Consider the following 56,774-nt stretch of genomic DNA (forward strand, 5'->3'; position numbering starts at 1 on the left):
GTTATCTGGCTGGAAATCAACACGCAGCCGGGCATGACCCCGACATCACTGGTGCCCGAAATGGCCGGCCATGCCGGTCATTCATTTGGTGAACTCGTCCGTTGGATGGTGGAGGACGCTACGTGTTTGCGTTGATCGGCAGAAAAGCGGGTGGACCGCGAGGCCGTTCTCAGGCTCATTATCTCGGTGCCGAAGAGCGCCGGGTCCTTCCGCGCCCGCTTCGCCGGGTGTTCCGTTTCTGCGCCAGCCTCGCCACCGGCCGCATCCACATCCCGCCCCATACCGGAACCCTTTCCGCTCTCGGCTTCTTTGCCGCGGTCGGTCTCTATGGCATGTCGCTCGGCGGTCATGGCCAGGCGGTCGCGCAGGCGACCACGGCGGCTGTCGGCTTTGCGATCGAGGATGTGCGCGTCTCGGGCAATGACCAGACTTCCGAAATCGACATTCTGCAGCTTCTTGGCCTCGACGGCACGACCTCGCTGGTCGCTCTCGACATCGATTCCGCCCGCCGCAAGCTCTCGGTGCTTCCCTGGGTCCAGTATGCGGAAGTCCGCAAGATCTACCCGAAGACGATCGAGGTGATGCTGAAGGAACGTCAGGCCTTCGGCATCTGGCAGCACGGCGCCGAACTCTCGCTGATCGAAAAGAACGGCAGCGTGATCGCGCCGCTGCGTGACAACAAGTTTGCCTCGCTGCCGCTCTTCGTCGGCCGCGATGCCGAGACGGCCGCATCCTCCTTCGAGGACGCCATGGCCGGCTGGCCGGAGCTGAAAAATCGCGTGAAGGCCTATGTCCGCATTGCCGGTCGCCGCTGGGATCTGCATCTCGACAACGGCGTCGTGCTGAAGCTGCCGGAAGCCAACGTCGCCAAGGCGCTGCGCGTGCTCGCACGGCTCGAAAAGGAGCAGGGCTTGCTGGAGCGCGATGTCGCCGCCGTCGATCTGAGGCTTGAGGATCGCACCACCATTCAGCTCACTCCCGGTGCCTTGGATCGCCGCAGAGAGGCGCTCGATGCGCGGACAAAGGCCTTGAAGAAACTGGGAGAGCAGTCTTGAGCGTATTCGGTTCTTCCCATTTTGGTCTGCCGCGCATGAAGCCGCTGTCTTCCAAGCGCAGCCACGTCGTTTCGGTCCTCGATATCGGCTCCACCAAGGTGGTCTGCATGATCGCCCGGCTGACGCCGCGCCAGGAAAGCCAGGTTCTGCCCGGCCGTACCCACAATATCGAGATCATCGGCATCGGCCACCAGCGCTCGCGCGGTGTGAAGTCCGGCGTGATCGGCGATCTGGATGCCGCGGAAAGCGTCGTCCGCCTCGCGGTCGATGCCGCCGAGCGTATGGCGGGACTTACCGTCGACAGCCTGATCGTCAACGTCTCTGCCGGCCGCATCACCAGCGACGTCTATACGGCGACGATCGATCTTGGTGGCCAGGAAGTGGAAGAGGCCGATCTCAAGAAGGTGCTGGTGGCGGCAAGCCAGCAGTCGCTGCGCCAGGATCGCGCCATCCTGCACTCGCTTCCAACCGGTTTCTCGCTCGACGGCGAACGCGGCATCCGTGATCCGCTGGCGATGTTCGGCGATACGCTTGGTGTCGACATGCATGTCGTGGCAGCTGAGCGGGCCACGCTGAAGAACCTCGAACTCTGCGTCAACCGTGCGCATCTGTCGGTCGAAGGCATGGTCGCGACGCCCTATGCGAGCGGCCTTGCGGCCCTCGTCGACGACGAAGTCGAGCTCGGCTGCGCTGCGATCGACATGGGCGGCGGCACGACGACGATCTCGGTCTTTGCCGAGGGCAAGCTCGTTCATACGGATGCGATCAGCCTTGGCGGTCATCATGTGACCACCGACCTTGCCCGCGGCCTTTCGACCCGCATCGAGGATGCCGAGCGCATGAAGGTCGTGCACGGTTCGGCGCTCGCCAACGGTGGCGACGAGCGGGATGTGATCTCGGTTCCGCCGATCGGCGAGGACGATCGCGATCAGCCGACCCAGGTGCCGCGCTCGCTGGTCACCCGCATCGTGCAGGCGCGCATCGAAGAGACGCTCGAGCTCATCCGCGACCGCATCCAGAAGTCGGGTTTCAGCCCGATCGTCGGCAAGCGTGTGGTGCTGACGGGTGGTGCCAGCCAGCTTACCGGCCTTTCGGAAACGGCGCGCCGCATCCTGGCGCGCAATGTCCGCATCGGCCGTCCGATGGGCGTCTCCGGCCTGCCGACGGCAGCCAAGGGACCGGCCTTTTCGACGGCAGTCGGGCTGATGATCTATCCGCAGGTCGCGGATCTCGAAACACACGCCTCGCAGAGCGGCCTGATGGCCACGCTGGGAAGCGGCAATGGCAGGCTGGCCCGCGTGGGCCAGTGGTTGAAGGAAAGTTTTTGATGCGAGGGGCTTCGGCCCGCGTATCGGAGAAGAGTTGCAATGAATTGGCCGGCGGCGATGCGGCCAGCAAAAGAAGGAACTGGTGCAATGACCATCAAGCTGCAAAAGCCTGATATCACCGAGTTGAAGCCTCGGATTACCGTGTTTGGCGTCGGTGGCGGCGGCGGTAACGCCGTCAACAACATGATCACAGCCGGCCTCGAAGGCGTCGATTTCGTCGTCGCCAATACCGATGCCCAGGCGCTGACTATGACCAAGGCCGAACGCATCATCCAGATGGGCGCTCGGGTCACTGAAGGTCTCGGCGCCGGTTCGCAGCCGGAAGTCGGCCGCGCCGCCGCGGAAGAATGCCTCGACGAGATCGTCGATCATCTGCATGGCACGCACATGTGCTTCGTCACCGCCGGCATGGGCGGCGGCACCGGCACGGGTGCAGCGCCGGTCGTCGCCCAGGCCGCCCGCTCCAAGGGCATCCTGACCGTCGGCGTCGTCACCAAGCCGTTCCATTTCGAAGGCCAGCGCCGCATGCGGCTTGCCGAATCCGGCATCCAGGAACTGCAGAAGTCTGTCGACACGCTGATCGTCATTCCGAACCAGAACCTCTTCCGCATCGCCAATGACAAGACGACCTTCGCCGATGCGTTCGCAATGGCCGACCAGGTTCTCTATTCCGGTGTCGCCTGCATCACCGACCTGATGGTCAAGGAAGGCCTGATCAACCTCGACTTCGCCGACGTCCGCTCGGTCATGCGCGAGATGGGTCGCGCGATGATGGGTACCGGCGAAGCATCCGGCCCGGGCCGCGCCATGCAGGCCGCAGAAGCCGCGATCGCCAACCCGCTGCTCGACGAGACCTCGATGAAGGGCGCTCAGGGGCTGCTGATCTCGATCACCGGCGGCCGTGACCTGACGCTGTTCGAAGTCGACGAAGCTGCGACCCGCATTCGTGAGGAAGTCGATCCGGATGCGAATATCATCCTCGGCGCAACCTTCGACGAAGCGCTCGAAGGCCTGATCCGCGTATCGGTCGTGGCGACTGGTATCGATCGCGCCGCCGGCGCCGTCGACATCCGCGCCGCCGAAATGCGCGCCGCTGCCAAGCCGATCATCCGCCCGTCGGCTGCCATTGCTCCGGCGCCTGTTGCTGCTCAGCCGGCTCCGGTCATGCAGGCAGCCCCGGCTCCGAAGCCGGTCATCGATCCGATCGCCGAGACGATCCGCATGGCGGAAGCCGAAATGGAACGCGAACTCGCAATCGCTGAACCGCAGCACCAGCATGCGGCACCTCAGCCGGTCGCTCCGCAGCCGGTCATGCATCAGCAGGAAGAGTTCCGCCCGCAGAGCCGCATCTTCGCAGCTGCTCCGGCCGAAGCACCGGCCCCGGTCATGAGCCGCCCGGCTCCGGCCCCGCAGCCGGCCCCGGTTCATCATCACGCGCAGCAGCCCGCTCCGGCGGTGAGCCAGCCGGCTCCGCGTCCGGCGCAGCCGGTCTACCGCGAGCCGATGTCGCAGGTGGTCGAACCGGTTCGCATGCCGAAGGTCGAGGATTTCCCGCCGGTCGTGAAGGCCGAAATGGATCGTCGCGCCCAGCCGGTGAGCCATGTGCAGGAAGAACGCGGCCCGATGGGTCTCCTGAAGAGGATCACCAACTCGCTTGGCCGCCGCGAAGAGGAAGAGCCTGCTCACATCGAGCCGGCCGCACCGGCTCCGGCCCCGCAGCAGCGTCGTCCGCTGTCGGCCGAAGCAAGCCTCTATGCGCCGCGCCGCGGCAATCTCGACGATCATGGACGTGCGGTTCCGCAGGCCCATCACGAGGAAGATCAGCTCGAAATTCCGGCCTTCCTGCGCCGCCAGTCGAACTGAGTTAAAGACGGTCACGAAACGTGAAGAAGGCCCGGATCACGCATCCGGGCCTTCGCTCGTTTTATCAATCAAGACGTAGAGTTAACAACGTAACAATCCGAAATGAACAGTGATTTGGATTGTGCCGGATGGCTGCGTATGAAAGACGCTAAGACACGCCGACAGAGATCGACCGATTCAGGCGATCGGTCCGGCAGGCGTTAAGAATATCGGATCCTTTTTGCTTTACGGATCCGGCGAAAAGAAGGCAGCAGGAATGACTATCGGACTGTTCGGTTTCCAGACCACCATCGCCTCCCCGGTAACCCTGAAGGGCATTGGCGTTCATTCCGGAGCCCCCGTCAGCCTTACTTTTCAGCCTGCCGAAGCTGGCACCGGCGTAATCTTCACGCGTCTTCTGGACGACGGCAGCTCGGTCGAATATCGGGCCGTTTCCTCCCAGGTCGGCAATACCGATCTCTGCACCGTTCTCGGTACGTCGCTTTCCCGCTCCGTCGCAACGATCGAACATGTGATGGCGGCGCTCTACGCGCTCGGCGTCGACAATATCATGGTCGAAGTCGACAGCGGCGAGATGCCGATCATGGACGGCAGCTCCTATCCGTTCATCGAAGCGATCGAGCAGGCCGGCATCGTCAATCTCGGCATCAAGCGCCGCTACATCCGTGTCCTGAAGCCGGTCCGCATCGACTCCGGCGCTTCGTGGTCGGAGTTCCGCCCCTATGACGGCACCCGTTTCGAAGTCGAGATCGATTTCTCTTCGCCGCTGATCGGCCGCCAGAGCTGGAAGGGCGACCTGACCGCCGAGACCTTCAAGCAGGAACTCTCCCGTGCCCGCACCTTCGGCTTCATGCGCGACGTGGAACGTCTCTGGGCCGCCGGTTATGCACTCGGTTCCTCGCTCGAAAATTCGGTGGTCATCTCCGACGACGACACGATCGTCAATGTCGAGGGCCTTCGTTACAAGGACGAATTCGTCCGCCACAAGACGCTCGATGCCGTCGGCGACCTGGCGCTTGCCGGCGCCCAGTTCATCGGCTGCTACCGCTCCTATCGCGGCGGCCACAAGATGAATGCCAATGCGCTGAAGGCGCTGATGAGCGACCCGACGGCTTACGAGGTCGTCGAGGCTCCGTCGTCGCGTGCGGCCCGCGTGCGGGCAGGGGAGTTCGTACCGGTCAACGTGCCGGAACTTGCATCCTGGTTTGCCTGATAAAGTTGACCCAGTCGACTCGGCCGCTTCTCCGGAAGCGGCCTTTTTCTTTTTGAGGGACAGGGTTCCGATTTCACCTTGAATTGCCGTATTGCGGCGGCGTGCCACAAAAATGCATTAATGCCACAGCATTGCGTTGCTCTCCCTTTGCTTTTATGGCTAGAACGGCCTGCTTGGGCAGCGGGCTTTTCAGGCGCGGGACGATCAGGAATTCTCGAATGAACCATGTAAGGTCTGTTGGAATGCGTAAGACGGCAAGAGTAGCGCTTGTGTCGCTGGTGCTGGCCGGCGCCGGCTTTGGCATGACCGCCTGCCAGTCGGATCCCGATATCGACATCACCAAGCTCGGTCTCGAAACGGATGCGCCGGAGACGCTCTACAATCAGGGTCTCGCCAACATGAAGGCCGGCAACCTTGCCGAAGCGGGCCGCAAGTTCGATTCGATCGACCGCCAGAATCCCTTCACCGAATGGGGCCGCAAGGCGCTCGTCATGAGCACGTTCACCAAGTACCGGCTCGGCCGCAACGACGAGGCTGTGGCCACCGGCAACCGCTACATGAGCCAGTACCCGCAATCGCAGGATTCGGCCTATGTCCAGTATCTCGTCGGCCTCGCGTACTCCAAGCAGATCGCCGACGTGACCCAGGACCAGCGCGCTGCGGTGCGCACCATCGATGCGATGAACAAGGTCGTGACCAATTATCCGACCTCGGAATATGTCGAGGATGCGCAGGCGAAGATCCGCTTCGCGCGCGACCAGCTCGCCGGCAAGGAAATGCAGATCGGCCGCTATTATCTGGAGCGCAAGGAATATCTTGCAGCGATCCAGCGCTTCCGCAACGTGGTCGAGCAGTACCCCAACACCAATCAGGTGGAAGAGGCGCTGGCACGCCTGACCGAGGCCTACTATGCGATGGGCATCACGGAAGAGGCGCAGACCGCTGCCGCTGTCCTCGGGCGCAATTATCCCGACAGCCAGTGGTATGCGGACTCCTTCAAGCTGCTGAAGGGCAACGGCGTCGAACCGCGCGAGAATCGCGGTTCGTGGATTTCCCGCGCCGGGGCCAAGCTGATCGGCGCTTAAGGTCTGAGACATGCTGATCCAGTTATCGATCCGCGATATCGTTCTGATCGAGCGGCTGGATCTTGCCTTCGAGACCGGCCTTTCCGTGCTGACCGGCGAAACCGGCGCCGGCAAATCGATCCTTCTCGACAGTCTTTCGCTGGCGCTCGGCGGTCGCGGTGACGGCGACCTGGTGCGCCATGGCGAGGACAAGGGCCAGGTGACGGCCGTCTTCGACGTGTCCGGCAGCCACGGCGCCCGAAAACTCCTGCGCGACAACGGCATCGACGACGACGGCGACCTGATCTTCCGCCGCATCCAGTCGGCCGACGGGCGCACCCGTGCTTCCATCAACGACCAGCCGGTCAGCGTGCAGCTGATGCGCCAGGCCGGCCAGCTTCTGGTCGAGATCCACGGACAGCACGACGACCGGGCGCTGATCGATACCGACGCCCACCGCACGCTGCTCGACGCCTTTACGGGCCTCGGCGACGAGGTACTGCAGCTTTCCGGCCTTTATCGCTCCTGGAAGGACGCGGATCGGGCCTTCAAGATCCATCGCGCCAAGGTCGAGGCCGCGGCCCGCGAAGCCGATTATATCCGTGCCTCGGTGGAAGAGCTCGAAGCGCTCTCGCCGCGCGACGGCGAGGAGGACGAGCTCGCCGAGCAGCGCTCGCGGATGCAGAAGTCCGAACGCATCGCCGGCGACATTTCCGAAGCCTCCGAATTCCTCAATGGCAATGCATCGCCCGTGCCGCTGATCGCCTCGCTGGTGCGGCGCCTGGAGCGCAAGAGCCACGAGGCGCCGGGCCTGCTCGAAGAGACTGTCGAGCTTCTCGACCAGGCGCTCAACTACCTCTCCAATGCCCAGATGGAAGTCGAGGCGGCGCTGCGGCGCACCGAGTTCGATCCGCGCGAACTGGAGCGGGTCGAGGAGCGGCTGTTTGCGCTCCGGGCCGCCGGGCGCAAATATTCGATCCCGGTCGCCGACCTGCCGGCGCTTGCCGAAAAGATGATATCGGACCTTGCCGATCTCGATGCCGGCGAGGAGAAGCTCGCCGAGCTGGAAAAGCTGACCGCCGCTGCCAAGGCCGCCTACGATCAAGCCGCCGCCATCCTGTCCGAGAAGCGCCGGCATGGCGCCGAGGCGCTGGCCGAAGCCGTGATGGCCGAGCTGCCGGCGCTGAAGCTCGAACGGGCTCGTTTCATGGTCGATGTGGCGAGCGATCAGGAAGCGGCGAGCGCCGAAGGCATCGATACGGTCGAGTTCCACGTCCAGACCAATCCCGGCACCCGCCCGGGCCCGATCATGAAGGTCGCTTCGGGCGGCGAGCTGTCGCGTTTCCTTCTGGCGCTCAAGGTGGCGCTCGCCGATCGCGGCTCGGCTCCGACGCTGGTCTTCGACGAAATCGATACCGGTGTCGGCGGTGCCGTCGCCGATGCGATCGGCCAGCGGCTGAAACGGCTGTCGGACAAGGTGCAGGTGCTCTCCGTCACCCATGCACCGCAGGTGGCCGCGCGTGCCGCAACCCATCTGCTGATCTCCAAGGGACCGGCCGGCGAGGGCACCGACAAGATCGCCACCCGCGTCGCCACCATGGAGCCGGAACACCGCACCGAAGAGATCGCCCGCATGCTCGCCGGCGCATCGGTGACCGACGAGGCGAGGGCGGCGGCCAAGCGGCTGCTGGCAGGCAACGGCTGACCGGAATGTAATCCCGTCGGCGTACCGACCTCCCGCTGCTTTCCAATGAAAAAGCGCGTCCGGGGTTTAAGCTGCCTTCGAGATATCCGAAATGTCGATATGGACGTCGGCATAGGGAAATATGACGCCGTCTTCAGCCCTATCGAGAAGCCCGATCTTAATCAGTGTTGCAATGTCGGCATGAACGGGGCGGAAGTCGCGTTTTACGAGCCGGGACACTTCCCGCATCGTCATGCCGCCCTTGTCTTTCATGGCCGCCAAAATCGCAACCCGGTTGGGGGTCAGGGCTGTGTGCAGGGCTTCCCATGTCGGGAAGCTGTAGATCGGCTCTCCGAGATGTCGGCCGGCTTCGAAGTCGGCGATGATGTCATCTTGCGATGCAATATTGATTCTAAGAGTTTTCATCGGCCTCCATCCTTTCGACTTCTGCGAAGAAATCCCGCAACAAAGTCGATACGTTTCGAAACGAATACGGTGCCTCGACGGCACCGATATGCCTGTGATCTCCCTTTCCAGCCTCGTTGTCGTATCGCATGACGCAAACGTCATCGACCACATAGGCCAGCCGATATTTGTAATTGTGTGCGCTGCCTTTGAGCGGTGCCGGCACTTCGAAAACAGAGAGATCCACGAATGATCGTAGCGTGCGTTCCTGCCGTCTTTTCAACAGGAGTTTTGCGTTTGCCATGATGACCTCAATAGCATCAACTGGTGATGACTTCAATAGCATCACCAGTCTCCAACGTTTCTTGGCGCCTTGCGATGGGTGATCCTCTTCCCCTTGGGGAAATTTGCGCTACAAAACGACTCCTCGCTACCCGAGGAGTAGACCCGCATGCCCGCCGAACAGACGCCCGTCGAAAACCTGACCGAAGAACAGGCCGCAGCCGAACTGGCCTATCTGGCGGCGGAGATTGCCCGCAATGACGAGCTCTATCACGGCCATGACGCGCCGCAGATTTCGGATGCGGATTACGACGCGCTGAAACGGCGGAACGATGCGATCGAAAAGCGGTTCCCGCAGCTTATCCGCGCCGACAGCCCATCGATCCGGGTCGGCGCGGCACCCTTGCCGACGTTTGCGGCGATCACCCATTCGCGGCCGATGCTGTCGCTCGACAACACCTTCTCGGACGATGACGTGCGCGACTTCGTCTCTTCCGTCTACCGTTTCCTCGGCCAGCTGCCGGACGGCTCGATCGCGTTTACCGCCGAGCCGAAGATCGACGGGCTTTCCATGTCGATCCGCTACGAGAACGGCCGGCTGGTGAATGCCGCCACTCGCGGCGACGGTACGACCGGCGAGAACGTCACCGAGAACATCAAGACCATCAAGGAAATCCCCAATCGCCTGCCCGCGGGCGCGCCCGATGTCGTCGAGGTGCGCGGCGAGGTCTATATGACGAAAAGCGACTTCCTGGCACTTAACGAGAAGATGGCGGCGGAAGGCAGGCAGACCTATGTCAACCCGCGCAACACGGCGGCCGGGTCGCTGCGCCAGCTCGACGCCAAGGTGACCGCCAGCCGCAACCTGAAATTCTTCGCCTATGCCTGGGGCGAGATGTCCGAAATGCCGGCCGACACCCAGATGGGCATGGTCGAAAAGTTCAGGGAATGGGGTTTTCCGGTCAATCCGCTGATGAAGCGCCTGCACGCGGTTGAGGATATCATCGCCCATTACAAGGATATCGGGCTCAAGCGCCCGGATCTCGACTACGAGATCGACGGCGTCGTCTACAAGGTGGACAGGCTCGATCTGCAGGCCCGGCTCGGCTTTCGCTCTCGTTCGCCCCGCTGGGCGACGGCGCATAAATTCCCGGCGGAACAGGCCTTTACCCATGTGGAACGGATCGACATCCAGGTCGGCCGCACCGGCGCGCTGACGCCGGTCGCGCGGCTGACGCCGGTCACCGTCGGCGGCGTGGTCGTCACCAATGCGACGCTCCACAACGAGGACTATATCAAGGGCTTGGGCAATTCCGGCGAGCCGATCCGCGAGCTCGACCACGATATCCGCGTCGGCGACACCGTCATCGTCCAGCGGGCAGGGGATGTCATCCCGCAGGTGCTCGACGTGGTGATGGAGAAACGTCCTCAGGAAGCGGTGCCTTACGAATTCCCGAAGCGCTGCCCGGTCTGCGACAGCCATGCGGTGCGTGAGCGCAACGAAAAGACCGGCAAGCTCGATTCGGTCACCCGCTGCACCGGCGGTTTCGTCTGCCGGGCGCAGGCGACCGAGCACCTCAAGCATTTCGTGTCGCGCAACGCCTTCGATATCGAAGGCCTCGGCTCAAAGCAGATCGATTTCTTCTTCGAGGCGGAAGACGACGCGCTGAAGATCCGCACCGCGCCGGATATTTTCACGCTGAAGCGGCGGCAGGAGGGATCGACGCTTACCAAGCTCGAAAATATCGAGGGCTTCGGAAAAGTCAGCGTCAAGAAACTGTTCGATGCGATCGACGAGCGGCGCGAGATCGCCCTGCACCGCTTCATCTACGCGCTCGGCATCCGCCACGTGGGCGAGACCACCGCCAAGCTGCTGGCGCGCGCCTACGGCACCTACGAGGCGTTTGCGAAGGCCATGGACGATGCGGCCGAGCTTTCCGGCGACGCCTGGGACGATCTCAACAATATCGAGGGCATCGGCGAGGTGATGGCGCGTGCCATCGTCGAGTTCTTCAAGGAGCCGCGCAATGTCGAGGTCATCACCCGGCTTCGCGAAGAGGTGACGCCGCAGGCCGCCGAAAAGCCGGTCGCCTCGAACAGCCCGATCGCCGGCAAGACGGTGGTCTTCACCGGATCGCTCGAGAAATTCACCCGCGACGAGGCCAAGGCGAGGGCGGAAAGCCTTGGCGCCAAGGTGGCCGGCTCGGTCTCCAAGAAGACCGACTATGTGGTCGCCGGCCCGGGCGCCGGCTCCAAGCTCGACAAGGCGAGGGAACTCGGCGTCCAGGTGATGGACGAGGACGAATGGCTCGCCTTTATCGCGTGATGGCCTTCATCGGGTGATGAAGGTCACACCCTGAGCCGCGCCATCGAATAGGCATCGACATATTCGCCGTTGCGGAAGGCGAATTGTTTGAGATGGCCTTCGACCTCGAAGCCGAATTTCCGGTAGAGCGCGATGGCTGCCTCGTTGTCGGTGTAGACAGTCAGTTCGACGCGCTTCAGGTCCAGCCATCGGTCGGCGATGGCAAGGATTTCGCCGATCAGGGCGCGGCCGATCCCGCGGCCCGTATAGGCGTCGTGGACGCCCATGCCGATACTTCCGGCGTGGGCCCGGCGATTTGCATAACGGGTCATGCCGACATCGCCGACGATCCTGTCCTTGAGGACCGCGACCAGCGAGATGAAATTGGCGGATTGGTTCTCGATGCCCTTGCGGATTTCCTCCGGGCTGTGGTGCGGCGTTCTCAGGGTGCCCCGGCGGTAACCGGGCATATTGTGCAAGGCGGTAATGGCCGGCGCATCCGCCGGAGTGCGGGCGCGGATCGACAGGCCTTCGGGCCATCGCGCATCGGGGTCTAAAGGCGGCGGGATATCGAACTCAGTCATGCTTGCTCTCCTTGGTCTTCGCCGAGGCAGAGCGGAAACACCGAACCCTGCCATATTCGGCAGGGTTGGTGGACGGATGACCGGTTAACGCGCCAAGACCGCCACGCACCCTGCGGGGTGAATGGTCACGGTAAGATGCATGTGGGCGGCGAAACGGATCATGGTGGCCAAGGTCTCAGACAAGCGCCAAGGCGTCAAGAGGGGTGAAAGCGCTGGTCGTCTTTGCCGAATCGAATTCCCGCCTGTAGAAGTTCTCCGACCTTCATCCGGAACTCGCCCTTGAAAACCATCGCCATCGATTTCGAAACCGCCAACGAGCAACGCGGCAGCGCCTGCTCGGTCGGGCTTGCCTGGCTGGAGGGCGACGAGGTGGTGCGGGTGGAGGAGCGGCTGATCCGCCCGAGGGACATGCGGTTTTCCTCCTTCAACGTCGCGATCCACGGCATTCGGCCGGAACATGTCGAGGATGCCGGCGAGTTTCCGGAGGTGATGGACGAGTTCGCCGACGATTTTCGCGGCGCGACGATGATCGCCCATAATGCCGCCTTCGATTTCAGCGTCTGGCGGGCCTGCCTCGATGCCTACCGGCAGAGTTATCCGGACCTGTCCTATCTCTGCAGCGTGAAGATGTCGCAGAAGGTCTGGCCGCATCTCGGCTCTCACAAGCTCAATGTCCTTGCCCAGCATCTCGGCCTTCGGTTCGCCCACCACAATGCGGCCGAGGACGCGGCCGTCTGCGCGCGGGCGACGATCGCGATCGCCAAATCGCTTGCCGTGCCGCATGTCCGCGACATTCCGGCGATGATCGGCATGAAGGTCGGGCGGCTGTTTTCCGGCGGCTACGCGCCCTGCACCTGCCGGCTCAAATAAGAGTTCCCGAGCATCCGCTTGTTTCCGCCCCGGCAATCCTTATCTCAGATCACGGATCGTTTACCGGAGCTGAAGTCGCCATGACGCAACCAATGAGTCGCCTTGCCTGCCTTGCATCTGCCGCAGCCTTTGCGCTCGGCGTGCTTGCCCTTCCCGCTTCCGCCGAAGTGGTCGGCGAGGTCGGCGTCGACTGGATCGGCAACGACATCATCGTCGAGGCAGTCGCCGATCCGCAGGTGAAGGGCGTCACCTGCCACGTGACCTATTTCGAGCGCGGCATCATCGATCGGCTGAAGAACGGCAACTGGTTCGAGGATCCGTCCAACAACTCGATCGCCTGCCGCCAGACAGGCCCGATCGAGATCGGCAACATCGATCTTTCCAAGGATGGCGACGAGGTGTTTCGCGAAGGCATGTCGCTGATCTGGAAGTCGCTGGTCGTCAACCGCATCTACGACAAGGCCAACGACACGCTGATCTATCTCGTCCACACGCGCGAACTCACCGACGGCTCGGCGAAGATGGCGATCTCGACCATTCCGCTCTACAACCAGAACGTCACCTGGAAGAACGGCAAGCCAAAACCGTAATCCCGTCAGCCAAGGGCGGCCGCGGCCGCCCGGCCGGCATTGCGGCCGGAAAACAGGCATCCACCAAGAAAGGTGCCTTCGAGCGCCCGATAGCCGTGCATGCCGCCACCGCCGAAACCGGCGGCCTCGCCGACGGCATAGAGCCCCGGGATCGCCTCTCCGTTCTCACCGAGCACGCGGGCCGACAGGTCCGTCTCAATCCCTCCAAGCGTCTTGCGCGTCAGGATGTTCAGTCTCACCGCGATCAGCGGCCCGTGCGCCGGATCGAGAATGCGGTGCGGTTTTGCCGTGCGCACCAGCTTTTCGCCAAGCGAGCGGCGGGCGTTGTGGATGCCCATGATCTGCGCATCCTTGGCAAAGGGATTGGCCACCTGGCCGTCGCGGGCCAATATCTCGCGCTCCATTTGTGCAACGTCCAGAAGATTGCTGCCGACAAGCCGATTCATGCCGGCCACGAGCTCGCCAAGGCTCTCGGCGATCACGAAATCCTCGCCATGTTCCTTGAAGGCCTCCACCGGCCCGGTCGCTTTCCTGCCGATCGCCCGTTTCGCTGTCAGCTTCCAGTCGCGGCCGGTGAGGTCCGGGTTCTGTTCGGAGCCGGAGAGCGCGAATTCCTTGCGGATGATGCTCTGGTTCAGCACGAACCAGCTGTAATCGTAGCCCGTCGCCATCAGGTGCTGCAGCGTGCCGAGTGTATCGTAGCCGGGATAAAAAGGGGCAGGCAGGCGCTTGCCCGTCGCGTCGAACCATAGAGAGGAAGGGCCGGGCAGGATCCGGATGCCATGGTTTTGCCAGATCGGGTTCCAGTTCCGCAGGCCCTCGGTATAGTGCCACATGCGGTCGCGGTTGATCACCTGCCCGCCGGCCGCCCGGGTAATGCCGATCATCCGCCCGTCCACATGTTTCGGTACGCCCGAGACCATGAAAGGCGGCGGTCGCCCGAGCCGTTCCGGCCACATCTGCCGTACGAGGTCCTGGTTGCCGCCGATGCCGCCCGAAGCGACGATGACGATCGGCGCATTGAGCTCGAAGTCACCGGCCGGTGTCCTGGAGGTTTCCTCGCCACGCAGCGCCGAGCTTGCTGCTAGGACCGTGCCTGCAACCCCTGTCACGGCACTGCCGGTCCTGACCAGATTGTCGACGCGGTGCCGCCAGAGAAAGCGGATCCTGCCGTTTTTCTCCGCCTCGCGCGCCCGTCGCTCGAACGGTTCGACGACACCGGGGCCTGTGCCCCAGGTGGTGTGGAACCGTGGCACGGAATTGCCGTGCGAGGTCGCCGAGCCGCCGCCGCGTTCCGCCCAGCCGACGACCGGAAAGATGCGATGGCCCATCTGCCTGAGCCAGGAGCGTTTTTCGCCGGCGGCGAAGGCCACATAGGCTTCCGCCCAGAGGCGCGGCCAGTGGTCTTCCTCGCGGTCGAAACCGGCGGTGCCGAGCCAGTCCTGCCAGGCGAGATCGAGGCAATCGCGGATGCCCATCCGCTGCTGCTCGGGAGAATCGACGAGGAACAGCCCGCCGAGCGACCAGAAGGCCTGGCCGCCAAGGTTCTGTTCCGGTTCCTGGTCGAGGATGACGACGGAGCGGCCGGCATCTGCAAGTTCGGTCGCGGCAACGAGGCCCGAAAGGCCCGCACCCACCACGATGGCGTCAACTCTGTCGCTCAAGTGCGCTCCTCCCAAAGCCGTAAGGATGCAGGGCATGCTGCATCCTTACGGCGAATACAGTCATGCGGTGTGGCGGGAGTCAATTCAGGCGCGGCACGACAAAAAAACAGGCCCGCAAAGCGAGCCTGTTCTCCAATCCTCAAATGGCCGATCAGCGGACGTAGACGATCTTGCCGCCGTTGGCCGCGGTTTCGATACCCGCCACGTTCTGCAGCTGGACGTTCTTCTCTTCAAGAGCTGCCATCAGGTTGGAATCCGTTTGGATCTGCTCCTGGGCAGCCTCAGCTGCCTGCGGGTTGGGTGTCATCAGCGTCGGCGGGATCTTGTCGTTCGACGATTCGCTATCCGTTGCCTCGGTAATGTAGACCACCGTCACGTCCGACGGGGAGGGGGCCGGCGCAGTCGGGGCGAGGTCTTGGGCGTAAACGCCCCCGATTGAGGAAGCGGATATAAGAGTTGCGAGAGCAATAACCTTCTTCATAACATGTTCCTTTCTCGGTTCTTAGGCGCCGAACACGTGTCTGTTCGTCACCAAGATATAGACGGAACCGGAAAAGTCCGGAGATTGTTCCGGACTTTTCCGAGGTCATCTTCATGCACAACGGTTAAGCTTCCATCACATGCGTGGAGGCGGTCGTGGGTGGCCAGAAACGGAGGCCGGGGGAAAGAAACCGGCCCCGCTTCATCAGCGGACGTAGACGATCCGGCTGCCGTCGGCGGCGGTGTCGATCGCCACGACGTTGTTGAGTTCGACGTTCTGGCTCAGCAGATCGGCGCGCAGCGCGCGGTCGGTCTTCACTTCGTTCTGGGCCTTCTGGATGGTGGCCTGATCCGGGTGGATGACGCTATCCGGAACGTCCAGCCGCTTTGCGCTGTCATCGAGTTCAGGATTGGTAAAAACGATGGCCACGTCGCCCGCGGGTTTTGCCGTCATGCCCATATCGCGGGCATAGGCGGTTCCCACCGTGGCGGCGGACATCAGGACTGCGAGAGCAAAAGCCTTGTTCATGGTCGTTCTCCTATCTTGGGTAAACCAGCCGAGGGGCGTTTGAAGCGTCGGTTGGGCGTTTAGCGACGGGAGAACGTGGACCCGGTTCCCCGGTTCCGTTTAAAATTGTTACAAATAAGCAATGATTACAATAAGTTAATCTCCCGTCACATCTGCGTGTAACGGGAGATCCGGACATAGTTTCGGACGCTTTCGCGCCGCAGATTACGCGGCTTCGCGCGCGAGCTCGTCGGCGATGACGGTATCGAGGTTCAGGAAGCAGACCATGGTCTTTTCGAGCGCTACGATGCCGCGGCAGAAGGCGCGCTGGGCTTCTGGAATGATCTCCGGGGCCGGCTGCAGGTCTTCCCCACGGATGGTCATCATGTCGGATACCTGTTCGACCAGCAGGCCGACCAGCTTGCCGGCAATGTCCGTGACGATGATCGCGGAACGTTCCGACGGTTCGGTCATCTTCATGCCGAGGCGGCAGGCCATGTCGATGACCGGGATCACCGCGCCGCGCAGGTTGATGAGGCCGAGCACGTAAGGCGGGGTGTGCGGCATCGGGGTCACCGGCGCCCAGCCGCGGATTTCGCGGATCGCCATGATATCGATGCAGAATTCCTGGTCTCCGAGATGAAAGGAGACGATTTCGAGGTAGGCGCCGGACTGCTTGATGGCATTACTCATGTCAGAACTCTTCCCATTTGTCTGAGGATCCCACGGCCTTCGGCTTGGCGGAGGTGGGGCTGTTGCTGAAGGCTCCCGCGAGCTTGTTCATCAAGTTCAGTGCGGGCGATGGTTTGGGTGGCGTGGAAGCGCTCGCAGCCTCGACGGCGCGAGGGCCATTGCCTCCACGGATCTGGAAATGGCCGATCAGCTTGTTCAGGTTTTCGGCATCGCTGGCCAGCGAATGGCTGGCAGCAGTGCTCTGCTCCACCATTGCGGCATTCTGTTGCGTTGCTTGGTCCATCTGGCCGATTGCCATGTTGATCTCGGTTAGTCCGGTTGATTGTTCGCGCGCAGAAGTGAAAATCGCGTGAACGTGATCGTTGATTTTCAGCACGTCGTCGCCGATCCGGGTCAGGGCGTCGCCCGTCGCCTTCACCAGGTCCACGCCGGTCTTGACCTCGTGGTTGGAACGGGTGACCAGTGCCTTGATGTCCTTGGCCGCACCAGCGGCGCGTCCGGCGAGTTCGCGCACTTCCTGCGCTACGACGGCAAAACCCTTGCCGGCCTCGCCCGCGCGGGCCGCCTCGACCCCGGCATTCAGCGCCAGCAGGTTGGTCTGGAAGGCGATTTCGTCGATGACGTTGATGATCTTGCCGATTTCGGCGGTTGCGTCCTCGATCCGTCCCATGGCGGCCGTGGCATCGCGAACCACGCCTGAGGACTTCTCGGTGTAGTCCTTGGCATCGCTCACCATCTGCGTCGCTTCCTCGGCGCGGCTGGTGGCGTTGCGTACGGTCGCCGTGATTTCTTCGAGGGCTGCCGATGTTTCCTCGAGCGAGGCCGCCTGCTTCTCGGTCCGCTTCGCCAGGTCGTCGGCAGCTGAGCGCATCTGGTTGGCGTTGGCGCCGATGGAGCTGGAGCTGTTGGCAACCTCGGTCATGATGTGGCGCAGGCGCTCGACGACCCGGTTGAAGTCGCTGCGCAGGCGTTCGAGATCTCCGCGGAAGGGACGCTCTAGCGCCGCTGCGAGGTCGCCTTCGGAGAGACGGTTGAGCGCGCTCGCAAGCGAATCAACGGCAAACTGGAGCGCTTGGGCTTCGGCCTTCTGTTCCGATTCGCTCGCCTGCCTCTGGGTCTCATTCCGGCGGCGTTCGTCGTCCAGGTTGCTCTCCAGGGTCTGGCGCTCGACGGCCGCAAGCCGGAAGATGTCGGTGGCGCGCGCCATCTCGCCGATTTCGTCGCCGCGGTCGATGCCGGGCACGGCGGTCTTGTAGTCGCCACCGATGATCCGCTGCATGCTGGCGCGAACCCCGTCGATGCCGCGCCTTATGGCGCCGCCATGAACGCTCTGCAGGATCGCCATGACGACCAATGCGATCAGGCCGCAGCCAAGCTGCACATAAAGCGCGTTCGAGGAAAGCGTGTTCGCCTCCTGGACGCGGTTGCTGACAAGCTTTTCGCCTGCGACGGCTGCTGCCTCGAGAGCCGTGCCAAGCCGTTCGCCAGCGCCGTCGATGACGTCGTCGATCTTGTCATAGGCGTCGTCGGGCGCGCCGGTTTCGACCATTTTTTTGAGATCGATCTGGATTGCGCTGGAAACGGCTGCGAGATCCGTTTCAAAACCTCCGACGAGGCCCGGATTGCCGATGTCGGTCGCGAGTTTCTTCAGGTCGCCCGATGAGCTTTTCAATTTGTCGATGGAGTCCGCCATCGCCTTCAGCCGGGCGGGATCGACGCGTTTGTCGTCGCGGTCGACGATCGTGTCCATCGCTGCCAGGACGAGTTCCAGGTTGGCGATGCGCATGCCGTTGACGGTATCCACATGCTCCCCGATCTCGGTGGCGCGCTGCAGCGCTTCGTTGACCTGGCGGCCCTCGTACCAGCCGACAAGCAGCATGGCGCCGATACCGGCAAAGGCGGATCCTGCCAGCGTCCATAGCCGGTGATTGACCGATAGCGTCTTGCGAATGGGTTCTACCGTCATGCTGTTGAAATTCCTCCCGGCGCCGGACAGGTCCGGCAGGCTTTCGGATAGAGATGGAAACAGGGAGCGAGCCGATATCGGCGACGTCATGTCTTTAGGGGTCCTCACGATATCGCGGCCCTCAGTGCGATGCGTGTCGCATCTCACTCCCATTTGCCGCAACGATTCGTGAACCACCTTCGCCTTTATAAGATCTCAGACAGGTATTAATCTTACGCTAAGCTTGTTTGGAGGTTGTGCCGCCTTCCAAGGAGCCGGAAAAGGTTGTAGATTGAACAGCATGGATAGCACCGTCGACAGTTACCGCCTGCCGCTGATCACCGCCGTGAGCCTGCTTTTGCTCGGGCTCGGCGGCATCGCCTTTTACGGCTGGCTCCGGTTCGGCTCATCGATCCTGCTGACGCTCGATGAAACCGGTCTTTCCTGGTGTTTCTGACCACTGCCTTGGCGTTGAGACAAATCAGCGCGATATCTTTCGAAAACGACTTCTTGAATTGCGCGGCCGCCGGCTCGGGTCTATCGCTCCGTCAACCGGGCCTGAGCTGAAGAGATACCGATGAAGAGCTTCCGAATTGTTCTGTGGGTCGCCGTCGTTGCGTTGGCGGGCGTGCTGGTGGCGCTGACGCTGACATTGACGCGCTCGAAACAGCAGCTTGCCGAGGGTCCGTTTGGCGTGCCTTTCCAGCTCGTCGCCCAGAACGGCCAGCCGATCACCGAAAAGGCCTTCCAGGACAAGCCGACAGCGCTGTTTTTCGGCTTCACCCATTGCCCGGAAGTCTGCCCCACGACGCTTTTCGAGCTCAACGGCTGGCTGCGCAAGGTCGATCCGGACGGCACCAAACTCAACGGATATTTCGTCAGCATCGATCCGGAGCGCGACAGTCCTGAACTGCTCGGCCAGTACGTTTCCAATGTCACCGACCGGGTGAAGGGCATTTCCGGCCCGCCGGCCAAGGTCCAAGAGATGGCCAAGGGCTTCAAGGTCTATTTCAAGAAGGTGCCGGTCGACGAAAAGGATCCGAACGGCGACTACACCATGGATCACACGGCGTCGGTATTCCTGCTCGACGATGGCGGTCGCTTCGCCGGCACCATTGCGTACGGCGAAAATCCGGACGTCGCGATCAAGAAGCTCGAAAATCTGATCAAGGGCTGATACGTTTGACGTTGAAGCGGACACAGCTTCTGTGGCAATCCTCTCCGCCACAGATCAATAGCTGAGAGACCGTTTCCTTGAGCGAAATCCGCCTTTACGTCACGTCCACCGAAAAAGGTGCGGCCGAGATCCTCGATATCCTGTCGGAGGTTTTCGGCGAAGAGGATTTCGCCATCGCCACCACCGAGGTCGATGAGAAGAAGGACATCTGGGAAGCCTCCGTCTACATGATGGCGGATGACGAGGAGATGGTGCGCGAGCGTGTCGCCGAAGGTCTCGCCCAGGCCTTTCCCGCTCTGGAAATCCAGAGGGAAGTCATTCCGGATATCGACTGGATCGCCAAATCGCTGGAAGGGCTGAAGCCGGTGAGGGCCGGGCGGTTCATCGTCCATGGGTCGCATGACCGCGACAAGGTCAAGGTCAACGACATCGCCATCGAGATCGATGCGGGCCAGGCCTTCGGCACCGGTCATCACGGCACCACCGCCGGCTGCCTCGAAATGATCGAGGACGTGATGCGCGTGAAACCCGTCCGCAATGCGCTCGATCTCGGAACCGGAAGCGGCGTGCTGGCGCTCGCCGTGCGCAAGCTGCGCAATATCCCGGTTCTGGCGACCGATATCGACCCGGTCGCCGTGCGGGTGGCCCGTGAAAACGTCCGCCGCAACGGCATCGCCACCGGCATCCGCCTGGAGACGGCGCCGGGATTTCATTCGCCGGCGTTCGATCGGGAGGGGCCGTTCGACCTGATCATCGCCAACATTCTCGCGCGGCCGCTGATGAAGATGGCGCCGCAGTTGGCGGCACATCTGGCGCCGGGCGGTTCGGTGATCCTGTCCGGCATCCTGGCCGGACAGCGCTGGAAGGTGCTGGCCGCCTATAGCGGCGTCCATCTCGCCCATGTCCGCACCATCTGGCGCAATGGCTGGGTGACGATCCATCTGCGCAGCCGGTGATCCATTTCGCAATGCAGCATTGATTTATTCGCATGGCTTCTGGTGCAGACAGCAAAAAGGCGACACCAGTGGTGCCGCCTTGCGATCAGTTCTGAGACTGACCTACCCGCGAGCGTGAGGGAGGATCTGCTCGAGCGGGCCTCGTATCCTGAAAGCCGGGGCGGGTGAGGGAGGAGAGCCCGCGCCGGCCGTATGATCGGGATACGTAGCTTAGAATACGTAGCTCTGGGCGCCCTTGCGGCGCAGTTCTTCGCGGCTGGTGCCGAGGCCCTTCAGCGTTTCGTCATCGAGGTTCAGCAAGGCGCCGTTGACGTAACGGGCAACCTGACGCTCGCGAGCTTCGACCACGCGGTTGAAGGCATTGCGGAAGAAAGAGTTGGCCATGGAAGCGATCCTTTTGATACGGGCCTTGTTCGGCGCCCGTTCGATGAAGTGAATATAGCGATTGCTGCACCGCACAGTGAGAGGGCTTCTCTCATTGGTGGTATGCGTTTGTTGCATGGGATGGCCAAATCCGCGCCAGACCTGTTGAGCAGATGCACAATCGCCGCTCATCCGGCCCGTCTGGCAATGTCCGTCGAAGATCGGCTAACATGGTCCGACCTCTCGGAATCAGGCAGCCCGGAAAACAACCTCATGTTCCAGTCCTTCGAAGTGAAGTCCGCCCCGCAGTTCGGCCGCGATCGCGTCAGCGCGCTCAGGGCGAAATTCGCCGATCTCGGCATTGACGGTTTTCTCGTCCCCCGTGCCGACGAATATCAGGGCGAGTACGTGCCGGCCTCGGCCGAGCGCCTGTCCTGGCTCACCGGCTTCACCGGATCGGCCGGCATGGCGCTCGTGACGCAACGTGAGGCTATCGTTTTCGTCGACGGACGTTACGTCACCCAGCTTGCCGAGCAGGTGGATGGCTCTGTCTTCACCGCCGGCGATCTCGTCAACGAACCGCCGCATGTCTGGCTGCCGCGCCACGGCGCGAAAGGTTTCCGACTCGGCATCGATCCGTGGCTGCATGCGGGGGCGGAAGTACGCCGGCTGGAAAAGGCGCTTGCCGAGATCGGCGGATCGCTGGTGCTGCTCGACGGCAATCCGCTCGACGCGATCTGGACCGATCGGCCAGCCGAGCCGCTCGGCGCCGTCTCGATCCAGAAACAGGAGCATGCCGGTACGCTGGCGGGCGAGAAGATTGCCTCGATTGCGAGCCAGGTAAAGGAGAAGGGGGCTGTCGCGGTCGTCATCGCGGATCCGACTTCGGTTGCCTGGATATTCAACATCCGCGGTGACGACGTGCCGCACACGCCCTATCCGTTGTCGCGCGCCATCATTCCGGCGGAGGGCAAGGCCGAGATTTTTCTCGACCAGATGAAGACCGGTATCGAACAGGCCGCCTATCTGGCCCAGATCGCCGTCCAGCGTTCGCCTTCGGAATTCCTCGCGCGGCTTGCGGCCTTCTCGGCGGACGGCGCGAAGATCCTCATCGACCCCGAACTGACGCCGCTGGCGCTCACCAGGGCGATCACCGCCGCCGGCGGCGAGGTGGTCGAGGCTTCCGATCCCGCAAAACTGCCGCGCGCCTGCAAGAACCGCGAAGAGCTCGAAGGCTCGGCCAAGGCGCATGTGCAGGATGGCGCGGCAATGGTCGAATATCTCTGCTGGCTCGACGCTCAGGCGCCCGGCACGATCACCGAGATCGACGCGGTCAAGGCGCTGGAGGCGACCCGTGCCCGCGTCGGACAGAACATGCAGAACCCGCTGAAAGACATTTCCTTCGAGACGATCTCCGGCGCCGGCGAACACGGTGCGGTCATCCACTATAGGGTGACGACCGAGACGAACCGCAAGCTCGAAGCGGGCGAGCTTTTCCTGGTCGATTCGGGGGCGCAATATGTCAACGGCACGACGGACATCACCCGCACGGTCGCGGTCGGCTCTGTTCCGGAGGAGCACAAGCGTTTCTTCACCCTGGTGCTGAAGGGCATGATCGGCATCAGCACGGCGCGCTTTCCGAAGGGCACGCGCGGCTGCGATCTCGATCCGCTCGCCCGCATCGCGCTCTGGAAGGCCGGTGGCGATTATGCGCATGGCACGGGCCACGGCGTCGGCTCATATCTCTCCGTCCATGAAGGCCCGCAGCGGATCTCGCGGCTGGCGACCCAGGAACTGCTTCCCGGCATGATCCTTTCGAACGAGCCCGGTTATTACCGTCCCGGCTCCTTCGGCATCCGCATCGAAAACCTGATTTATGTGACCGGAGCGGAAGAGATCGACGGCGGCGACCAGCCGATGCTCGCCTTCCAGACGCTGACCTGGTGCCCGATCGACCGCCGCCTCGTGCTGCCTGACCTGCTGACCGCCGAGGAGCTCGGCTGGCTGAACGGCTACCACGCGGCCGTGCGCGAAAAGCTGCTGCCGCTGATCGAGGATGACGCGGTCAAGACCTGGCTGGTGAAGGCGACGGAGCCGCTTTCCTGAAGCAGGCGCCTTTAATCAGAAACCCAGGAGGTGGCGGCAGATCATCGCTGCCGCCCAGCCGGCGCCGAGCAGCAAGAGGCCCGGATACCGGACCCCAACCACGAGTGCCGCCAGCATGGCGATCTTGACGTCCCAGCCGCCGTTGAAGAAGGCGGGGGCGACGAGCGTCGTCAGAACCGCCGCCGGCACGGCGTTGAGGGCCTGTTCCATGCGCGGCGGGATTGTCTTCATCCGGGTGATCAGCACATAACCGCCGATACGGGTGAGGAATGTCGCGGCCGCTGCGGCCAATATCAGCAGAGCCATATCCACGGAGATGAGGTCGGTCATGTCAGCTCTCCATCTCAGTGGCGGCTTCTGCCGGCACGGAATCAGTGGACAGCGGCAGGAAAGCGGCAACGACCACGCCGACCGCGGCACCGATGCTGACATGCCAGGGCGAGCCTACGAAATGATAGCCGAGCACGGAGCCGAGCGCGCTGGCCACCACCACCGGATAAAAGCCGGGCTTGCTGCGAAAGCCGATGACCAGCCCGAGGAAATAAACCGGCAGCAGCACGTCGATCGCAAGCGCACGCGGATCGCCCATCATCCGCCCGAAAAACGCGCCGACGACGCTGAAAAACAGCCAGGGGAAATAGATCGCGGCGCCGAAGCCGATATACCAGGGGAAACTGACGCCTCGGCCGCTTTCACCGCGCTTCACGGCTTCCGCGAATTGCGGATCGGTCAGCACGAAAAAGGTGAAGAATTTCTGAACCGGCGTGAAATGGGTAATGTATCGGGTCAGCGCCGCCGAATAGAGGATATGGCGGAAATTGACGGCGAAAACGGAGAGCACGATCAGCCACGGCGCCACATGGTGGCCGAAAAGTTCGATACCAACGAGCTGGCTGGCGCCGGCATAGACGGTCGCGCTCATCAGGCCCGCTTCCATGACCGAGAGGCCGTTGTCGCTTGCCACGGCGCCGAACAGCATCGCGAAGGGCGCTGCGGACAGGGCAATGATGAGGCCACCCTTCAGACCCTGGTTGAATTCGCTACGATTCATCGAAGAAATCCTTTTCGCATCGGCTTTAGAGCCCTGCCGGACCTCGCGCAATTCAATTGGGTTGATGGAACGATCGATTCTGCTGAACTATGGAGCTCCGGCGGTCCCTGTGCCGGCGATCAGTCGGCAAGAATGTCCTTGCTCGAAACGATGCCGACGCCTTTTGCTTTCATCTCGGCGATGGCGCTCTTCACACCTTCCGGATCGATGCCACGGCTGGCGTCCTCGATGAAACGCACCTTTACGCCCGGCAGCATTTCCACGGCGTCGAGAGCGGAAAATTTCACGCAATAATCGGTCGCGAGCCCGCAGAGATCGAGTTCGGTCACCTGCTGGGCTCTGAGATAGCCGGCAAGGCCGGTCGTTGCGGCCTGGTCGTTGTCGCGGAATGCGGAGTAGCTGTCGACCGCGGGGTTCTCGCCCTTCTGCTGGATATAGTCGATGGCCTCGACGTTAAGGTCCGGGTGGAACTCCGCATCCGGCGTGCCCTGCACGCAATGATCCGGCCACATGACCTGCGGCTGGCCGGACAGCTCGCCCATGTCGAACGGCTTCTTGCCCGGATGCCGGGAGGCAAAGCTGCCGTGGTTTTCCGGGTGCCAGTCCTGCGAGGCGACGATGACATCGTAACCGCCGCCTTCGATCAACTGGTTTGCGACCGGCACGATCTCGTCGCCGTGCGCCACGGGCAGGTTGCCGCCCGGGCAAAAACCGTTCTGGATGTCGATCAGGAGCAGCGCTTTCATCGGTCTTCCTCCGAATCCTGGATTTCCGGAGGATGCCAAGGGCGGGCGGCAGGATCAAGGCCGATATGTTTTGCAACGCAGCAGTCAGCGCTGTTCTGTCGATCTCCACCCATCCAGGATCAAGGGCCATCCGGCTGTTTTGGGGTGCGGAAAAACTCCCCCGTGAGGGGCATCGTGGTGCGGCGGAACTCAGCCTCTACAACGCTGTCGAGCATTCACAGCGAGCTCAGGATTGGACTGTTCTCGAGTTTGTGGCGACCGGCCACAAGGACTTGATCTACTGTTTTTACCCCAAGATTTCGCCTGCTGCAGAGACCTGTCCGACCACTCTGAAAGGCTTCGGTATACACCTCGGCTGCGGGCGGTCATGGACGTCGTCAAGGCGTTGCTGTCGGAATATGTGTCCGAGGGCCGGCGGCGCGCTGAGAAGGAAATGGTATAAAAATTCTGACAAGCCTTGAAAGACTTGGATTTTGTGGCTAAACAGCAACGGTCGTTGGCTTGACTAGCCTCAATTGGGCACGGGGCGGACACCCCGTTGCCGCAATTCGGTTAAACTTCCGACGGCATGCGCTTTTATGTGCACCACCGAAACCAAATCGGGGCGGCGTAAAGACATTGGTTACCATAATCGTTCATCCTCACATGCAGTCGATAGGCGGCAGTGAGCAAAACCTTCGTTTGCTCAGCGCTCGCCAGGGTTGTGTTGGTGGTCTCGCGGAAGCGATGCCCGCCGGTGTGAGTAACGGTTCGGGTAACGAGTGATGGCGCGTTCGGTCCAGACGTCGGTAAATGGCAGGCAGGCAGGCAAAGTTCCGCAGCGCCGCAAAAAGTCCCGCTCTCTCCTGGTCAATGTCACGGTCGGTTTCGGCCTGACGGTCGCTGCCCTGATGGGTGCGTCGATGGTTACCATGGCGACCGCGGTGAAGTCGGCTTCCGATGTGAAGTTCGAGACGGCGTTGGCAAAACCGATCGCTCTTGCCGTTCCCGCTGTCGCAACGCGTGAACGCGAGATCGACGTTTCGAAATTCTCCCGCCTTCCGGGCAGCGCGCCTGCCGAGCCTAAGGGTAATCGCCTTGCTGGCGCCGATGTGGCCGCCCTTGAGGCCCGCAAGCCGGATCTTTCGAACGTCAGCCGGGTGCTGACCGTGGCGATGGCCAAGGCCGCCCGGCATCAGGAACACGAACAGCGGTTCGCCGCGCTCGAAAAAGCCCGTCCGGACGCCAATGCCATACGCGCGGTGCTCGGCCCTGCGATGGAAAGCCTCGTGGTCGTGGCGCCCCGCTCGGCGAGCGGCACCTTGCCGGATATGATTCAGGATGCCGAGACGGTCACCACCGTTGCCGGGCTCAAGGACATGAAGCCGGTCGAGATGGCCGCGCTCGAAGAAACTGCCCTGGAAGAAGACGGTGCCGACGAGAGCGAGGTCGCGGCGGTCGAGGCGACCGTTCCCGCAGTGCCTTCTTATGATCTGCCGAAGGCCGGTCCGCTGCCGGTGATCCGTCCGGGTTCCGCCGCCGACAAACCCGCCAAGCCGGCAGCCCTTGCGGCCATCGCCGCTGTCGCGCCGCAAAAGCCCGCCAAGTCGGATGACGGCGACGACAAGCCGACCGCGCTCGCCTTTGCCAAGCCCGACAATCCGATGCGCGAGGAGCCGACCCGGCCGTCGCAGTCGGCGCCGGCCTGGCCCGGCATCGGCACGAAAGTGGCCGTCTACGATATTTCCGGCGGCATGGTCTATATGCCGAACGGCTCCAAGCTCGAGGCGCATTCCGGCATCGGCAAAATGCGCGACAACCCGAAATACACGCATGTGACGATGCGTGGCCCGACGCCGCCCGGCACCTACAAGCTGTCGATGCGCGAAAAGCTGTTCCACGGCGTCGCCGCGATCCGCCTGACGCCGGTCGACGGCAAGGCGCCGCAGGGCCGCACCGGCCTGCTTGCCCACAGCTTCCTGCTCCGGGTGCGCGGCGACTCGCACGGCTGCGTCGCGTTTGCCGATTACAACGCGTTCCTGAAAGCCTTCCAGCGCGGCGACATCACCCATATGGTGATCGTGCCCAAGTGGGACGGCAAGCGCCCCGGCCGCGGCACCGGTGGCGGTTTCATCGCCAACCTGTTCAGCAATAACGACGCCTGATCGGGCGCCGTTTCCTCCGACCCAATTTCAGCCGAGAATATCCCTCGCCACGCGCATGAAGATCTTCGTGCCGATCGGGATCAGGTCGTCGGGAAAATCGTAGTTCGGATTGTGCAGGTTCGGCATGTCTTCGCCGGCGCCGAGGAAGAACATTGCCGATTTCGAGAGCGTCGCGAACCGGCCGAAATCCTCCGAGCCGCGCATCGCTTCACCGACATCGTGGGGAACGCCTTCGGCATCCATCGCCGCCCGCAGCATCCCGGCGGCTTCCGCATGATTTTCGCAATGACCGAAGATGTCGTGATAATCCATCTTGCATTGGAGGCCGCCAGCTGCTGCGATCTCGCGGACCAGGTCCTCGGCCCTGGTCGTCAGCGCTTCCATCTGGCTGTCGGTCATCGTGCGCAGCGTCACCCAGACTTCGGCATGGCCGGGGGCGATGCCGAATGCCGGCTCGCCGATCGCGGCATGCGTCACCGTTGCCAGCACCATGTCGCCGGTTGCGATCGAGCCCTGGCTGAGAGCGGTCAGCGCCGGCATCAGCGTTGCGACCGCCGGTGCCGGCGAGATGCCCGTCTCCGGCATGGAGGCATGCGCCGTACGCCCGGTCAGCGAGATCCGCAGGCCGCGCGAGGCGCAGTTGACGATCCCGTCCTTCAGCCAGGCATGGCCGAGCGGCAGGCCCGGCATGTTGTGCAGCGAAAAACTGTAATCCGGCACCAGTTCCTTGAACCTCTCGTCGGCGACGACCGCGGCGGCGCCGGCGCCAGTCTCTTCCGCCGGCTGAAAAAGCAGGATGACGCGGCCGCGCTTCGGCCTTTCGCGGCCGAACTGCCGCCCAAGCGCCGCGAGCATGGTCATATGGCCGTCATGCCCGCACATATGGCCCTTGCCGGGGATTTTCGAGCGATGGTCCGGCGAGCCGACTTCCTCGATCGGCAGCGCATCCAGCTCGGCGCGGAACAGGACGGTCGGGCCGGGAAGCCCACTGTCGTAGACGACCGCGACGCCGGTGCCCCCAAGGCCTGTCACAACCCGGTCGGGTGCCGTATCGGCGAGGAACGCTTGCACCTCCGCGGCCGTCGCGATCTCGTCGCTGGAAATCTCCGGCATGGAATGCAGCTTGCGCCGCCAGGCGGTGAGTTCGATGACATCCTGATTGGTGAGAAACATGGGGGCTGCTCCCTGATGGCCGGGTCTGGTTTTCGAGGTAACCGGGGCAGGGGTTCTCCGCAAGGAAAACCTCTGCCCTTGGCGTGTCACCAATCGATGCCGATCTTGCCGAAATGGCTGCCGCTCATCTCGTAGCGAAACGCGTCGGCAAGTTCTTCGAGCGGAAACACCCTGTCGATCACCGGCCTGACCAGCCCCGTATCGAGCGCCCGGACGAAATCCTGCTGCTGGCGGCGACTGCCGACCAGAATGCCCGACAGAACCGCCTGCTTGCCCATCAACGCCGCGGTCGGCACCTCGCCGCGCGGGCCGGTCAAGACGCCGATCATGGCGATATGGCCGCCCATCTTCACCGCCTGGATGGACTGGCCGAGCGTCGCCGGACCGCCGACCTCCACCACGTGATCGACACCGCGGCCCCCGGTCCAGTCGAAGACCTGCTTGCCCCAGTCGGCATGGTCCTTGTAGTTGACCGTAAACTCGGCGCCGAGCTTTCTGGCCCGCTCCAGCTTGTCGTTGGAGGAGGAGGTGATTGCCACCCGCGCGCCCATGGCTTTGGCGATCTGCAGCGCATAGATCGACACGCCGCCCGTGCCAAGCGCCAGCACAGTCTCGCCGGCCTTCAGTCGCCCAAGCTCGGCCAGCGCCCGCCAGGCGGTCAGGCCGGCCGTGGTGATCGTTGCCGCTTCCACATGGCTGAACCCTGTTGGAGCGAGCGTGAAGGCGCTCACCGGCCGCACCGCATATTCCGTCGCGAACCCGTCGATCCCGTCGCCCGGCGTGCGCGAAAAACCGCCCGGTAGCGGCGGACCATCCTGCCAGTCCGGAAAGAAGCAGGAGACCACATGGTCGCCCGGCTTAAACTCGATCACCCCTTCGCCGACCTCCTCGACCACGCCGGCGCCATCCGCCATCAGAACCCGCCCATCGGTCGGCGTCCTGCCGCTTGCGACGCTCAGGTCATGAAAATTGATCGAGCTCGCATGCAGCGCCACCCGGATCTCGCCCCGGCCCGGTTTGCCAGGGTCCGGCAGATCGACAAGCTTCAGGGCATCGAGCCCGCCAGGGGCTGTGACGATGGCTTTCATGAATTCCTCCCTTAAAATTCCAAAGCTCCGGTGCTTGAGGTAGCGGGAGACAGGGAGGCTGACAAGGTTGACTGTCCGCCGGACAATGGGAAGAGGCGTATCGGTCGCTCGGTTTCTCGCAGGATTCCGCCAAATCCTAAGCCTGGCGCGTATGCGGTGAGGTGAGGGAGGCGACGTTGCGGGAACATGTGGCTGTTCTGGTAGCCAAGCAGGTCTAGAGGATTTCAGTCCTGTTTTGTGGTTTTAGCCAGTCTATCCTGGCTAAAACCTCGTCTGTGATCTCGGAAGTGGTGCGTCCGTCGGTATTTATGTAAAGAATATCCTTGCCCGTTTCGGTCGCTATGCGGTTCATCTGCCGGAGAGAACGTCCGAGTTGATCCTCCATGCTTCCTTCAGTTTCTCGCCGGGCCAATCTGCTGGCAATGTTCTCTTCTGTAGCCATCAGGCGAACGACAGTGAACCTGGCGCCGGGTATCGCCGACGTGATCCACCTTCTGTCGAAATCCAGGTGCATCATCACGCCTGACAGGATCAGGCGCTTGCTCCCCAGCTCCTTGTAAGTTGACCATATCGCCTTGAGGGTGAGGGCACTGACATCGATCGTGCCGGGAGACAGCCGCTCCAGATCCTGGCGCGAAGGGCGCGGGAATATCCGGTCCAGTTCGTCGCTTTCGATCGTCGCATGCGCAATACCGGCCTCGGCGAGGCGAGCAGAGATCTCCCAGGAAAGAGTGGATTTGCCGACGCCCGCAGGTCCAGTCAGCAGCAGGATTTCAATCTGGTCGTCAGGCCCTACAGCAGCATCCAAGCTCACACCCGCTCCACAAACCCATCCAGCACCCGCTTCTCTCCGGCCCGATCAAACTCGATCGTCAGCTTATTCCCCTCGATCGCCGAGATGTTGCCGTTGCCGAACTTGACGTGAAACACCCGGTCGCCGACCGAAAATTGCGAGGGCTTGTCGGCGACCGATTTGGCCACCAGTTCGCCGTCGATCGTGCGGGTGCGCGGGCCGCTTTCGCCGTAGCCGATGCGTTCCACGGCGTGGCCGGAGCGGGTGCCCCAGTTGTCGCGGGTGGCGTCGGTCTTGTTGGCCTGGGCGCGTTTCCAGCCGGGTGTGGAATAATTGTTGGCGAAGGGTTCGGCCTTGTCGAAACGCGACTGGCCGTAACCGCCGCGGCCGCCATAACCGCCGTAATTGCTGTCGGAGGCCGCGACATCCACATGGGCTGCCGGCAGTTCGTCGAGGAAGCGCGACGGCATGGTCGATTGCCATAGGCCGTGAATGCGGCGGTTCGAGACGAACCAGATATGGCAGCGGTGTTTGGCGCGCGTCAGACCGACATAGGCGAGGCGGCGTTCTTCTTCCAGCCCCGAGCGGCCGCCCTCGTCGAGCGCCCGCTGATGCGGAAACAGGCCTTCCTCCCAGCCGGGCAGGAAGACGGTGTCGAATTCCAGGCCTTTGGCCGAATGCAGCGTCATGATCGAGACGGCATCGAGGTTTTCGTTGTTCTCCGCATCCATGACCAGCGAGACGTGTTCGAGGAAGCCGCGCATGCTCTCGAAGGCTTCCATGGAACGCACGAGTTCCTTGAGGTTTTCCAGCCGTCCCGGCGCTTCGGCCGATTTGTCGTTCTGCCACATGGCGGTATAGCCGCTCTCGTCGAGGATCTGCTCGGCCAGCGTCTTGTGATGCATGTTTTCCAGCAGACCCTGCCAGCGGCGGAAGTCGGTCACCACGTCGAACAGCGCCTTGCGCGCCTTCGGCTTCATCTCGTCGGTCTCGATGAGGTCGGCCGCCGCCTGCAGCATGGGGATGTCGCGGGCGCGGGCATAGTCGTGCAGGTAGCGCACGGTCGTGTCGCCGAGGCCGCGCTTTGGGGTGTTGATGATCCGCTCGAAGGCAAGGTCGTCGGAGGGCTGGCAGACCATGCGGAAATAGGCCATGGCGTCGCGGATCTCGAGCCGCTCGTAGAAGCGCGGGCCGCCGATGACGCGGTAGTTGAGGCCTAGTGTCACGAACCGGTCTTCGAACTCGCGCATCTGGAACGAGGCGCGCACCAGGATCGCCATGTCGTTGAGCTTGTGCTTGCCGCGCTGGAGGTTCTCGATCTCCTCGCCGACGGCGCGGGCTTCCTCTTCCGAATCCCAGGCGGCATGCACCACCACCTTCTCGTCGTCGGGGTTGGAGCGGTCGGTGAACAGGGTCTTGCCGAGGCGGCCCTCGTTATGGGCGATCAGATGGCCGGCGGCACCCAGGATGTGTTCGGTGGAGCGGTAGTTGCGCTCGAGCTTGATCACCTTGGCGCCCGGAAAATCCTTCTCGAAGCGCAGGATGTTGTCGACTTCGGCGCCGCGCCAGCCATAGATCGACTGGTCGTCGTCGCCGACGCAGCAGACGTTCTGGGGAACGTCCTTCGGCCGCTGCGCAAGCAGCCGCAGCCACATGTATTGGGCCGTGTTGGTGTCCTGGTACTCGTCGACGAGGATGTAGCGGAACTTGCCGTGATATTCCTTCAGAAGATCCGGGTTCTTGCGGAGGATCGCGATCGGGTGCAGCAGCAGATCGCCGAAATCGCAGGCGTTCAGCGTGCGAAGCCGCGCCTGGTAGGCTGCATAAAGCTCGCGGCCCTTTCCGTTGGCAAACGCACGGGCGTCGCCTTCGGCAATGTCCGGCGGCGTCAGGCCCTTGTTCTTCCAGGTGTCGATCATGCCGGCGAACTGTTTTGCCGGCCAGCGTTTGTCATCCAGCCCCTCCGCCTGGATGAGCTGCTTGATCAGCCGCACCACGTCGTCGGTGTCGAGAATGGTGAAGTCGGAGCGCAGGCCGGCGAGTTCCGCATGGCGGCGCAGCAGTTTTACGCCGATCGAGTGGAAAGTGCCCATCCAGGGCATGCCCTCGACCGCGCCGCCGACCAGAACGCCGACGCGTTCCTTCATCTCGCGCGCTGCCTTGTTGGTGAAGGTGACGGCGAGGATCTGCGAAGGGAAGGCCCTGCCGGTCGCGAGGATGTGGGCGATGCGGGTGGTCAGCACCCGCGTCTTTCCCGTGCCCGCGCCCGCGAGCACGAGGACAGGGCCGTCGAGCGTCTCGACCGCTTCGCGCTGTTCCGGGTTGAGGCCTGCGAGATAGTCGGGCGCCCGGTGCTGGTCGCGGGCCGCCATGGCGCGCGCGGCGATGCCGAGGCCGCCGTTTCCGGCCGGCTGCGCCAAGGCGGGGGCCGGGCCCTTGCGCTGCGCCTGCTCAGGTTCTTCGTCGAAGAACGGAATGTCGTCGAAACTGTTCGTCATGCGGCCAATGTAGTGATTCGGACCTGAAAGACCAGAAAATGTTCTGCTTTCATTCCGACTGTTCACACAAGGCAAGGCCAAATTGTGAAGAGGCCGCCGGTTGCCCACTGCGAAAGCGGCGATTTTAGGAGTATATGTATGCCTCCGGCCTAACATATCCGTGAAATTCCGTGAGGTTACATTTTTGTAAGGTTGCCGAACACCCATTGCGTGAGCACCCGCAAAAAAGGATACTCCCGAGCAATAATGGCCTCCTGGTGCCGCCATCGGAGAATTGAATGCGGATTTGGAAACAGCTTCTGCTCTGTATCGTAGTCCTGGCCGGAGCGCTCGGCCTGTGGGTCTACCTGGTGCCGAGCGCCGGCGGAACCCTGACAAAGATGGGCATTCCCGGTGAAGTGATCGCCGCCGTCATTCCGAGAACCGCAGCCCAGCCCGCACCCGCTCCAGCGGGTGGTGCCAACGGCAATGCAGCGGCGCGTCCGCAAGGCGAGGGCGGAGCTCAGGGCGCTGCGCAGAATGGGCAGCGCGGGGCAGGCGGGCAGGGTGGTGCCCAGGGCGGCAACCGCGCGACGCTCGTCGTCGCCCAGCCGGTCGCCATCGGCACCGTCAACGACCGTCTCTCGGCGATCGGCAGCGGTCAGGCCATCCAGTCGGTCGTCGTCATGCCGCAGGCTTCCGGTACCATCAACGAGATCATGGTGACGTCGGGCCAAAAGGTCACCAAGGGCCAGGTTCTGGCCCGCCTCGACGACGAAGAGCAGACGATCGAGCGCGACAAGGCGCGGGTGGCGCTGGCCAGCGCCCAGGAAAAATCCGCTTCCTACAAGAACCTGCAGTCGTTCTCGCGCCTCGACGTTTTCGATGCGCAGATCGCCGAACAGGCCGCAAAACTCGCACTCTCCACCGCCGAACTCAATCTCAAGCGCCGCGATATCGCCGCCCCGATCGACGGCATTGCCGGCATCGTCGCGGTCAATATCGGCGACAACGTCACCACCCAGACCAATATCGTGACGATCGACGACCGTACGGCCATTCTGGTCGATTTCTGGGCGCCGGAGCGTTTCGCGGTTGCGATCGAGCCGGGCCAGCCGGTCGAGGCGAGCTCGATCGCCCGTCCGGGCCAGGTCTTTTCCGGCAAGGTCGAGGCGATCGACAACCGCATCGATCCGGCAAGCCGCACGATGCGCATCCGCGCCCGGGTGGAAAATCCTGGCGACGTGCTGCGCGCCGGCATGGCCTTCAACGTCGGCATGCGCTTTGCCGGCGAAAGATATCCGGCGGTCGATCCGCTGGCCATCCAGTGGGACGGCGAAGGTTCGTATGTCTGGCAGGTCAGGGACAACAAGTCCGTCAAGACCCGGGTGCGCGTCGTCCAGCGCAACCCCGATGCGGTCCTCGTGGGCGGCGAGCTCAAAGAGGGCGACAGGATCGTGACCGAAGGCCTGCAGCGTGTGAGGGAAGGGGCGCCGGTCCGGATCCTCGGCGCGCCGGAAACGGCTGAGGTAGCGCGCCAATGAAGATCGAACTCCCAGGCGTTGGCCATGACGACGAGGGGAAGGCCGAGGCGGAGAAATCCGCGCAGAGCTTTACCGCCCTCTTCGTCCGCCGGCCGATCCTTGCCGCGGTTCTGAACACGCTGCTGGTCGTTGCGGGTCTTGCGGCTCTCGCCGGCGTCGAGGTGCGCGAACTTCCCGACGTCGACCAGCCGGTCATCACGGTGCGCACCAATTACGACGGCGCCTCGCCGCAGACGATGGACCAGGAAGTCACCCAGGTCATCGAGGGCGCCGTCGCGCGCGTCTCCGGCCTCAAGGCTCTGTCCTCGCAGTCGCAGTTCGGCTCCAGCCGGGTGACGATGGAGTTTTCCGACAGCGTCGATCTGTCGGAAGCGGCAAACGACGTGCGCGATGCGGTCGGCCGTGTCGTCAACCAGCTGCCGGACGATGCCGACGAACCACGCATCGTCAAGGCGGACGCCGATTCCGACGCCATCATGCGCCTTGCGGTCACGTCGTCGAACATGTCGATGGAAGACCTCACCCAGCTCGTCAACAACGAGGTGGTTGACCGGCTTGCCGCCGTCGAAGGTGTCGCGGACGTCGAACTTTACGGCGATCAGGACAAGGTGTTTCGCGTCGATGTCAACCAGTCCGCCCTGGCCGGCCGCGGCCTGACTGTTGCCGACGTTTCCAATGCGCTGTCGAGCGCGGCGCTCGACGTTCCGGCCGGCTCGCTGAAGAGCACGACCCAGGATATCGTCGTTCGCGCCACCGCCAACCTCACCACGCCGCAGGATTTCGAAAACGTTCTGATCGGCCCGAATGTCCGCGTCCGCGACGTGGCGACCGTGGCACTCGGCCCGGATGACGGCACGACCGTGCTGCGTGCCAACGGCGTGCAGGGCGTCGGTCTCGGCATCATCCGCCAGGCGCAGTCGAACACGCTCAACATTTCCGAAGGCGTCAAGGCGGCTGTCGCGGAGATGCAGAAGGCGCTGCCGGAAGGCGCCCGCATCGCCATCACCGGCGACGACGCGATCTTCATTCAGGGCGCGCTGCACGAAGTCGAGATCGCATTGATGCTGTCGGCCGCGGTCGTCGTCGTGGTCATCTACCTCTTCCTGCGCGACTGGCGCGCCACGCTGATTCCAGCGATCACCATGCCGGTGGCGCTGATCGGCACGCTGGTGGCGATCTACCTCGTCGGTTTCTCGATCAACATCCTGACCCTGCTGGCGATCGTGCTCGCGACCGGTCTCGTCGTCGACGACGCGATCGTCGTGCTCGAAAACATCGTCCGGCGCCGAGCAGAAGGCATGGGTCCGCGCGCCGCCGCCGTGCTCGGCACCCAGGAAGTGTTCTTCGCCGTCATCGCGACCACGGCGACGCTTGCCGCCGTCTTCATTCCGCTGTCCTTCCTGCCCGGCCAGATCGGCGGCCTGTTCAAGGAATTCGGCTTCGTGCTCGCCTTCTCGGTGGCGCTGTCGTCGGTCACCGCCCTGACGCTCTGCCCGATGCTCGCCTCGCGCATGCTGACCAAGCCGATGAAGGAGGACCACGGTCTCCTCGGCGCCTTCGGCAACGGGTTCGCCAGGGTCTATGCGTCTTCGCTGCGGTTCTGCCTCAATGCGCCGCTGGTCGTCATCGTCGTGTCGGTGGTCTTCTCGATTGCCGCCTACAATGTCTTCGGCCTGGTCAAGAGCGAGCTGACGCCGCGCGAAGACCGCGCCACGATCATGCTGCGCCTGACGACGCCGCAGGGCGTCAGCCTCGATTATACCCGCGACCAGATGCAGCGCGTCGAAGAGAACCTGAAGTCGCTGCGCGATTCCGGCGAGATCACCAATGTCTTCTCGATCTCGGGTTTCGGCAGCAACACCAATAGCGGCTTCATGGTTCTGACGCTGGCGCCTTGGGGCGAGCGCGACCGCACGCAGGACCAGATCGCCGCGGACGTCAACGCGGCGGCGCTGAGGGTTCCGGCCCTGCGCGGCTTCACCATGCAGGCGAACAGCCTGAAGATCCGCGGCGCCGGCAACGGCCTGCAGATGGCCCTGGTCGGCAACGACTACGAAGTCCTGACCTCGACGGCACTGAAGCTCGTGTCGCATATGGAAAGCGAAGGCGCCCGGTTCTTCGATACGCCGCGTCTCACCAACGAGCCGACCCAGGCGCAGCTTTCGGTCGCGATCGACCGCGAGCGGGCCTCCGACCTCGGCATCGACATCACCGGCCTGTCGACCGCCATGCAGTCGCTGCTCGAAGGCCGCTCGGTCGTCGACGTCTTCGTCAACGGCGATGCGCTGCCCGTTAAGCTCACCTCGACCACGAGACCGATCGACGACCCGACCGATCTCGAGAACATCTTCCTCAAGACCGGCGACGGCAAGATCGTGCCGATGTCGACGATCGCGACCTTGAAGGAAGGCGCGGTGGCGCCGCAGCTCAACCGCGAGGAACAGCTCGCCTCGGTGTCCATCTCGTCCAACCTGCGCGATGGCGTGGCGCTCGGCGACGCGGTCAGGGAAGTCTCCGCGATCGCCCAGCCGTTCCTGCCGGCGGGCGTCCGCCTGGTCCCAATGGCGGAGGCAAAGACGCTCGGCGAAAACTCCAACGCCATGCTGATGACCTTCGGTTTTGCGATCGTGATCATCTTCCTGGTGCTGGCGGCGCAGTTCGAAAGCGTGCTGTCGTCGATCATCATCATGTCGACCGTGCCGCTCGGTCTTGCCTGCGCCGCCATCGCGCTGGTGCTGACCGGGTCGAGCCTCAACGTCTATAGCCAGATCGGTCTCGTGCTGCTGGTCGGCGTCATGGCGAAGAACGGCATCCTGATCGTCGAATTCGCCAATCAGCTGCGGGACCGCGGCACCAGTGTGCGCGAGGCGATCGAAACCGCCTGCGCCATGCGTCTGCGCCCGGTGATGATGACGATGATCGCCACCGTCATCGGCGGCGTACCGCTGCTGCTGGCCCAGGGCGCCGGTGCGGAAGCTCGTATCGCGCTCGGCTGGGTCATCGTCGGCGGTCTCGGCTTTGCGGTCATCGTGACGCTGTTCATCACCCCGGTCGCCTACCTTCTGATCGCCGGCTTCGCCAAGCCGCATATGCACGAGGAAGCGCGGTTCCATGAGGAACTGGCGCATGCCTCGCGCGGCGGGCAGGAGAAGCAGGATAACGAGAAGGAAAAAGAGGAACAGCTGCTCGCCGCCGAGTGACGGGCGGAGAGAAGACCTGTCCCTTCCATAGCCGCTGTCCTCGGACCCGATCCGGGGACAGACAGGATAGCGTCCAGATTTTCGACGACCTACCGGCCGAGCAGGTCGTTGAGCTGGCCGGCAAGCGCGCTGCCGCCGGCCCGGTCGTCGGCCATCTTCTGAAACACGCCCGCCATTCCCTTGAAGATCAGCGAGGCCGGATCGTCCTCACCGAGGAATGCGGCGATTTCCTCCATCTCCGCCACCCAGCGATAGGCTTTCGCATACATGTCCGGAATGGCGCCCGAGAGTTTCCGATCGAGGTCGGGGTTGCTTTCGGCCATCTCCCGCCTGAGGCTCTGGTCGGCACCCGATCCGATGGCGGCGAGAAGCATGGCGGTGCCGAGGCCGGTGACGCCCTTGTTGATGCCCGCATAACACATCTTCAGCGCCGAGGCAGCGCCGATGGCGCCCTCGATCCGGCGGACGTGAAGCCCGTGCGCGGCGAGAACGGCACTTCGGTCCGCCCCGTCCCCACTGATATAGAGTTTTGGCCCGGCTTTTCCCGGTTGCGGCGGCAGGCCGATGATCGAGCCGTCCAGTACGTTCGCCTGGCCGAGCCTGAAGACGGCTGCAACTTGACGCATCGTGTCGGGCGAGATCGCATTGCAATCGATGAATGTCACCGGGCTCGGGCGCTCTCCGATCGCCGCCGACAGACGTTCCGCGACGCCGATCGCCTCGCCGGGCGGGACGATCGACAGAACGATCTCCGCCCCGACGATGTCTTCGAGCGGGGCGGGCTCCATTCCGGCGGCTCTGGCCCGGTCGTGGCTCTCGGGCGAGCGGCCGTCCAGATAGGTCAATACCTTGGCGCCGCCGTCCGCCAACTGCCGGCCGACGCCGCTCCCCATCGCACCCGCGCCGATGATTGCAATTGTCGCCATCGCTGATCTCCTGAAACTTGATAAGGGCAGGACCTGATCTAGCGCATCGATCGGTGACTTGCAGGTGAACTATTTGGCGCCGAGGGAAAAAGATCTGCCCGTGTACCGGAATCAAGGAGCTGCCGCCTCCACCTCGGTCAACGACTACTTCGGCGATTCGCGTCGGGCTCCTGTAACCCCTGCCGGGATGGAGCTGAAGGACTTACCGACGCGGGAGGCTCATGATGGACATCTCGCTGCGGTGGTCGCTTTCGAGGGTTCTTGTGCCCATGACGTCCATGACCGGCGCCTGTTAAACTTGCGGCAATCTTGTGCATGGCATGGCAATGTTGCCACGCAGCAGAAGGAGAGACGTATGGCGTTGATCGGCTTCAAGAATACCCATAACCAGTCCGTATACATCAATCCCGCCCAGGTGCTTTACGTCACGACCTTCGAAGAGGAAGTCACCATCGTCGCTCTCGCGCTTGCCAGCGCCGGCGGCAAGCCGACGGCCGTCTATGTCCGCGGCAATGTCGATCAGGTACAGCAGAGGCTGAGCGTAGCCATAGCGGGCTAGGTTCCGCGTCCGTCATCCTCATGTCGAGTTCGTCGGGGGCAGCTTTCAGCGCCCCGTCCGACACAAAAATCCGAAATCGCCAAGGCCCGACTCCGCGTGATCGGTCCGCCGCTGTTCCGGCTGGACAAAACCCGACCCGTCGCCTAACCAATCCCTTGAAAAGACAAGAGGAGAGTGATCATGGCGATCAAGGATGTGAAGGCAGGCCTTCGCAACGAGGAGGGCATCTCGACGGTCCTCGGCATCCTCAAGCAATCCTTCGGTGAGCGGTTTCAGACCGGCCAGTCGTTTCGCGAGCAGCATGCCCACACGACGACCTATCTGCCGGCGCAATTGCCGGATGGCGTCGTCTTCGTCGAAAGCGCCGATGACGTCAAAGCCGTGGTCAAGGCCTGCGCCGAGCATCGCGTGCCGGTGGTGCCATTCGGCATCGGCTCCTCGCTCGAAGGCCAGGTGAATGCGCCCTCCGGCGGCATCTCGATCGATTTCAGCCGCATGAACAAGGTGCTTCGGGTCAGCCCGGCCGATCTCGACGTAACCGTGGAGCCCGGCATTACCCGCGAGGAGCTGAACCGCGAGCTTCGCGACACAGGCCTGTTCTTCCCGATCGATCCCGGCGCCAACGCCTCGGTTGGCGGCATGACTGCCACCCGCGCCTCCGGCACCAATGCCGTGCGTTACGGCACGATGAAGGACAATGTCCTGTCGCTGACCGTCGTCACCGCCAACGGCGAGGAAATCCGCACCGCGCAACGGGCCCGGAAATCCTCGGCCGGCTACGATCTGACCCGCCTCTTCGTCGGTTCGGAAGGCACGCTCGGCGTCATCACCTCAGTGACGTTGAGGCTGCAGGGCATTCCGGAAAAGATCGGCGGCGGCGTCTGCGCCTTCCCGAGCGTTAAGGCCGCCTGTGACGCCGTGATCATGACCATCCAGATGGGCATCCCGGTCGCCCGCATCGAATTGCTGGACGACGTGCAGATGCGCGCCTGCAATGCCTATTCAAAACTCTCCTATCCGGAAAAGCCGACGCTCTTCCTGGAATTCCACGGCACCGAGGAAACGGTGGCGCTGCAATCGGCGCAGTTTGCCGAGATCGCCACGGAATGCGGCGGCGACGAATTTCTATGGACCGCCAATGCCGAGGAGCGGGCAAAGCTCTGGAACGCGCGGCACAATGCCTACTGGGCGAGCCGGGCGCTAGCGCCGGAACTCGACGGCCTGTCGACCGACGTCTGCGTGCCGATCTCGAGGCTTGCCGAATGCGTCGCCGAAACCCAGGCCGATATTGCCGAAAAGGGGTTGCTGGCCCCGATCGTCGGCCATGCGGGCGACGGCAATTTCCACGTCCTGGTGCTCTTCGACGGCAAGGACCCGGCCTCGGTCGACAAGGTCGAAGCGTTCATCGCCCGTCTCAACCACCGGGCACTTTCGATGGACGGAACCTGTACCGGCGAGCATGGCGTCGGCCAAGGCAAGATGTCGTTCCTCGAGGAAGAACTCGGCGGTGCCGTCGATCTGATGCGGACCATCAAGCGGGGCCTCGATCCGGATAATATCTTCAATCCGGGCAAGATCTTCAGGATTGCCGAATGAGATGCTCCCGCAAGCTTGACTTGCCTGTGAACCCAATGGAACTAGTCTCTTAAGCAAGATCAGGGAGACGGATACCGTGCTCGGACGCATCCTGTTGGCATTCGGCGGATTGGTAGTAGTGGCGCTGTTCACAGCGCTGCTCGCGCCGTTCTTCGTCGACTGGTCGAGCCTGCGCGTCGGCTTCGAGGAACAGGCAAGCCGCATCCTCGGCAAGAAGGTGACCGTCCACGGCGACGTCGATGCACGTATACTGCCGTTTCCCTCAGTCACCCTGCATGACGTGCGGGTGGGCCCCGATACGGATGGTCAGCCGCTGGTGCAGGTGGCACGGTTTTCGATGGATATGGAGCTGGCGCCGTTCCTCTCGGGCGAGGCGCGCATCTTCGACATGCGCATCGAGGAACCGAAGGCGCGAATCCGGCTGTTGAAGGACGGCTCGCTCGACTGGATGCGCGGCAGCCGTGCCGCGATCCCGGCCCGCACGGTGGTCATCGAGGACGTGCACATCACCGGCGGCGAGATCAACCTGATCGACGAACAGTCCGGGCAGTCGCGGCAGATCACCGGCCTCGCGGGCGATTTTTCGGCCGGCTCTCTGCGCGGTCCCTGGCGCGGCGAAGGCAATGCGGCGCTCGACGGTTACGAGACGCGGTTCAACCTGGCGAGCGGCACGGCAGATGCCGAGGGCAAGCGTATGCCGCTGCGCCTCAGGCTCTGGCCGGATGCGCAGCCCGTCGAGGTCAATCTCGACGGCGAGCTTACCGTCGCCGACGACAAGCCTGCATATAACGGCAACTTCACCCTCGACTTCCTGCAGGAGGAAGACGAGACCGAGCCGGTGACGCCGCCGCCGCCTGGGCCACGCCTCAAGGGCGGGTTCGAGGTCACCAACGAACGCATTCGCGTTCCGCAATACCGGCTGGAAGTCGGGGCGACCGACAACCCTTACGTGGTGACCGGCGAAGCGACGCTCGATACCGGCGAGAAGCCTGAATTCCTGCTGACAGCCGACGGCCAGCAGATCGACGTCAATCGGCTGGGCGAGGGCGCGCGGGCAAAGACCGGCCGCGATGCCGCCGCTTCGGCGCAGCGCCGCATCAACAATTTCATCCGGCTGGCGGCATCGATCCCCATTCCGCAGGTGCCCGGCCGCGCCAGCCTCAGGCTGCCGGCGATCGTCGCCAACGACACGACCATACGCGATATCAGGCTCGACATACGGCCTGCCGGGCGCGGCTGGACGGTGGACAACGTGGTCGCCACCCTGCCGGGCCGCACGCAGCTGGAGGCGAAGGGCAGCCTCGTGCTTCGCGACCGGACCTCCTTCGTCGGTGACATGCTGGTCGCCTCCAGCCAGCCGTCCGGGCTTTCCGACTGGCTTTCGGGCCGGGTGGCGCCCGAGCTGCGCCAGCTCCGCTCCGCCGGCTTTTCGGCAAAGGTCAACCTGACGCCGGACCTGCAGCGGTTCGACAACCTCGAGCTGGCGGTCGGTCCGGCAACGCTCAAGGGCCGTGTGGAGCGCCAGTCCGCCCAGGGGCAGACGCCCAATCTTTCGATGAGCCTTGCCGGCAACGAGATCGATATCGATGCGATGCGGGCGCTCGCCTCGCTGATGACCGGCGACGATGCGGGCCAGGACGTGCTCGACCATCGGGTTGCCGCGACGTTGAAGGCCGACCGGTTCACCGCCCTCGGGGTCGCCGCCAACAATGTCGACACCGCCTTCACCCTGGCCGGCGGCGCGTTGTCGCTGGAGCGCCTGACGATCGGCAATGTCGAAGGCGCCACGGTTTCGGCACGAGGTCGCGTAGAAGGCTCGCTGCTGGCCTATTCGGGCAATGGCAGCCTCACCTTCCGTTCCGCCGATCCGACGGCTTTCCTGGCCATGCTGCGCGACCGGCTGCCTGCGCATCCGGCTCTCGCCCGGCTTGCGGCAAACGGCACCTGGTTCGCCAACACGGATCTCGGTGCCAGCCTGACTGTCGGCGGTGACCTGAATGGCATGGAGGTCGTCCTCAAGGGCAAGACCAACGGCAGCGCGGTCAATGCCAACCTGAAGCTTCCCGGCCTTTTCGACCTGACGGGCGGCACCGACATGACGCTCGTCGCGTCGCTCGACAATCCCGATCCGATGGTTCTCCTGGGGCAGGCGGGTCTCGATCCCCTGCCTTTCAAGGGGGATGGCGCGGGCGAACTGTTGCTCAACGTCCACCAGGGCCCGGATGCCGCCGCAAAGGCTGCGCTGACATTCACGACCGAAAAGACCTCGCTGGACATCAACGGCGATATCCGGATCGGCAGCGAGGGTTTTGGCGAGGGCCGCGGTCACGTCACGCTCAGAAGCGTGGATCTGGAACCCTATCTGCTGATGAACGGCATCGGCCTGCCGCAGTTCGGCACCGGCATGCCGGTGACATTCGACGCGGATTTCAGCATGACGCCGGAAGCGGTGAAGATCGCTGCCCTCAAGGGTGCGGCGGACGGCAATGCGATCAGCGGCGACATCGCCGTCGACCGCAAGGCGCCGGGCATGCCGGCAACCGGCTCGCTCAGCGTCGACAGCCTCGATCTCGCCTGGCTCGGTGAGGCGATCTACGGGCCGGTCAGCGATCCGCAGAGCGGGGCGTTTTCCTCAAAACCCTTCGCCCGGCCGATCTTTTCCGGGGCGGATGTCGCGCTCGACGTCAAGGCGCGGAGGTTCGATGCCGGCGTCCTCGGCAACATCGGTGATTTTGCAGCCAGGGTCACCCATCGCAGCGGCGGCATCACCATCGAGAACGGTGCGGGCAACTGGCAGGGTGGGCGGCTCGCCGGCCGGCTGCTGATGTCGAACGGTGACGGAACAGGGCTTCTGCAGGCCCGGGTTTCGGCTGAAAACGCCGATCTCGCGCCGTTGGTCTGGAAGGCCGGCGGCAAGCCGGTCGCCAGCGGCAAACTGGATTTCAACATGTCCGCCGAATCGACCGGCAAGACCTTGGCCGAGCTCCTCGGTGCAACGAGCGGGTCGGCCGAGTTGCGGCTGAAGGGCCTGACCGTCGCCGGCATCAATCCCGATGCGATGAAGCCCTTGATGGCCGGGGTCGACAAACTTGCCGGCGAGGTGACGGAGGCGAGGGTCCGGCCGATCGCAACCGGCCTGCTGCATCAGGGAAGTGCGGCGGTCGGCAACGTGACCATCCCCGTGACGATCACGGCCGGCGAAGCGCGGGCGCAGAATGTCGCAGCCGGCGTCGGCGCCACGAAGCTGTCGGGCGAGGGGCGCTTCGATCTGCTGGATGACAGTCTGAGCGCAAATCTGGCAGTCACCTACGATGCCGGCGACGAAGCGCTGGCCGGCGGCGATCCGACCATCCGGCTCGAATATTCCGGGGACTTTGCCGCCCCCACCAAGCGGATCGATATCGCGGCGATCACGAATTTCCTGTCGCAGCGGGCCTTCGAGCAGCAGCGGCGGCGTGTCGAGACGCTGCAGGCGAGCGTGCTCGAAAAGCAGCGTCTTCGCCGTGAGGTGGCGCTCTATAATTTCCAGGCGATCGAGCGGCAGGCGGCCCGCGACAAGGCGGCGGCCGAAGAGCGGGCCCGCCAGCAGCAGGCGGCCGAGGCGGAACGCCAGCGTCAGGGAGTGGAGGCGGCGGCGCGTGCCGCGGAAGAGGTGCGTCAGCGCCAGATCAGCCAGCCGCCGCAGCTGATCGTACCGCCGACCGACGGCGCGATCCGCCAGAACTTTCCGTCCCCCGGCATTTCCAATATGCCAAGTCTGCCAGGGGTGCAGCAGTAGCTGCCCCAACGGCGGTGCCAGTTTCATTCTACGACGACTTGAGCCACGTCAGGACATGGACGCGCAGCGCCGACGAGAGATTGCTGGCAGCATCCCTTTGATCGTCGATCTCGGCGATCAGGGTTGCCAGGCTGATATCGCGTTTTGCAGCGATTGCCTTCAACTCGAGCCAGAACTCGTCCTCGAGGGAAAAACTGGTGCGATGACCGTGAAGGGTCGCGGAATGTTTGCGGATCACGAAACTCTCCGGACCTTCGGAACAAGCTCGCTTATTCAGACTGTGGTACTTCCGGCGTCAAGCCGATCGGCTGAAGCTTGGTTAGCGGATCCTTAATATACACCGGACGGAAGTCAGTCGTCCTTGCCGGGCTTTTCCAGGCGGCCCTGGTCGAGTCCCTTCTCCGCCTTGTCGTTGCGTGCCTTGGTCAGGGACTTGTCGGCCTTGGTACGGCCGAAGGTGAGGCGGTTCTGCTCCGCCTCCTTTTCCTTTTCGAGCCGTTCCTTGGCTTTGCGGAACTGGCGAAGGTTGACGATTTCGGCGCTCATGGCTGACGCGCCTCCCGGCGCTTACTGCTTCTTGCGGAAGGAATCGAGCGAGATGACCGAGCCGGGCTTCTTCTCTTCGCCAGGCTTGGCTTCGGTGTCGGTGGACTTGGAAATGGCGTCTACGGGGATGGCGGTGATTTCAGCGGTGGTGTTCTCGTCCTCGTCGGCGAGCGGCACTTCGAATTCAAGCTCGAAATTCACAGAAGGGTCGTAGAAACCGCGAATGGCGTTGAAGGGAACGACCAGGCGTTCCGGGGTGTCGGAGAAGGAAAGGCCGATCTCGAACTGGGTATCGGAGACCTTGAGGTCCCAGAACTGGTGCTGGACGACGATGGTCATCTGTTCGGCATATTTCGCCTTGAGGTGCTGCGAGATGCGCACGCCCGGGGCGCCGGTCAGGAAGGTGATGAAGAAATGATGGTCGCCCGGCAGACGGCCCGTGGCCGCAACCTCGGTCAAAACCTTACGGATGACGCCGCGCAACGCGTCCTGCGCCAGAATATCGTAACGGATGTGGTCCTGCCCCATACGGTCCTGTCTTTCCATTCTCTCGTCTTTTAGTCAGACGCGTTATGCCATGCCGGCCCGGCGCGGGGAAGCCCCGACGAGCATCCGAGTCAGTTCCATAGTATTCGACTGGGGAGCGAAGGTGAAGGCTTCTGTTGCCAGGTGCCTTCGGACCCCGCCTTAAAGTGCTACCTCCAAGGACTTAGTTCGGATTTCCCGCACCGCCATTAGGCAGCGAGAGCATAACCCTTAGCGTTGTTGTCGTTTGCAACTACACTTTTTGACCCGATAACGGTGGTATCATGCCGAGCAAAAGTTCGATCTTTAAGCCCTTGTCGATCCTATTTCGCCCCCATCAAAAGCCGGTCCGCAAGGTTTCCATGCGACCGACCGGTTTTTGGTGGAGGCGCCGGGTACCGCCCCCGGGTCCAATAGGTTTATTACACCGGCCGTTTATTGCCATAGCCGGACCGAAGTCCGGCAGTCGTCATATAGGCGCTTCCAACCCCGGTGAAAAGGGGTGAGAAGCGTGAAGGCTCCCATAAATCGTCGCATCGATCACTTTTGCCGCTGGTCAACAGGGAAACGGGCAGGAACCGAGGATCAGCGCAATCGACCGGTTCCTTCGCGCAGATAACGATCCGCGATCGTTGCGCTTCCCCTTTTTGATATGAGCCGTTGTGGCAGCACCTGACAATCGCTGTCCCAGCGGTCCAATCGATGCTAAACTACTGAAGTGTCGTGCCTTGGGAGGGGCCGATGGGCCGTCTCTGCTTAGCTGTGGCAGCATTCGTCATTGAGGCGTCGGGCCTAGAAGCTCAGGAACGTCAGCCGTTTCACATTGCGCAATTCCCCGACAGCCGGACAGTGAGCCTTACGATCACGTCGGCGGCGACGTCGGAAGACATCGAGTATGATTACGACGTCGCAATTGGACTGACCGAGCACAAGACCGGCGGCGAACCCATCTTCGTGGACAACGGCACCCATGTCATGCGTATCCGGTGTCAGGCGCCACGAACGGTATTGGTCGGCGCTACAGTTTACAGGCTGCATGACCCGCCAGTGATGGGCGACTGGAAAGAGGACCTGTGGAAGGCCTTGTGCCTTCAACCCGTCTCTTGAGTAGGTGAGTAGGCCCCCGCTTCCGGGGAAGCGGGGGCCGTTGTTGTCACTTCACCTGGGTGACGGTCAGCTTGCCGTTGACACGTTCCGCCACGAACTGGATGTTCGCGCCTTCCTTCATCTTCCCGAGCATCCCCTCGTCGGCCACGTTGAAGACCATGGTCATCGCGGGCATTTCGAGACCCTTCAGCTCCTCGTGGATGAGCGTGACCTTCTTGGCCTTGGCATCGACCTTCTTGACCGTGCCCTTGGTGAATTCCTGAGCGAACGCACCGCTGGCGGATGCCAGGCCGAGCGCTGCGACGACAGCAAGTTTGAGAACCGTTTTCATGCTCTTACTCCTTCCTTCTTACCTACTTGTTGGCGACAGTGACGTCGCCGTGCATTCCGGCGTCGTAGTGGCCGGGAACGAGGCAGGCGATCTTGAAGACGCCATCGTTGGTGAATTTCCAGACGATATCACCGGACTTGCCCGGCTTCAGGCGGATCGCGTTCGGATCGTCATGTTCCATGTCCGGAAATTTCTCCATGACCGCCTTGTGCTCCATCACCTTCGCCTCCTGGTCGAGGACGAATTCGTGGTCGAGCTCGCCTTCGTTCTTGATGGTGAAGCGGATGGTCTGACCCTTGCGAACCTTGAAGTCGTTCGGGGTGAAGATCATCTTGCCGTCGGGCGTCTCTTTCATGCTGACGCGGATGGTCTGGCTGACCTTCGACTTGTCGCCGGGTTCGCCAACGGCCATGGCTTCGCCGTGGCCGCCCGCGTGGCTGCCCGATGCCAGAACCGGCGTTGCGAGGGTGGCGAGGATGAGGCCAAGAATTGCAGTTTTCATGATCATGTCCTTTGATTGTTGGGAGTTACCGATCAGCCGTGGTTCGAAAGTTTCGACGGCGGCTGTGTCTTTGCGTCTTTGGCCTTGGGCGCGTCGGGGAGGCTTCCCGTCCACTCCCAGGCCTGGGTGCCGGGCGGGTTTTCGTACCAACCCGGATCGGCGTAATCGCCCGCCGAGATACCCTCGCGGACCTTCACCACGGAAAACATGCCGCCCATCTCGATGGGGCCGTGGGGTCCCCATCCAGTCATCATGGGAACAGTGTTTTCCGGTGTTTCCATGGACATCTCGCCCATATCCGCCATGCCGGCCGTACCCATCGGCATATATTCGGGACGGATCTGCCTGATCTTTTTGGTGACTTCCTTCTTGTCGACGCCGATGAACGTCGGGATGTCGTGGCCCATCGCGTTCATCGTGTGATGCGACTTGTGACAATGGATCGCCCAGTCGCCGACATGCTTTGCGTCGAACTCGTAGGCCCGCATCGCGCCGACGGGAATGTCGATGCTGACCTCCGGCCAGCGTGCCTCGGGCCGAACCCAGCCGCCGTCGGTGCAGGTCACCTCGAAATCGTAGCCGTGCATGTGGATCGGGTGATTGGTCATCGTCAGGTTACCGACGCGGACGCGGACCTTGTCGTTCTTCGAGACGACCAGCGGATCGATGCCCGGGAAGATGCGGCTGTTCCAGGTCCAGAGATTGAAGTCGGTCATCTCCATGACGCGCGGCACATAGGTGCCGGGATCGATGTCATAGGCGCTGAGCAGGAAAACGAAGTCGCGGTCGACCGGCATGAACTTCGGGTCCTTGGGATGGACCACGAAGAAACCCATCATGCCCATCGCCATCTGGACCATCTCGTCCGAATGCGGGTGGTACATGAAGGTGCCGGACTTCACGAGGTCGAACTCGTAGACGAAGGTCTTGCCGACGGGAATATGGGGTTGGGAAAGGCCGCCCACACCGTCCATCCCCGATGGCACGAGCATGCCATGCCAGTGGACCGTGGTGTGCTCCGGCAGCTTGTTGGTCACGAAGATGCGGACCCGGTCGCCCTCGACCGCCTCGATGGTCGGACCTGGCGACTGGCCGTTATAGCCCCAGAGGTATGCGGTCATGCCTTCCGCCATCTCGCGTTCGACAGGCTCGGCGACGAGGTGGAACTCCTTGACGCCGTTGTTCATGCGGAAGGGCAGGGTCCATCCGTTCAGGGTCACGACCGGGTTGTAGTCTGGCCCCACGGATGGACGGATCGGCGTCTGGGTTGCGGCGGAGTCCATCGCGGCCGCCTCCGGCAGACCCATGTTCGACGTCTGGCCCCAGGCCTGGGAGGAGACGAGTGCGGCACCGGCGGCACCAGCTCCAAGCAATTGTCTTCTATTGAACATTCTCGTTTCCTTTCTCAGTCTTCGTCTTCAGCCGAAGCGACTTCGGTTTCTGCCGAGGTCGAACCGGTGCTGCCGCCATAGATGACGGGGGCAAGGTTCGCTTCGGCGAGCCAGAAGTCGCGTTTGGCGTTGACGGCGAGGATGGTGGAGTCGATCTTCTCGCGGGTGTCGGCGATCAGTTCGAAGGTGCTGGTGATCATTCCGTTGTAGGTGAGGAGGGACTGTTCCTCGATCGCATTGCGCAACGGCAGGACGTTGTTTCGGTAGTGGCGCGCGATATCGTAGTTCGACTTGTAGGCCAGATAGGCAGAGCGGGCTTGTGAACGGGTGTTGACCGCAAGTTCCGCCAGCTGGTTGGCAGCCCGCATATAGGCGAGCTCGCCCTTTCGCAGACGCGCCTGGCCGGAATCGAAGATCGGGATCCTGAATTCCAGTCCTGCCGTCTTCGACACGTCCGAGAGGATCTTGCCGTCCTCGCGCTCGCGTTCCTTTTCGTAAGTGCCGACCAGTTCGATGTCGGTGACGATGCGGGTGACATCTTCGAGCTTGTAGGACTGGGCGGTCGCCTGAAGCTCCAGGCGGGCGACTTGCAGATCCATGCGCTTGTGAATCGACTCGGCCTCGATGTCGTCGCGCTTGATCAATGCCTTTGGCAGTGAGGGGAGGCGGTTCGGAATCTGGACGTCGATGTCGGAACCGGAGAGGCCCATCAGCCTGACCAGCTCTTCCTTGGCAAGCTTTGCTTCGAGCCTTGCCTTGGCAGTCTCGCCGGTCAGTTCCGCATAGAAGACGTGTTCACGCGCCTGGTCGGCCTTCGGCATTGATCCGGCTTCGCCGATCTTCTTGGCGAGTTCGGAGGCAGCGTCGGCGGCTCCCTTGGCCTGGTTGAGGTAGGCGACGTTTTCCCATGCCGCCACGGCGTTGATCCAGGCTCGCCGCGTTTCGGCGGCGAGCGAGATCGTGGCGATGGCCGCGTTGAGCTGGGCCTGACGGAACCGCGTGTCGGCCAGCTTGATGTTCTTGTCGTATGTCGCCAGAGCCAGAATGTTGGCCGCGATGGCACCTTCGAGAACACGATAGGCCTCAAGTCCGGGAGTGGCGATCCCGGTCAGACCGACGGAGAAGGTCGGCAAGACCGAAAGCTGCGTCTGCCATGCGTCCGCAGCACTATCCCCGAGATCGGCATAGGAGGCCTGGAGGCCCTTGTTGTTCAGGAGAGCGACCTGGACGGCGGTCTCGACGTCGATGGTCTTTTTGGCCATCAGCGCCTTCACGCGGCCCTGGACTGCCTGAGCCTGCTGTCGGTTCTGGACCCACACGGTTTGTTTGCCGGTTGCCTCGCTGCTTTTCGCTGAGGCATTCATGAAACCGGCGTCTTTGGCCGAGTAGTCCGTCGTCACGCAGCCGGCGGCGACAAGGGGGAGCACGACGGCGGACATGAGCTTGATGTGACGTGTTATCATCGCGCTCATCCTTTTTTCGGAGCCTGGGCGTCGTTGAGACCGCGCCACGGCTTCGGATCGACGGGCATGCGATGGGTGTAGCCGTCAATCGGGCTCCGGTACCGGAGAGCCCCCACGTCGGACACGGCGTCAGGGTGGTCGGTCGAAGCAACGACTTCAGGCAATGTGGACGCGCATCCGCTGGCAAAAAGCGGAAGAGCAACCACCAGGAACAAATGTTTCATGGTGAAAATCCGAGAATATGATCGCAATTGCGCCATGGCGCTCACTCGCGCACAGGCACAGCAAGACCCGCCCTGCGGGTGCTAGTTCTCAGATGTTAGGTGGACGATGCAGGCTCGGCTTCTGACCGGCAGTATCCGTGTCGTCGATGAACTCGCGAATGGAAACCACGCGCGGATGGTTCAACGAGGAGCCGGAGCAGGCGATGGCGGCAACACCGCAATAATCCGTGCAGCAGGAGCTCTTGGATTTTTCCGGGCTGCCGTGGTCGTGCTGGTTGCCGTGATGATCGGCATCGGCCATCGCAACGCCGTCGCCATGGTGAGCGGCGTGGCCATCTTCGACCTGCGAGACCTGGGCGGCGCTTTCGGGATGCATCGCGGCGCTGACGGCAGAAAAGCTGTAGCCCGCCAGTGACAAGATCATCACCAGTCTGAACATCAGTGCCATCGCTTTAGATGTGATTCGATACATCCCGCTCATGCCTATCAGGATTGCCAGAGCCTTCGAGCTTGTCAATCGACGCCTTCTCAAACCACCACTTCACGTCGTTTGTGTGGCACCGCAACAACGCCACGAAGGTGCCCCGCCGTATCTGAGGCCAGCGGGCCGGTTGCATTGGCTTTAGTTGGGGCGGTCCGAACCACCATAGTAGTCGCCGCTGTTGGTTGTCTTCGGGGTCGTGTCCCACCCGTTGCGAAGCGCCGGATTGTTGATCGATCCGGTATATCCGTAGCGGGCGTCCCGGGCTGCAGATGCTTCGACCGAAGGGTTGCGGTCAGCCCCTTCGTAGTAGTTGCCTTCCTGGGCCAGTGCGGAGGTGCTCAGAAAAATTGCGGCCAGAAGCGCGGTAGCGGAAGCTGCTTTCATCATTGTAGATATTCCTTCAGAATTGCCGACCACTGGAGTTAGCGACCATGGTCGATGAGTTGCCGATGTCTTGAATGTCGAGCAGGGATCGCTGATCGACGGCAGTTGAAATTCAGCGGTTGTCGCGGGATTTATGGAGTTCAGCACGCGGATCGGTTACGGAAACGGTCCCGAACCGCTTGTTGGTGCGCTCGACGATGCCATTGTCGAGGACCCGGAATGTCACGTTGCTATTTGACTTGGCGACGGCGGTTTCTCCGGGTTTGCCATGCCCTTGGACAATAGCATCCACAGGAGACGCTCCGGAGGCCAAGGGACCGTTAGCCAGAGCGGGGACTGCAACGGCCGCGAAACCAACCGATAGGATTAGGAGCTTGGAATTCATGATCTTTTCCTCGTTCGACTGCGTGGTGCAGCGTGAGGAAGTTACATCGCGGTTTTGTCGGCCGCCTTTCGCCAAGTTTACAAAATTGTAAGGTGGAACGGCTCGCCGCCGCGGCTATCACGGGTCAGGCAGGGCTGATATCCTGCCGCAACAAAGCCTGGATCGTGCCGCTTGGAGCATCGGCGAGCGCGCGATCAAAATACTGCTCTACAGACCGGAAGCCTTATGAAAATCCTCCTGATAGAAGATGACAAGAAGACGGCCACCTATATCGTCAAAGGTTTTACGTCGGCTGGACATGTCGTGGATTGGGTTCTCGATGGCAGAGACGGGTTGACGGCAGGACTCGATGATTCCTATGACGTGATGGTCGTCGACCGGATGGTTCCAGCTCTGGACGGTCTCACGCTGGTAAAAAGCCTTCGCGCGGCCTCCGTCCGAACCCCGGTTCTTTTCCTCACGGCCATGAGCGGTGTCGATGACCGCGTCGAGGGTCTCGAAGCCGGGGGCGATGACTATCTCGTCAAACCTTTCGCCTTCTCCGAGTTGACGGCGAGGATCAACGCGTTGCTCAGGCGTCCGCCAATGACTGCCGAGAAAACGAAGTTGCGCGTCGGGGATCTTGAACTCGATCTGGTCAAACGAACCGCCGAACGAGCTGGAATGCCTCTTGAACTGCTGCCGAGAGAATTCACGCTGCTGGAGCTTCTGATGCGAAACGAGGGAAGGGTGCTTACCAAAACGATGCTTCTGGAGAGGATCTGGAACTTCAATTTCGATCCGCAGAGCTCCGTGGTCGAAACCCATATCAGCCGATTGCGGTCGAAGATCGATAAACCGTTCGACTTCCCGCTCCTGCACACCGTCCGCAACACCGGCTATAGCCTGCATGCGCGGCGGTAGCTTCTTCAAGAGCACGGCTGTCCGGCTTGCCTTCCTCTACATATCGCTGTTTGTCGTCTCCTACCTCGCAGCCAACGTCATCGCCTACCAGATGGTACTGAATTTTCTGGACGAGCGGCTCAACGCAAACGTCATGGAGCGATACAGGGAAATCGGGTCAGCCTACGAGGCTCGCGGCCTCCCAGGCGCGATCAGCATGATCAACAGCCATGGTCCGGCGATCCGAGGCGAAGAGACGATCTACACGCTCCGGAATTCATCCGGAGCGCTGATTGCGGGAAACGCTGAACTGAAAGGCGTTGCGAAAGGCTTTTCCACCCTGAGGCCGAAAGATCAGCATCAAAGCGACGTCAACTACAAGCTGTTCCGGGGCCAGCTCGACGGGAACGACCTGACGGTTGGCATCAGCTACGGCGACACCGACGAACTGGCACGGATCGTGCTGGTCAGCTTCGGGTGGGCCACCGCTATCGTATTTACCGTCGGATTAGGCGGAGCGGTCGTCCTGAGATATCGCACCCGTCGGCGGATTTCCGAGCTGTCTCAAACCGCCCATGCCATCGGGCGCGGCGAGCTTGCGAGGCGACTGCCGGTGTCGTCGAGGATGGACGAGATCGACATGTTGTCGTCGGAGGTCAATGTTGCGCTGGAGCGTCTGGAGGCGAGCGTTGCCACCTTGAACCATGTGACGACGGACGTCGCCCATGACCTGAAAACGCCGATCGGTCGGACGTTCCTGATTCTGGACGATGCTCTGCAAGCAGAAACAATGGCGGAGGCCAAAGACGCGGTAGAAGCCGCTCTCGCTGAACTGACCGCGATAGCGAGCACGTTCGACGCACTCCTGAGGATTGCCCAGATCGAGGCCCACAACAGGACTGCCCATTTCAAGTCAATCGATCTCACCGCGCTGGTCCGCGACATCTACGACATTTACGACGCGATCGCGGCTGAGGCCGGGTACGCGCTTCGTATACAGGAAGCGGGTGAGGAATGTCAGGTTCGCGCCGATCCGGACCTGATAAGGCAAATGTTGGCCAATCTGCTCGCCAACGCGCTCCGTCATACCCCGTCCGGCTCCACCATCACATTGGGCTTGACGCATCGTGGCGGCGCCATCTGCCTGAGCGTATCCGACGACGGCCCAGGCATTCCTGCGGAAGAGCGGGAGCGGGTATTCGATCGCTTCTATCGGCTGGAAAAAAGCAGAACCACCGTCGGATCGGGTCTTGGCCTCAGCCTCGTAAAGGCGATTGCAGAGCTTCATGGTGCAAAGGTCGAGTTGCTGGACAATGCGCCGGGGCTGTCTGTGGTTATCCTGTTCCGCCGCCTCTGAAACTGCTCCGCGTGCGGCATGATCCCGTTCATATGGGCGCGATCAGCATGGGCGAAGTCGAGTTGAAACAATCACGGCTGGACATCGATCACCAGCATCAGGCCGCCGCCGCCATCGGTTTCGACATTGTTGTTCGTCGTGTGGTGGGAGATATGGCAGTGGACGAGCCATTTGCCCGGCCGCTGGGCGGTCCATAGGACATCATACCGTTGTCCGGGAGCGACGTTGACGGTGTCGGCCAGGTAGCGGGCGGTTGGCGCCAGTGTCTCCCCATCGCGCGCGGCGACCTCGAACGGGCCTCCATGGACGTGCATCGGATGGATGGCCGTCGTGTGTGAACCGACGAAGCGTATCTTCAGTTTCTGCCCGACCTTCATCTTGATCGTGTCCGTTGCGGGATAGGATTTCCCGTTGATCGTGAAGAAGTTGGGCAGGGCACCTTCCATCGGCATGGCCGGATATGTGAGCCACTCCCGCTTCACCCATTCCTGAAGCTGCATCGTATATTCGAGATCGGCGGCAATTTCGTCGGCCGCATCCTTGGGATCGATGATCAGTGCCCCGTACAGGCCAAGCGACTGCTGCCGATCCACGTGGTCGTGCGTGTGGTAGAAATACGTGCCGGACTGCCCGACGGTATATTCGTAGGTGAAGGTCTGGCCCGGCTCTATCGGCTTCTGGGTGATGTGGGCCGGCCCGTCCATCTCGTTTGGCAGGATCAGGCCATGCCAATGGACGGTCGTGCTTTCGGGCAGCCGGTTGGTGACGTTGATCCGGACCCTGTCGCCTTGCACGACCCGCAAAGTCGGGCCTGGAACCTGATTGTTGTAGGCGTAGGCCTCCACCGTTTCGCCGGGCAATATCGACCATCCGATCACCGAGGCGGTCAGGTCGAAGACCTTGACGTCGCCATCGATGCGCGGCGGAAGGACTTCGCCACCCATCGCCGTCTCCCGCGCCCTGAAACCGGCGAGGCGAGGATCGACCGCCGCCATGTCGCGCATGGCGTCGCCGGGCGTATCGAACGTCATGATCATCCCGGGGGCCATGATCGCACCACCGACGTCGTGGGCGCTCAAATGCATGTTCACCTTGGTGAACGGGTAGGCGAAGCCGGCGATCAGCATGATCGAGGTGAAGGCGGCCATGGTGGCGATCTGGAGACGGGTAGGGGCGAACGCGCGGCTTGGGCGATCTTGCCCCGACCCGTGATGCTGATGGTTGCCGGCTTGCTGTTGTCGGTTCTCGTCTTCGTGGGCATGTGCGCCCTCCTGTTGGTGCTGCCCATGCTTGTCGCCGGCCATTTGGTCTCGCTGCGTCATCAGCCCGTGCTTCAGCCCCTTGGCGACCAGCCAGACATTGAACGGGTAGGCGACCAGGAAACCGACCCCGATGCCGAGGGCCATCACGCCCCAGAAGAGCATTTCTCCCGGCCACATGGCCCTCATGTCGCGGCCCATCATCAGGATTGCCATGACCGGAGCCATGCCGGCCATCATCGCGTTCATGCTGATGAATTCCGGCATGAAGGAATTTCGGACATTCTGCCAGTAGGTGCCGCCCATCATGTTCTTCATGAACAGGGCCTGGAAGATGAACAGGCCGAGCGCGAAGCCGGCGATGTATTCGATGATGATATCGATCCACATCGGCAGGCCGAGAAGGGCAGTGATCGCGGCGGCGATGATGATGCCCGTGGCATCGCCGGCGACGCAGTGGATGGTGGAGCCGATCCCCTGCTTCCACAGCGGCTTGATGAACTCTTCGTGCGTTCCGGGCACAGGTTCCTTGTCGGCCAGGATGTAGAGGAGCAGGCCGATCGGCCCGAGGTAGAGCGTGACGAGGATGAAGCCCCATTTCATCACGGCCGGCTCGGGATTGTTCCTGAACTGGTCCCAGGCGACGTACAGCGTGCTGAGACCGGCCAGGACGAACCAGACAAAGAGAAGATAGTCGATTGGCTGGATGAACATGGCCTCCTCCACATCGCGAAGTCACGAGATGGAGCGGACGCTACAAGTTTCCAGCGTTGGAAGGTCAAGCGCCTCGAGCGGCGTGTTTCGGGCGTCCTGCTTTTGCGCGATCGACGTTGACGGGCTGGTGGTGCCATGCTTCATCATCGAGCCAGACAGGTCGTTTCGGCTGGCGATGCCGGGCTCGCAGAAGGTGGGCGGACGATATCGACAGTTGCGGCAGGGCCAGGATGGGATTTGAGGAGGCACGTCATGGGCAAGCGGATCGTATTCACCGGCGGCAGCGGCAAGGCTGGAAGGCATGTCGTGCCGTATCTCGTAGGGGAAGGGCATGAGGTCCTCAACCTCGATCTGGTGCCGCTCGATTGCCCCGGCGTCAACACGCTGATTACCGATCTCAGGGACGGCGGCGAGACCTTCAACGCGCTCTCCATGCATTTCGGCTTCCAAGGGCTGGAGAGCGGCAAGGGGCCGGCGCCCGTCGATGCGGTGGTGCATTTCGCCGCCGTACCGCGCATCCTGATGCGCCCGGACAACGCGACGTTTTCGGCCAACACGATCTCCACCTACAACGTCGTCGAGGCGGCGATGAAGCTCGGCATCCCCAAGGTGATCATCGCGTCCAGCGAGACGACCTATGGGGTCTGCTTTGCCGAGGGCGACAAGGACTACCGTTCGTTTCCGCTCACCGAAGATTACGATGTCGACCCGATGGACAGCTACGGTCTCTCCAAGGTCGTCAACGAGAAGACGGCGCGGGCCTTTGCCATGCGTTTCGGCGCGGACATCTATGCGCTTCGGATCGGCAACGTGATCTCGCCGGAGGACTACAGCCGCTTCCCCGCCTTCCTCGCCGACCCGCCATCGCGCAAGCGCAATGCCTGGAGCTATATCGATGCCCGCGATCTCGGCCAGATCGTGCATCTCTGCATCGAAAAGGACGGGCTGGGTTTCCAGGTCTTCAACGCGGTCAATGACACGATTACGGCGCTTGAGCCGACCCGACCGTT

At 62.6% G+C, this 56,774-nt stretch carries 53 protein-coding genes and 1 other RNA gene (2 of these 54 cut by a window edge); 24 read left to right on the top strand and 30 right to left on the bottom strand.

Going from position 1 to position 56,774, the window contains the following annotated elements:
- The 7 genes from C5J26_RS05255 to recN all read left to right on the top strand — a co-directional run.
- A protein-coding gene (locus tag C5J26_RS05255) for a D-alanine--D-alanine ligase (protein WP_105400779.1) crosses the window boundary here: on the top strand, positions 1–135 show its 3' end. The gene continues 792 nt to the left of window position 1, outside the view; the window shows 135 of its 927 coding nt (coding positions 793–927); its start codon lies off the left edge, out of view; the stop codon is at positions 133–135.
- The gene (locus C5J26_RS05260; protein WP_105400780.1) at positions 123–1,055 is read left to right on the top strand and encodes a cell division protein FtsQ/DivIB; all 933 of its coding nucleotides are present in this window, start codon (positions 123–125) and stop codon (positions 1,053–1,055) included. Before C5J26_RS05255 ends, C5J26_RS05260 begins: the two co-directional genes overlap by 13 nt.
- A complete protein-coding gene (ftsA, locus tag C5J26_RS05265; protein WP_046633535.1) occupies positions 1,052–2,383 on the top strand; it encodes a cell division protein FtsA in 1,332 nt (443 codons plus the stop codon). Before C5J26_RS05260 ends, ftsA begins: the two co-directional genes overlap by 4 nt.
- Before the next feature lie 87 nt (positions 2,384–2,470).
- The gene (gene ftsZ, locus C5J26_RS05270; RefSeq protein ID WP_105400973.1) at positions 2,471–4,246 is read left to right on the top strand and encodes a cell division protein FtsZ; all 1,776 of its coding nucleotides are present in this window, start codon (positions 2,471–2,473) and stop codon (positions 4,244–4,246) included.
- A 256-nt stretch (positions 4,247–4,502) separates the two neighbouring features.
- Positions 4,503–5,459 (top strand): UDP-3-O-acyl-N-acetylglucosamine deacetylase, encoded by a 957-nt coding sequence (gene lpxC, locus C5J26_RS05275; RefSeq protein WP_105400781.1) that lies wholly within the window; start codon positions 4,503–4,505, stop codon positions 5,457–5,459.
- Positions 5,460–5,677: 218 nt separating this feature from the next.
- Positions 5,678–6,544 (top strand): outer membrane protein assembly factor BamD, encoded by an 867-nt coding sequence (locus tag C5J26_RS05280; RefSeq protein WP_046626004.1) that lies wholly within the window; start codon positions 5,678–5,680, stop codon positions 6,542–6,544.
- Between the two features lie 10 nt (positions 6,545–6,554).
- The gene (gene recN / locus C5J26_RS05285; RefSeq protein WP_105400783.1) at positions 6,555–8,228 is read left to right on the top strand and encodes a DNA repair protein RecN; all 1,674 of its coding nucleotides are present in this window, start codon (positions 6,555–6,557) and stop codon (positions 8,226–8,228) included.
- A gap of 66 nt (positions 8,229–8,294) precedes the next feature.
- On the opposite strand, the gene C5J26_RS05290 is transcribed toward recN, so the two are convergent.
- Together C5J26_RS05290 and C5J26_RS05295 are read right to left on the bottom strand one after the other, a co-directional pair.
- Entirely contained in the window at positions 8,295–8,633 is a 339-nt protein-coding gene (locus C5J26_RS05290; RefSeq protein ID WP_105400784.1) for a hypothetical protein, read from the bottom strand.
- Positions 8,620–8,958 carry a DUF6516 family protein gene (locus C5J26_RS05295; protein WP_371681886.1) on the bottom strand — a complete coding sequence of 113 codons (339 nt, stop codon included), beginning with the start codon at positions 8,956–8,958 and terminating at the stop codon, positions 8,620–8,622. The genes C5J26_RS05290 and C5J26_RS05295 overlap by 14 nt, the downstream gene beginning before the upstream one ends.
- A 105-nt stretch (positions 8,959–9,063) precedes the next feature.
- Between C5J26_RS05295 and ligA the strand changes: the two genes are divergently transcribed.
- Complete coding sequence (gene ligA, locus C5J26_RS05300) at positions 9,064–11,220, top strand: NAD-dependent DNA ligase LigA (RefSeq protein WP_105400785.1); 2,157 nt, start codon at positions 9,064–9,066, stop codon at positions 11,218–11,220.
- A gap of 23 nt (positions 11,221–11,243) precedes the next feature.
- Here the strand turns inward: ligA and C5J26_RS05305 are convergent, their stop codons facing one another.
- Positions 11,244–11,783: a GNAT family N-acetyltransferase gene (locus tag C5J26_RS05305; RefSeq protein ID WP_105400786.1), complete on the bottom strand. Its 540-nt coding sequence runs from the start codon at positions 11,781–11,783 to the stop codon at positions 11,244–11,246.
- Positions 11,784–12,062: 279 nt separating this feature from the next.
- Between C5J26_RS05305 and C5J26_RS05310 the strand changes: the two genes are divergently transcribed.
- Entirely contained in the window at positions 12,063–12,653 is a 591-nt protein-coding gene (locus tag C5J26_RS05310; protein WP_105400787.1) for a 3'-5' exonuclease, read from the top strand.
- Between the two features lie 92 nt (positions 12,654–12,745).
- Entirely contained in the window at positions 12,746–13,243 is a 498-nt protein-coding gene (locus C5J26_RS05315; RefSeq protein WP_105400788.1) for a CreA family protein, read from the top strand.
- Positions 13,244–13,248: 5 nt separating this feature from the next.
- On the opposite strand, the gene C5J26_RS05320 is transcribed toward C5J26_RS05315, so the two are convergent.
- The 5 genes from C5J26_RS05320 to C5J26_RS05340 all read right to left on the bottom strand — a co-directional run bounded on the left by C5J26_RS05320 (position 13,249) and on the right by C5J26_RS05340 (position 18,554).
- Positions 13,249–14,907 (bottom strand): FAD-binding dehydrogenase, encoded by a 1,659-nt coding sequence (locus C5J26_RS05320; RefSeq protein WP_105400789.1) that lies wholly within the window; start codon positions 14,905–14,907, stop codon positions 13,249–13,251.
- A 151-nt stretch (positions 14,908–15,058) separates the two neighbouring features.
- On the bottom strand, positions 15,059–15,388 hold the full coding sequence (locus C5J26_RS05325; protein WP_105400790.1) for a hypothetical protein: 330 nt from the start codon (positions 15,386–15,388) through the stop codon (positions 15,059–15,061).
- A gap of 204 nt (positions 15,389–15,592) precedes the next feature.
- Positions 15,593–15,916 carry a hypothetical protein gene (locus C5J26_RS05330; RefSeq protein ID WP_105400791.1) on the bottom strand — a complete coding sequence of 108 codons (324 nt, stop codon included), beginning with the start codon at positions 15,914–15,916 and terminating at the stop codon, positions 15,593–15,595.
- A gap of 204 nt (positions 15,917–16,120) precedes the next feature.
- Complete coding sequence (locus tag C5J26_RS05335; RefSeq protein WP_046607492.1) at positions 16,121–16,588, bottom strand: chemotaxis protein CheW; 468 nt, start codon at positions 16,586–16,588, stop codon at positions 16,121–16,123.
- A gap of 1 nt (position 16,589) precedes the next feature.
- The gene (locus C5J26_RS05340; RefSeq protein ID WP_105400975.1) at positions 16,590–18,554 is read right to left on the bottom strand and encodes a methyl-accepting chemotaxis protein; all 1,965 of its coding nucleotides are present in this window, start codon (positions 18,552–18,554) and stop codon (positions 16,590–16,592) included.
- Positions 18,555–18,834: 280 nt separating this feature from the next.
- Between C5J26_RS05340 and C5J26_RS32545 the strand changes: the two genes are divergently transcribed.
- From C5J26_RS32545 to C5J26_RS05350, 3 genes are all read left to right on the top strand, one after another.
- The gene (locus C5J26_RS32545; protein ID WP_172745754.1) at positions 18,835–18,990 is read left to right on the top strand and encodes a hypothetical protein; all 156 of its coding nucleotides are present in this window, start codon (positions 18,835–18,837) and stop codon (positions 18,988–18,990) included.
- 120 nt (positions 18,991–19,110) lie between these two features.
- Complete coding sequence (locus tag C5J26_RS05345; protein ID WP_105400792.1) at positions 19,111–19,710, top strand: SCO family protein; 600 nt, start codon at positions 19,111–19,113, stop codon at positions 19,708–19,710.
- Between the two features lie 77 nt (positions 19,711–19,787).
- Positions 19,788–20,666: a 50S ribosomal protein L11 methyltransferase gene (locus C5J26_RS05350; RefSeq protein WP_105400793.1), complete on the top strand. Its 879-nt coding sequence runs from the start codon at positions 19,788–19,790 to the stop codon at positions 20,664–20,666.
- A 210-nt stretch (positions 20,667–20,876) separates the two neighbouring features.
- On the opposite strand, the gene C5J26_RS05355 is transcribed toward C5J26_RS05350, so the two are convergent.
- Positions 20,877–21,050, bottom strand: a complete 174-nt coding sequence (locus C5J26_RS05355) for a hypothetical protein (RefSeq protein WP_037087476.1) — start codon at positions 21,048–21,050, stop codon at positions 20,877–20,879.
- A 252-nt stretch (positions 21,051–21,302) separates the two neighbouring features.
- Here C5J26_RS05355 and C5J26_RS05360 point away from each other — a divergent pair, with 252 nt between their 5' ends.
- Positions 21,303–23,135, top strand: a complete 1,833-nt coding sequence (locus tag C5J26_RS05360; RefSeq protein ID WP_105400795.1) for an aminopeptidase P family protein — start codon at positions 21,303–21,305, stop codon at positions 23,133–23,135.
- Between the two features lie 15 nt (positions 23,136–23,150).
- Here the strand turns inward: C5J26_RS05360 and C5J26_RS05365 are convergent, their stop codons facing one another.
- The 3 genes from C5J26_RS05365 to pncA all read right to left on the bottom strand — a co-directional run bounded on the left by C5J26_RS05365 (position 23,151) and on the right by pncA (position 24,932).
- Positions 23,151–23,465: an AzlD family protein gene (locus C5J26_RS05365; RefSeq protein WP_105400796.1), complete on the bottom strand. Its 315-nt coding sequence runs from the start codon at positions 23,463–23,465 to the stop codon at positions 23,151–23,153.
- A 1-nt stretch (position 23,466) separates the two neighbouring features.
- Entirely contained in the window at positions 23,467–24,186 is a 720-nt protein-coding gene (locus C5J26_RS05370) for an AzlC family ABC transporter permease (RefSeq protein WP_105400797.1), read from the bottom strand.
- 119 nt (positions 24,187–24,305) lie between these two features.
- Positions 24,306–24,932, bottom strand: a complete 627-nt coding sequence (gene pncA, locus C5J26_RS05375; protein WP_105400798.1) for a bifunctional nicotinamidase/pyrazinamidase — start codon at positions 24,930–24,932, stop codon at positions 24,306–24,308.
- A 764-nt stretch (positions 24,933–25,696) separates the two neighbouring features.
- Here pncA and C5J26_RS05380 point away from each other — a divergent pair.
- On the top strand, positions 25,697–27,076 hold the full coding sequence (locus tag C5J26_RS05380; protein ID WP_245441082.1) for a DUF2778 domain-containing protein: 1,380 nt from the start codon (positions 25,697–25,699) through the stop codon (positions 27,074–27,076).
- Between the two features lie 27 nt (positions 27,077–27,103).
- Here C5J26_RS05380 and C5J26_RS05385 read toward each other — a convergent pair whose 3' ends face one another.
- The 4 genes from C5J26_RS05385 to C5J26_RS05400 form a co-directional block, all read right to left on the bottom strand.
- The gene (locus tag C5J26_RS05385) at positions 27,104–28,249 is read right to left on the bottom strand and encodes an amidohydrolase (protein WP_105400799.1); all 1,146 of its coding nucleotides are present in this window, start codon (positions 28,247–28,249) and stop codon (positions 27,104–27,106) included.
- An 86-nt stretch (positions 28,250–28,335) separates the two neighbouring features.
- A complete protein-coding gene (locus C5J26_RS05390) occupies positions 28,336–29,337 on the bottom strand; it encodes an NAD(P)-dependent alcohol dehydrogenase (protein WP_105400800.1) in 1,002 nt (333 codons plus the stop codon).
- 214 nt (positions 29,338–29,551) lie between these two features.
- Complete coding sequence (locus C5J26_RS05395) at positions 29,552–30,145, bottom strand: AAA family ATPase (RefSeq protein WP_172745755.1); 594 nt, start codon at positions 30,143–30,145, stop codon at positions 29,552–29,554.
- A 2-nt stretch (positions 30,146–30,147) separates the two neighbouring features.
- Positions 30,148–32,628 (bottom strand): ATP-dependent helicase, encoded by a 2,481-nt coding sequence (locus C5J26_RS05400; protein ID WP_105400802.1) that lies wholly within the window; start codon positions 32,626–32,628, stop codon positions 30,148–30,150.
- A gap of 278 nt (positions 32,629–32,906) precedes the next feature.
- Between C5J26_RS05400 and C5J26_RS05405 the strand changes: the two genes are divergently transcribed.
- Both C5J26_RS05405 and C5J26_RS05410 read left to right on the top strand, forming a co-directional pair.
- Positions 32,907–34,151 (top strand): efflux RND transporter periplasmic adaptor subunit, encoded by a 1,245-nt coding sequence (locus tag C5J26_RS05405; RefSeq protein WP_105400803.1) that lies wholly within the window; start codon positions 32,907–32,909, stop codon positions 34,149–34,151.
- Positions 34,148–37,351, top strand: coding sequence for an efflux RND transporter permease subunit (locus C5J26_RS05410; RefSeq protein WP_105400804.1), 3,204 nt, complete (start codon positions 34,148–34,150; stop codon positions 37,349–37,351). Before C5J26_RS05405 ends, C5J26_RS05410 begins: the two co-directional genes overlap by 4 nt.
- 89 nt (positions 37,352–37,440) lie before the next feature.
- Here the strand turns inward: C5J26_RS05410 and C5J26_RS05415 are convergent, their stop codons facing one another.
- Entirely contained in the window at positions 37,441–38,277 is an 837-nt protein-coding gene (locus tag C5J26_RS05415) for an NAD(P)-dependent oxidoreductase (RefSeq protein WP_105400805.1), read from the bottom strand.
- Between the two features lie 355 nt (positions 38,278–38,632).
- Here C5J26_RS05415 and C5J26_RS05420 point away from each other — a divergent pair, with 355 nt between their 5' ends.
- The 3 genes from C5J26_RS05420 to C5J26_RS05430 all read left to right on the top strand — a co-directional run bounded on the left by C5J26_RS05420 (position 38,633) and on the right by C5J26_RS05430 (position 44,210).
- Complete coding sequence (locus tag C5J26_RS05420; protein WP_105400806.1) at positions 38,633–38,836, top strand: hypothetical protein; 204 nt, start codon at positions 38,633–38,635, stop codon at positions 38,834–38,836.
- A 180-nt stretch (positions 38,837–39,016) separates the two neighbouring features.
- The gene (locus C5J26_RS05425) at positions 39,017–40,432 is read left to right on the top strand and encodes an FAD-binding oxidoreductase (protein ID WP_105400807.1); all 1,416 of its coding nucleotides are present in this window, start codon (positions 39,017–39,019) and stop codon (positions 40,430–40,432) included.
- 76 nt (positions 40,433–40,508) lie between these two features.
- Complete coding sequence (locus C5J26_RS05430; protein ID WP_105400808.1) at positions 40,509–44,210, top strand: AsmA family protein; 3,702 nt, start codon at positions 40,509–40,511, stop codon at positions 44,208–44,210.
- A gap of 28 nt (positions 44,211–44,238) precedes the next feature.
- On the opposite strand, the gene C5J26_RS05435 is transcribed toward C5J26_RS05430, so the two are convergent.
- The 4 genes from C5J26_RS05435 to ssrA all read right to left on the bottom strand — a co-directional run bounded on the left by C5J26_RS05435 (position 44,239) and on the right by ssrA (position 45,784).
- Positions 44,239–44,448: a ribbon-helix-helix domain-containing protein gene (locus tag C5J26_RS05435; RefSeq protein WP_046626051.1), complete on the bottom strand. Its 210-nt coding sequence runs from the start codon at positions 44,446–44,448 to the stop codon at positions 44,239–44,241.
- A gap of 113 nt (positions 44,449–44,561) precedes the next feature.
- A complete protein-coding gene (locus C5J26_RS05440) occupies positions 44,562–44,756 on the bottom strand; it encodes a DUF4169 family protein (RefSeq protein WP_046667612.1) in 195 nt (64 codons plus the stop codon).
- 21 nt (positions 44,757–44,777) lie between these two features.
- Entirely contained in the window at positions 44,778–45,284 is a 507-nt protein-coding gene (locus C5J26_RS05445) for an SspB family protein (protein ID WP_105400809.1), read from the bottom strand.
- 120 nt (positions 45,285–45,404) lie between these two features.
- Positions 45,405–45,784: a transfer-messenger RNA gene (gene ssrA / locus C5J26_RS05450) on the bottom strand.
- Positions 45,785–46,022: 238 nt separating this feature from the next.
- Here ssrA and C5J26_RS05455 point away from each other — a divergent pair.
- Positions 46,023–46,388 carry a hypothetical protein gene (locus tag C5J26_RS05455; protein WP_105400810.1) on the top strand — a complete coding sequence of 122 codons (366 nt, stop codon included), beginning with the start codon at positions 46,023–46,025 and terminating at the stop codon, positions 46,386–46,388.
- 46 nt (positions 46,389–46,434) lie between these two features.
- On the opposite strand, the gene C5J26_RS05460 is transcribed toward C5J26_RS05455, so the two are convergent.
- The 8 genes from C5J26_RS05460 to C5J26_RS05495 all read right to left on the bottom strand — a co-directional run bounded on the left by C5J26_RS05460 (position 46,435) and on the right by C5J26_RS05495 (position 51,552).
- Positions 46,435–46,719, bottom strand: coding sequence for a copper-binding protein (locus C5J26_RS05460; protein ID WP_105400811.1), 285 nt, complete (start codon positions 46,717–46,719; stop codon positions 46,435–46,437).
- 22 nt (positions 46,720–46,741) lie between these two features.
- On the bottom strand, positions 46,742–47,221 hold the full coding sequence (locus tag C5J26_RS05465) for a plastocyanin/azurin family copper-binding protein (RefSeq protein ID WP_105400977.1): 480 nt from the start codon (positions 47,219–47,221) through the stop codon (positions 46,742–46,744).
- A gap of 32 nt (positions 47,222–47,253) precedes the next feature.
- Positions 47,254–48,612: a multicopper oxidase family protein gene (locus tag C5J26_RS05470; protein WP_105400812.1), complete on the bottom strand. Its 1,359-nt coding sequence runs from the start codon at positions 48,610–48,612 to the stop codon at positions 47,254–47,256.
- Between the two features lie 14 nt (positions 48,613–48,626).
- Positions 48,627–50,075, bottom strand: a complete 1,449-nt coding sequence (locus C5J26_RS05475; protein ID WP_105400978.1) for a TolC family protein — start codon at positions 50,073–50,075, stop codon at positions 48,627–48,629.
- Between the two features lie 5 nt (positions 50,076–50,080).
- Positions 50,081–50,299 (bottom strand): hypothetical protein, encoded by a 219-nt coding sequence (locus tag C5J26_RS05480; RefSeq protein ID WP_105400979.1) that lies wholly within the window; start codon positions 50,297–50,299, stop codon positions 50,081–50,083.
- Positions 50,300–50,387: 88 nt separating this feature from the next.
- On the bottom strand, positions 50,388–50,738 hold the full coding sequence (locus C5J26_RS05485; RefSeq protein ID WP_371681887.1) for a hypothetical protein: 351 nt from the start codon (positions 50,736–50,738) through the stop codon (positions 50,388–50,390).
- 183 nt (positions 50,739–50,921) lie between these two features.
- Positions 50,922–51,170 (bottom strand): hypothetical protein, encoded by a 249-nt coding sequence (locus C5J26_RS05490; RefSeq protein ID WP_105400813.1) that lies wholly within the window; start codon positions 51,168–51,170, stop codon positions 50,922–50,924.
- A 109-nt stretch (positions 51,171–51,279) separates the two neighbouring features.
- A complete protein-coding gene (locus C5J26_RS05495; RefSeq protein WP_105400814.1) occupies positions 51,280–51,552 on the bottom strand; it encodes a hypothetical protein in 273 nt (90 codons plus the stop codon).
- A 225-nt stretch (positions 51,553–51,777) separates the two neighbouring features.
- Between C5J26_RS05495 and C5J26_RS05500 the strand changes: the two genes are divergently transcribed.
- Both C5J26_RS05500 and C5J26_RS05505 read left to right on the top strand, forming a co-directional pair.
- Complete coding sequence (locus tag C5J26_RS05500) at positions 51,778–52,455, top strand: response regulator transcription factor (RefSeq protein WP_105400815.1); 678 nt, start codon at positions 51,778–51,780, stop codon at positions 52,453–52,455.
- Positions 52,456–52,651: 196 nt separating this feature from the next.
- The gene (locus C5J26_RS05505; RefSeq protein WP_245441084.1) at positions 52,652–53,791 is read left to right on the top strand and encodes a HAMP domain-containing sensor histidine kinase; all 1,140 of its coding nucleotides are present in this window, start codon (positions 52,652–52,654) and stop codon (positions 53,789–53,791) included.
- A gap of 71 nt (positions 53,792–53,862) precedes the next feature.
- Here C5J26_RS05505 and C5J26_RS05510 read toward each other — a convergent pair whose 3' ends face one another.
- A complete protein-coding gene (locus tag C5J26_RS05510) occupies positions 53,863–55,764 on the bottom strand; it encodes a DUF4396 domain-containing protein (protein WP_105400817.1) in 1,902 nt (633 codons plus the stop codon).
- A 252-nt stretch (positions 55,765–56,016) separates the two neighbouring features.
- Here C5J26_RS05510 and C5J26_RS05520 point away from each other — a divergent pair, with 252 nt between their 5' ends.
- Positions 56,017–56,774, top strand: the 5' portion of a protein-coding gene (locus C5J26_RS05520) for an NAD(P)-dependent oxidoreductase (RefSeq protein WP_105400819.1). Its footprint extends 136 nt past the window's final position; only the first 758 of its 894 coding nucleotides appear in the window; its start codon is at positions 56,017–56,019; its stop codon lies off the right edge, out of view.

Source organism: Neorhizobium sp. T7_12 (genome assembly GCF_002968535.1).
Classification (GTDB): Bacteria; Pseudomonadota; Alphaproteobacteria; order Rhizobiales; family Rhizobiaceae; genus Neorhizobium; species Neorhizobium tomejilense.

Coding starts and splice junctions, on each gene's coding strand:
- C5J26_RS05335 (WP_046607492.1), bottom strand. CDS start 16,588: ATGAGTAATGCCATCAAGCAGTCCGGCGCCTACCTCGAAATCGTCTCC.
- C5J26_RS05475 (WP_105400978.1), bottom strand. CDS start 50,075: ATGATAACACGTCACATCAAGCTCATGTCCGCCGTCGTGCTCCCCCTT.
- C5J26_RS05440 (WP_046667612.1), bottom strand. CDS start 44,756: ATGAGCGCCGAAATCGTCAACCTTCGCCAGTTCCGCAAAGCCAAGGAA.
- C5J26_RS05465 (WP_105400977.1), bottom strand. CDS start 47,221: ATGAAAACTGCAATTCTTGGCCTCATCCTCGCCACCCTCGCAACGCCG.
- C5J26_RS05360 (WP_105400795.1), top strand. CDS start 21,303: ATGTTCCAGTCCTTCGAAGTGAAGTCCGCCCCGCAGTTCGGCCGCGAT.
- C5J26_RS05315 (WP_105400788.1), top strand. CDS start 12,746: ATGAGTCGCCTTGCCTGCCTTGCATCTGCCGCAGCCTTTGCGCTCGGC.
- C5J26_RS05330 (WP_105400791.1), bottom strand. CDS start 15,916: ATGAACAAGGCTTTTGCTCTCGCAGTCCTGATGTCCGCCGCCACGGTG.
- pncA (WP_105400798.1), bottom strand. CDS start 24,932: ATGAAAGCGCTGCTCCTGATCGACATCCAGAACGGTTTTTGCCCGGGC.
- C5J26_RS05405 (WP_105400803.1), top strand. CDS start 32,907: ATGCGGATTTGGAAACAGCTTCTGCTCTGTATCGTAGTCCTGGCCGGA.
- C5J26_RS05500 (WP_105400815.1), top strand. CDS start 51,778: ATGAAAATCCTCCTGATAGAAGATGACAAGAAGACGGCCACCTATATC.
- C5J26_RS05420 (WP_105400806.1), top strand. CDS start 38,633: ATGGCGTTGATCGGCTTCAAGAATACCCATAACCAGTCCGTATACATC.
- C5J26_RS05295 (WP_371681886.1), bottom strand. CDS start 8,958: ATGCTATTGAAGTCATCACCAGTTGATGCTATTGAGGTCATCATGGCA.
- C5J26_RS05340 (WP_105400975.1), bottom strand. CDS start 18,554: ATGACGGTAGAACCCATTCGCAAGACGCTATCGGTCAATCACCGGCTA.
- C5J26_RS05495 (WP_105400814.1), bottom strand. CDS start 51,552: ATGAATTCCAAGCTCCTAATCCTATCGGTTGGTTTCGCGGCCGTTGCA.
- C5J26_RS05460 (WP_105400811.1), bottom strand. CDS start 46,719: ATGAAAACGGTTCTCAAACTTGCTGTCGTCGCAGCGCTCGGCCTGGCA.
- C5J26_RS05345 (WP_105400792.1), top strand. CDS start 19,111: ATGAAGAGCTTCCGAATTGTTCTGTGGGTCGCCGTCGTTGCGTTGGCG.
- C5J26_RS05290 (WP_105400784.1), bottom strand. CDS start 8,633: ATGAAAACTCTTAGAATCAATATTGCATCGCAAGATGACATCATCGCC.
- C5J26_RS05400 (WP_105400802.1), bottom strand. CDS start 32,628: ATGACGAACAGTTTCGACGACATTCCGTTCTTCGACGAAGAACCTGAG.
- C5J26_RS05325 (WP_105400790.1), bottom strand. CDS start 15,388: ATGAAGAAGGTTATTGCTCTCGCAACTCTTATATCCGCTTCCTCAATC.
- C5J26_RS05365 (WP_105400796.1), bottom strand. CDS start 23,465: ATGACCGACCTCATCTCCGTGGATATGGCTCTGCTGATATTGGCCGCA.
- C5J26_RS05505 (WP_245441084.1), top strand. CDS start 52,652: ATGATCAACAGCCATGGTCCGGCGATCCGAGGCGAAGAGACGATCTAC.
- C5J26_RS05510 (WP_105400817.1), bottom strand. CDS start 55,764: ATGTTCATCCAGCCAATCGACTATCTTCTCTTTGTCTGGTTCGTCCTG.
- C5J26_RS05305 (WP_105400786.1), bottom strand. CDS start 11,783: ATGACTGAGTTCGATATCCCGCCGCCTTTAGACCCCGATGCGCGATGG.
- ligA (WP_105400785.1), top strand. CDS start 9,064: ATGCCCGCCGAACAGACGCCCGTCGAAAACCTGACCGAAGAACAGGCC.
- ftsZ (WP_105400973.1), top strand. CDS start 2,471: ATGACCATCAAGCTGCAAAAGCCTGATATCACCGAGTTGAAGCCTCGG.
- C5J26_RS05415 (WP_105400805.1), bottom strand. CDS start 38,277: ATGGCGACAATTGCAATCATCGGCGCGGGTGCGATGGGGAGCGGCGTC.
- C5J26_RS05425 (WP_105400807.1), top strand. CDS start 39,017: ATGGCGATCAAGGATGTGAAGGCAGGCCTTCGCAACGAGGAGGGCATC.
- C5J26_RS05380 (WP_245441082.1), top strand. CDS start 25,697: ATGGCGCGTTCGGTCCAGACGTCGGTAAATGGCAGGCAGGCAGGCAAA.
- lpxC (WP_105400781.1), top strand. CDS start 4,503: ATGACTATCGGACTGTTCGGTTTCCAGACCACCATCGCCTCCCCGGTA.
- C5J26_RS05470 (WP_105400812.1), bottom strand. CDS start 48,612: ATGTTCAATAGAAGACAATTGCTTGGAGCTGGTGCCGCCGGTGCCGCA.
- C5J26_RS05480 (WP_105400979.1), bottom strand. CDS start 50,299: ATGAAACATTTGTTCCTGGTGGTTGCTCTTCCGCTTTTTGCCAGCGGA.
- C5J26_RS05280 (WP_046626004.1), top strand. CDS start 5,678: ATGAACCATGTAAGGTCTGTTGGAATGCGTAAGACGGCAAGAGTAGCG.
- C5J26_RS05490 (WP_105400813.1), bottom strand. CDS start 51,170: ATGATGAAAGCAGCTTCCGCTACCGCGCTTCTGGCCGCAATTTTTCTG.
- C5J26_RS05410 (WP_105400804.1), top strand. CDS start 34,148: ATGAAGATCGAACTCCCAGGCGTTGGCCATGACGACGAGGGGAAGGCC.
- C5J26_RS05390 (WP_105400800.1), bottom strand. CDS start 29,337: ATGAAAGCCATCGTCACAGCCCCTGGCGGGCTCGATGCCCTGAAGCTT.
- C5J26_RS05370 (WP_105400797.1), bottom strand. CDS start 24,186: ATGAATCGTAGCGAATTCAACCAGGGTCTGAAGGGTGGCCTCATCATT.
- recN (WP_105400783.1), top strand. CDS start 6,555: ATGCTGATCCAGTTATCGATCCGCGATATCGTTCTGATCGAGCGGCTG.
- C5J26_RS05485 (WP_371681887.1), bottom strand. CDS start 50,738: ATGTTCAGACTGGTGATGATCTTGTCACTGGCGGGCTACAGCTTTTCT.
- C5J26_RS05385 (WP_105400799.1), bottom strand. CDS start 28,249: ATGTTTCTCACCAATCAGGATGTCATCGAACTCACCGCCTGGCGGCGC.
- C5J26_RS05455 (WP_105400810.1), top strand. CDS start 46,023: ATGGGCCGTCTCTGCTTAGCTGTGGCAGCATTCGTCATTGAGGCGTCG.
- C5J26_RS32545 (WP_172745754.1), top strand. CDS start 18,835: ATGGATAGCACCGTCGACAGTTACCGCCTGCCGCTGATCACCGCCGTG.
- C5J26_RS05355 (WP_037087476.1), bottom strand. CDS start 21,050: ATGGCCAACTCTTTCTTCCGCAATGCCTTCAACCGCGTGGTCGAAGCT.
- C5J26_RS05445 (WP_105400809.1), bottom strand. CDS start 45,284: ATGGGGCAGGACCACATCCGTTACGATATTCTGGCGCAGGACGCGTTG.